Source organism: Bradyrhizobium sp. MI1.4 (genome assembly GCF_055811315.1).
The window spans coordinates 1-55363 of sequence record NZ_JBVVPP010000010.1 but is presented as its reverse complement, the minus strand read 5'-3'; the positions used below and the strand labels follow the sequence as shown (position 1 = coordinate 55363).

The following is a 55363-nucleotide window of genomic DNA, read 5'->3' as shown; positions in this document are numbered from 1 at the left end:
TATCACCTTCATCGTCGCGTTCATCGTCGTTCTGGCGTTGATCGGCGTCGCTGCATGGCTGGTTCGCCGATTCGCCACCAGCCGGCTTGGCGCAAACACCCAGCGCGGCCGGATGCCCCGGCTCGCCGTGATCGATGCCGCCGCGGTCGACGGCCGCCGCCGTCTGGTGCTGGTCCGGCGTGACAATGTCGAGCATCTTCTGATGATCGGTGGCCCCACCGACATCGTCGTCGAACCCAACATCGTGCGCGCAGCACCCGGCCGCGACCAGCTCCCGCAGCGTTCCAATGCCGCCGAGCCGCCGCGTCTTGCGCCGATGCATGATACCAGCAGCTGGGCCGACGAAGCACCGCGGCCCGAGCTGCTCGATCATCCCGAGCCGCAAATGCCCGAGCCGCCACCGCGGCCCGCGCGTCCCTCCTTCGCCGACGAAGTGCGCCGGCCCGCTCCCGGGCTGGCCGAACGCCGCAACGAGCCGCCACTGGCCGGCTTCACCTCCGAGCCGCTCGCGCCGCGCCCCGAGCGCGAGCCGCGTGCCGAACCTATTCCGCCGCGCGTTGCGCGCAACGAACCCCCTCTGATGCCGCGCCCGCCCCGCCAGAGCGAGCCGGTAAAGGCGCCTCCGGTGCGCTCCGAGCGCGTAGCCGCGCCTCCTCCGCCTGTGCCGCAGGCTCCGCCCGTTCCGCCGCCGGCGTCCGCTCCTGGGGGGCCATCGAGCGCCGAGCAGAATCTCGCCGAGATGGCGCAGCGGCTCGAAGCTGCGCTGCGCCGCCCCGCCGGCGAGACGCTTGCCCCACCGGTCGCCCCGGAGCCCCCGGCCGCTCCTCCGCGTGTGGCCCGCAGCGAGCCGCCGGCGCCACCGGCACCTGCCGCAAAGCCGGCTCCGGAAAAGACCAGCTTTGAAAATCTCGAAGACGAGATGGCCTCGTTGCTCGGCCGTCCGAAGCCGTCTTCGTGAGGCTGCCGGCCCTCCCGCGTAGAGTTTTTCTTCTTTCTGTCCTGATCGGCGCGGCTTCGCTCGCGATGCCGGCACATGCGCAGGACATCAGCATCAATCTCGGCGGCGGAGGCGCTGGCGGTGGCGGCGTCACCGAGCGCGCGATCCAGCTGATCGCGCTGCTCACGGTGCTGTCGATCGCCCCGTCGATCCTGATCATGATGACGTCGTTCACGCGCATCGTGGTCGTGCTGTCGCTGCTGCGCACCGCAATGGGCACCGCGACCGCCCCGCCGAACTCGGTGATCATCGCGCTAGCGATGTTCCTCACCTTCTTCGTGATGGGACCCGTCCTGCAAAAATCCTACGACGAAGGCATCCGTCCGCTGGTCGCCAATCAGCTCGGCGTCGAGGACGCGCTCCAGCGCGCCTCCGTCCCCCTGCGCGGCTTCATGCAGAAGAACGTCCGCGAGAAGGACCTCAAGCTGTTCCTGGATCTCTCCGGCGAGCCGCCGCCGGCAACCCCCGACGATCTAGGCTTACGCATCCTCGTCCCCGCCTTCATGATCTCGGAGCTGAAGCGCGCCTTCGAGATCGGCTTTCTGCTGTTCCTTCCCTTCCTGATCATCGACCTCGTCGTCGCGTCCGTGCTGATGTCGATGGGCATGATGATGCTGCCGCCGGCAACGATCTCGCTGCCGTTCAAGCTGATCTTCTTCGTGCTGGTCGACGGCTGGTCGCTGGTGGCAGGCAGTCTGGTGCAGAGTTACGGGGGGTAGCGGTCCTGGGCAGCGGTCAGCGACCCCATCCTCTCTAGCCCGATGCTTGTAGGCGTGCACTTGAGCTTACCAGCGCAAGACGGAAGCCTGCCATCGTCAGCGCGTTCGGCGGCTCGTGACATATCGGAATATGCTCAGGTTGCGCATTCAATGGGTCATTGATATGATGGTCATCATCCCTAGATCCGAAGCGGCTTATGACCAGCAACATCGAAAACCATCTACTCGCTCGGGTCGTGCCGCTTGGTCTTCAGGTCGCCGTTCTTGCTGCGTTGTCTGCGAGTGGCACGTTGGCCACCAACATTCTGTTGCCTTCGCTACCGAGTATCGCCGTCGCGGTGGGCGTCACCAGCGCTCAGGTAACGTCAGCTATCACCATATTCCTCGCCATGTTCGCGGTCGGACAACTCGTTGTCGGTCCGTTATCGGATCGTTTCGGCCGGCGCATACCCGTGATGATCGGGTTTGCTGTATTTTTCGCAGGTAGCATATGGTGCGCGTTAGCCAATGATTTGGCGGCACTATTGATTGGTCGCGTTGTGCAGGCCGGTGGCGCATGTGCCACGTCTGTCCTTTCGCGAGCTATCGCAAGAGATCTTTTCCAGGGCGAAAAGCTAGCGCACGTGCTCACCTTTGTTATGGTTGCGATGGCAGCGGCGCCTGGATTCTCGCCCCTGGTCGGTGGCGCGCTGGATCATTTTTTTGGCTGGCGTTCAGCCTTTGTGTTCGTCGGAATCTTTGCCGTCGTCGCCGCTTCGGCATTTCTTGCGGCTTTCGGAGAAACGCACCACGCGCCACGCGCCGAGTTCAATTCCTCGACGATCGCCAAGAATTACTGGTCGCTATCGACTGACCGCCGTTTCGTGGTTCCTGCCGCAACTGTTAGCCTCATCTTAGGTGCGCTGTTTGCAATGTTTTCGGCGTTGCCGCGTGTCTTGATAGAAGGCCTCGACTTCACACCCATGCAACTCGGCCTGTTCTTCGCAGGCACTGTCATGATCGTCTTTAGTGCCGGCATTATCGCTACCAAAATTGTTCCGCACCTTGGTCTCGACCGATCGATTTGCATCGGTCTCGCGCTGGCCTGTGTCGGCGGCGGCATGGTGTTGCTATTCGCGCTTTTCGACGGGCGCTTTTTGCCATTTCTTGTCGGCGCATGTGTATTCCTGCTGGGCATGGGCATGGTCAATCCGCTCTGCAGCGCGCAAGCTCTTTCGCCATTCGGCGATCGCGCCGGTGCTGCCTCGGCCCTGTTAGGTTTCTGGCAGATGTTGGCCGCGGCGCTAGGCGTATCGCTTGCGGCGGTGATCGCAAGCAACCCCATGATCGGGCTTGGTCTTGTGCTAGTGCTTGCCTCGAGCTTGGGCTCGGCAATTTATCAGGTCCGGGCAAAGCTCAATTAGGCCCGTTAACGTCGCTTGCTGGCCTTAGCGGCTTCCCCTGTTTCTACGCCCTAAGATCGGTTCGCGGAGCATATGTTTCTCACAATGGACCTGGAGCCCTCGGCCGACTAGCAAAGGCAAACGGGCCATGTCCGGTCTCAAAGACTGAATGGACAAGGCCTACGTCCTCGTGGACTGATCGGGTTGATGAGTACGCGGGCGATAGTCTTCGGCCCTGCCCGTCACTTGAGAGCTGGCTCACGGGTACCTGTCGCGAGGCCAAGAAGGAGCGGCGTCCTATCGCGTCATCTTGATCTGGCGCACGACGGGGATCGTGGGCAGCGAGCCGGTGTGGTCGGACTCGTCCTTGGCCTGTGGAGAGGCCGGCGCGCGGGCGGTGGCGTCGGGAAAGCGCTGCTTCATCTCGCGCAGGAAGCCGTCGAGCGTGTCGACGCTGGCAGCCAGCTTGGCGATATCGGCAAATTCGGCGCTGGAAGCGCCGGTCGGTTTGCTCGCGATGTCGAAGGCGAGCCGATCGGCGCTCTCGCTCATCAGCGGCGCATATTTCTCGCGGAAGCGCGACATGCCGATCGAGTCGTCGGCGAGCGCATAACCGACGGCGGCGCGGATGATGTCGCTTTTCTCCACCGCGTTGAGCGGCTTGAAGTCACGGAAGCGCTCGCCGTAATAGAGCTCGATCTGCTCGGCGGATTCACGCCAGCGCCGCGCCGCCCAGAAGATATCCGAGCGTAGGCGCAGCACCTCGCGGCCTGTAACGTTGGAGACGATATCGAGCGCAAGATCGTGGCGGCCGACGTCGCTCTGTGCACGCGCCTCCAGCAGCAGGCGTTGCTGCCTGAGCTCGCCTGAGAGGTCGCTGATCCGGCTCGCGCGCAACGCCGTGATCGCCATGTCGGGTCTGCGATTGGCGAGATAGATCATGGAGAGGCGCGCAGCGACTTGCGCACGCGCCGCGCCTTCGAGGCGATGGTCGACCTGGTATTGCAGGAGCTCGGCGGCCTGGTCGAGCAGATCGATCGAGGCGAGACGGTCGGCGAGGCGTCGGATCAGTTCGTCGCCGCGGCGGCCGATCGGCGTCAGCTCACGGAACTCGTAGAACATCCCGAGCGATTCGATCGGCGGCAGCTCGTCGCCCTTGGGTCCCAGGAAGAGCTGCGTAAACAGGTCGGAGGCGAGGTCTTGCGCCTGGCGCGAGGCTTCCGCGTTCGGCTGCAGCTTTGTCGCGGTGCGCGCCGCGGTGAGCGCGTCCCGGTAGCGTCCGTTCTCTGCAAACATCTGCGACAGCATCTGCAGCGTCTTGACCTCAATCGAGTCGCCGCGCCAGGTCATCGAGAGCGTTTCGAGCTCGCGCAACGCGTCTTCCTTGCCGATCTCGTCGCGCTTCTGCCGCAGCGCGACCTCGAGCTGCTTGGCCTCGGCCGCAGCCGGCCGATCGGACGAGCCGCCGGCGAACTTGTAGTCGTCGAGCGCGTCCTTGTCGTGGCCGAGCGCCTCGGCAAGCCGGCCGCGCAGCACGGCAAAGCCGGGCGCGGCCTCGGGCGAGACGCCGACCACCTCGAGCTCGCTGCGGCGGTTGGAGGCGCCCGCATAGTCCTTGACCTCGAGCGAAGCGCGCATCGCCTCCATCGTCACGATGCGCTGGATGTCGAGCGGTAGCGAGGCGATGGCGAATTCGACGTTCTTGAACTTCTCGCGCGCGTCCGCCCATTTGCCTTGGCGCGCATAGGCGAGCGCTTTCCAGAGCTGGGAATCGTGGCTGTTGCCGATCACGGGGTTGGCGAGGTCCTTCAGGCCCTGCGCCGGCCGACCGATCAGGATGCTCGCGATCGCATGCATGATCAGCGCACCGCTCTCCTCCTTGTTGAGAGGATCGGCGAGCATCAATTCGGTGACGGCCTTCGCCTCGTGATACATCGCGCGCGACATGTAGAATTGCGCGAGGTCGAGCCGCGGCAGGGAACGCATCGCCGGTTCGAGGTTGGCGATCGCCGTGATCAGCTCGTTCTGGCGCGCTATGAAATTTTCCGACTGGCCCTTGCGCCAACCTTCGGGGCTGAAGACCGGCCGCACTGCGGTCGGCGCGCGCTCGGCCGAGATGTCGACCGGGGACAGCGTCAGCCCGCCCTTTTTGCCGAGGATGACCTTGTCAGCCCCGACCTCGACGCCGACCTCGTCGGAATTCGGCCGGATCGCGATGCCATGCGCGGATTCCAGCAGCGCGAGATCGACGAGATCCTGCCGCTTGATGAAGCCGCGCACCGGCCGCTGCGCGGTGATGACATAGAGCGTGTCGCCGGCATCGGGATCGGTGAGCTTGTGCAGGAGCCCCGGATTGGCGAAGGGGATCGCGATGTTGGCGAGCGCCGGGTCGGTGATGTTGCGCGAGATCATCAGCGGCAGCGGCGTCGCCTGGATCTTGTCGGCGAGGGTCAAGAGCCAGTTGGTCTGCTTGCCGACCTCCTCGCTCGACAGCGAATAGACCAGCGGCCGGGTGAGACGGATGCGCACCGCCTGTCCCTTCTCGAGCGGGACGCGGCCGACCTCGCCGATCATCGCGCCGCCCTTGGTGCGGATCGCCTCGACGTCGATCGGCTCTGCCGTATCGAACACCAGCCAAACGGTGTCGCCGCGGCGGAACGCCGCCGCAGGGGTTGCGACCTGAAGCGGGAAAGTTACCCGCAGGCCGTCGCTGTCGCGGCGGACATCGACGCTGGCACCAGTCGGCTGCGGCGCAGCGGGCGCCTCTGCTGGCGCGGCCTTGACGGGCTCCTTGACCGGCTCTTTGGCAGCATCCTTCACGACCTCTTGAGGCGCTTCGGCCATGACCGGCTTGGCGGGCGCGACCGCAGCGTCTGCAACTGGCGCGACAGACTTCGAAACTTCCTTGGGCGCTTCCTTGGGCGCTTGCGCAGCGGGCGCGGCTTCGGATGCAGGAGCCGGCACCGATTTCGGCGCTTCAGCGGGCGGCATGGCGGCGGGCGCTTCCGGCTTCACCTCGGGCTTGGCATCGATCCTGGCTTCGCGCGCGATCGTCTCGGACGTCGGCGGCGCGATCTCACGATGCGCGTCCTTCGGCTTCTCGGCCGCCGGCTTTTCAGGCGCAGGCGCCGGTCCATGAGCGGCGGGCTTGGCCTGCGCGATCGCAGCTTCCGCCGACGTGGCCATCTTGCCCTTGTCCGGCTGGAAGGAGATGTCGACGACGTAGTTCTTCTCGTCGCGGAACGAATGCACGTCGGAATCGCCGATCAGCGCGATCTCGACACTGGTCTGGTCGATGTCGGCCTTCTGCTTGATCGAGGCGACGTTCGGCGGCGCTGCGACGACCGCGTCCGCCAGATCGAAATTCAGGTTGGCGTTGAAGGCGAGCGTGAGCTTCTGTTCATTGAGCACGGAGGATACGCCGACGCCATCCGGCATCTCGAACACGAAGCGGACGAAGGTCGGCTGCACCGACGCGCGCACGCGGATCTGCGGCCGTTTCTTACTCTCCGCCGCGGCGCGCTGGGCGCGCAGCGCGCGTTCGGCGACGCGCGCGCGCTCGGCGAGTTCCTTGACCACGTCCATCGGCAAGCTCGGCGGCGGCCCCTTCCAACCCTCCGGCAAGAGGTCGATGAAGGTACGTTCGCCGGCATTCATGGTGTTGACGGTGACGCGCCGCGCCAGCGACAGGCGGATGGCGCCGCCATCGGGATCGCGGCGGGCGGAGTTGACGTAGTCGGGCGCGCCTTCCGGGACGCGATCGACGGGAACGTCGACCGCCCGGTCGAAACGGATGACGAGAATGGAGCCGGCCGTCGTAACCTCGGAGGGGACGTCCTCCCCGAGCTTGATCACGAGACGGGCAAAGCCGCCGCTGGCCGAGAAAGTCGCCTCGCCCCTGATCGCGTCGGCCGCCCGGACAGGCGCCGTGAAGCCGATCAGCAGGCTGGCTGCCAGCAGCGGCGCCGCGCGGACATGACGCGACAGCCTCCGCGCCAGGGCGCGGGCTCGCGACACAAATCCAGCGGCAGCGTCTCGCGCCATTGGCGGCATTACTTCCGGTTCGACGGTCCACGCCGGCATTGCTGCCGGCCCCTGCCCCAGACTGTAGATTTTGGCAATTAAGGACTTCTTAAGTATGAGCCCTCAATTCGGCTTTTGCGTCGGCTTGCCGTCGATCTTGGGCAGCTCGCCGGCCGAGGCGGACTGATCGCCGCCGCCATTGGCCCTGCGGGCCATCTCGACCGTCAGCCGCTCGGCGGCCTCCGGGGACATCAATCCCATGATGTCCGACATTTTTCGCGGCGCGATCTGCGAGGCGATCTCGATCAGCACGCCCATCTCGAGCCGGTCAAAGACCCGCGCGGCGTCCTTGGGCTTCATGCCCTCATACATGGTGACGAGGCCCTTCATGCGCTGGGCTTCGGCGGCCTTCTGCTCGGCCTGCGTCGCGGAGATACGCGTTTCTACCGCCTTCATCTCCTCGACCTTGTTTTCGATGCGCTTCTCGGCGGATTTCAACAGGCTCTCGCGGATGTCGATCTCGCGCTGGCGGGCCTCGATCTCCTGGCGACGCGACTGCAGGCGTTCCAGGATCGCGCGCTCCGAGGCGGAGATCTGCGGCTGGGCTTCCTCCTTGACCGCGGCGCCTTCGGACTTGGTGTCGGGTGCGGCCGGCTTCGGCGCCTCCTTCGGCGCGCCATGGGTCGAGCCCGTGATATCGGAATCCTCGCGGCTGGCCGGGAAGTTCAGATTCTCCTGCGCCCACGACTTCTTGGTCTGGCTCGGCTTGTAGTCGAATACATAGCCGCCATTGATCACAAGACCCGTGACCTTCAGCGTGGCCAGGCCAGCGACGGCAACCAGCACGATCGGAATGACGCGGATGTTGCGAAAAGACTTCATACCCTGACTTTATGCCGCAAGACCGTTGGATCGTCGGCGCTCGGAGAAGGCTTCGGCCGCAGCCGCCACCGCCTTCGCCGATGAAGGCTTGGCTGCGGGCGCGGCGACCGTTTCCGGGTTCGTCACGGGGCGCGCGGCGATCGCGATCTTGGACAGCCGCCGCACCACGTTGTCGGCTTCGCCGAGCTGCTTGTAGAGCTGCTCGGACATCTGGGTCGCCGACGCAAGCTGGCTGCCGAGGTTCTCGTTGACGTCGCGCACGGCGAGCTTCAGCCCGCCGATCGCGCGCTCGGCAATCTCGGTTGCGGTGATCAGCTCGCCGATGACCGCCTTCAGCGAATGCTCGTCCGCCTTCAGCCGCGTCAGCCGCTTGTTGAGCGTGACGCAGTAGACGATGGTCAGCATCAGCAGGATAGCCACCAGCGTCTCGATCGCCATTCCCAGGGAGTGGTTCATGGGGCCTCCATCATCTTGTTCTGCTCGTCGACCTTTTCGAACATCGCAAGTGTCGTACTTGGCTTGCGCAAGGGTTTCGTCACCCGTATCGCGACGCGGTCGCCGACCCGGCCCATGCGTCCTTCGGTGATGGTGACGTCGCCGCAGCGAACGGTGACGCTGGCATCCGCGCGCATGTCCAGCGGCAGCGTGTCGCCGACCTTTAACCGCATCAGCTGCTTGAGCGGAATGTCGGCTTCGTAGAGCACGGCGTCGACGGAGATCTCGGCCTGGACGATCTCGGTGGCGAAATGGCCTTCCCAGATCTGGTCGCGGCCGAACTTTTCGCCCATGAACATCTGGAGCAGGACGCCCCGGATCGGCTCGATGGTCGCGTAAGGCAGCAAGAGCTCGATGTTGCCGCCGCGATCTTCCATGTCGATGCGCAGGCGCACCAGGATCGCGGCGTTGGCAGGACGGCTGATCGCGGCGAAACGTGGGTTGGTCTCGAGCCGGTCGATGGTGAAGGTCACCGGCGACAGCGGCCGGAACGCCTGTTCGGCATCGGCCATGACGACTTCGACCAATCGCTTGACCAATTCTGTCTCGATCGTGGTGTAGGGCCGGCCCTCGATGCGCAGCTGGCTTGAGCCGCGGCGGCCGCCGAGCAGCACGTCGATCATCGAGTAGATCAGGCTGGAGTCGACCACGGCCATGCCGAAATTGTCCCACTCTTCGGCCTTGAAGACGGTGAGGACGGCGGGCAGCGGGATCGAGTTCATGTAGTCGCCGAAGCGCACCGAGGTGATGCGGTCGAGCGAGACTTCGACGTTGTCGGAGGTGAAATTGCGTAAGGACGTCGTCAGCAACCGCACCAGGCGGTCGAAGACGATTTCGAGCATCGGCAGACGCTCGTAGGAGACCATCGCCGAATCGATGATGGCGCGAATGCCGGAATGGTCGTCGAGCGTGACGTCGCCGACCGCGAAGCCGAGGAGGTTGTCGATCTCCTCCTGCGACAGCACGCGTTCGCCGGAATTCTTGCCGGCGCCGAGATCGCGGCTGCCATCCTCGACCATGGCCGCCCATTGCAGGGCCATGGTCTCGGATAGTTCGTTTTCGGCAGCAGCCTTCGCGGCCTCAGCGGGATCCTCGGAATCGAGCGAGGCCTCCCATTGGGCGGCAATTGCATCCTGGTCTGGTTGGTCGGTGCCTGCCATGAGCCCTAGCCCGTCATGCTCACTGGATCACGACTTCCTTGAACAGCACCGCGCTGACCTGGACCGGAGCGACCGCGGCGTTGACGCGCTTGGTCAGCTCTTCCTTGAGGCGGAAGATGCCGGCGGAACCGTTGAGGTCGGAGGAGCGCAGCTCACGCGCATAGGTCTGGAAGATGTCGGTGATGCGCGGCATCGTAGGCTTGATCGCCTCGACCTGCTTCTCTTCCTTCAGCTCCAGAACGATCTTGAGCTTCAGATATTGCACGCGCTCGCCCGGCGCGCCGGCGAGGTTGACCATGATGTCGGGAACCTCGACGAAAGACGGCGGCTTCGGCGGAGGCGCCGCCTCGGCGTGATGCTCGTCGTCGCCGTGACGGAAAAAGAAGAACCAGGTCGCGGCGCCGCCGCCGAGAACGGCGAGCAGGCCCACCACCATGATCATCAGCTTGAACTTGTTCTTGGGCGGAGCGGCTTCCGCGCCGTCGGCGGCCGCGCCGCCTTCCGCTTCATTCTCTGCCATGATCGCCGCGCTCGCTCATCTCTCAAAGGGGTCGAAAGAGCGAAGCTCCTGGCAGACAGTGACGCGATACAAATGCCCCAGCGCAGTGCTCCTCTTACGCGCAAACGCTACGGTAATAATGGTTAACGGAACCTTTCGATTGGGCCTTCACTAGGAAAAATCTGCCGGGCAAACATGGCTAACAGACCCTTTCTGCCGCCTCCCCGCATCCTCGAAAAACAGACAAGGTATTGAAAGTACATAATTTTCCCGCCTGGCACGAGTTTCGCTGAGAAAGGACCGAGACCCAGGGTTTGGGAGAACCCGAGGTCTCGTTCACGGGATCGGCCAATGCGCTTGGGAGAGCGAGCTGGCGGATCTCACTCAGGGGAGATTTCCGATGCAGAACGCGCTTCTGATCGGCTTGTCACGACAGATGACGTTGGAACGGCAGATGGATGTCATCGCCAACAACGTCGCCAACGCAAACACCAACGGCTTCAAGGCCGATCATTCGCTGTTCGAGGAGTACCTCAACTCGAACGCGCGTGAGGACAATTTCGTCGGCTCCGACCGCCGGGTCTCCTATGTGCAGGACCGCGGCACCTTCCGCGACGTCGGCCAGGGGCCGATGGAGCCGACCAAGAATCCGCTCGACATGGCGATCAGCGGCAACGCCTATTTCGCGGTTCAGGCCAATGGCGCCGAGCGCTACACCCGCGACGGAAAATTCTCGCTCAACAGCACCGGCCAGCTCGTCACCTCCGACGGCAACCTCGTGCTGGGCACCAGCGGCCCGATCACCTTCCAGCCGACCGACCACGACATCAACGTCGCGCCGGACGGCACCGTCACGGTGCTCGAGGGCACGGCCAAAAACGATTCGATCCGCGGCAAGATCCGCATGGCCTCGTTCGACGATCCGGCCAAGCTGACCAAGCTTGGCGCCAACCTTTATGACATCGGCTCCGCGGTCCCGCAGGCCGACACCAAGTCGACCGTGCAGCAGGGCTATGTCGAGAAGTCGAATGTGAACTCGGTCGGTGAGATGAGCCGCATGGTCGAAGTCATGCGCAGCTACACCGCCATCGCCAACCTGCTCCAGCAGCAGAGTGACATGCACAAGTCGGCGATCGAGAAGCTCGCCGACGTTCCGGCCTGATTGAGGGAGAACTGACATGCAGGCGCTTCACACCGCAGCAACCGGAATGGCGGCACAGGAACTCAACGTTCAGGTGATCTCCAACAACATCGCCAACCTGCGCACCACCGGCTTCAAGAAGCAGACCGCGGCGTTCCAGGACCTGATCTACGAACACGTCCGCCGGGTCGGCGCCCAGTCGTCCGACCAGGGCACCATCCTGCCGGTCGGCGTCGACATCGGCGGCGGCGTCAAGACCGTCGGCACGCCGCGCAGCATGACCCAGGGCACGCTGTCGCAGACCGGCAACGACCTCGACATGGCCATCACGGGCGAAGGTTTCTTCAAGATCCTGATGCCCGACGGCAGCTACCAGTACACCCGCGACGGCACCTTCCAGATGGACAATCAGGGGCGCATCGTCACGGCGCAGGGCAACCCGGTGCAACCGACGATTACGATCCCGAACAACGCCTCGGGCCTCACCATCAACGTGCAGGGCCAGGTCTCGGTGACGCTGCCGGGTTCGTCGACCTCGGCCGTCCAGGGCCAGATCGGCCTGACCCGATTCATCAACAAGGCGGGCCTCCAGCCGGTCGGCAACAATCAGTTCACCGAGACGCCCTCCTCCGGCCCGCCGCAGGACGGTACCGCGAGCTCCGAGGGTTTCGGCAACATCACCCAGAGCAGCCTCGAGCAGGCCAATGTCGACGTCGTCTCGGAGATGAGCGACCTGATCGCCGCCCAGCGCGCCTACGAGATGAACGCCAAGGTGATCAGCGCCGCCGACCAGATGATGCAGTCGACCACGGCGTTGTTCCGCTGAGGTGATGACGATGATCCGCACCACCCTCGCCACGATCTCCGCTCTCCTCGTGCTGGCGCTGCCCGCACGGGCCGCCGACGACTTCATCGCGACGCCGACGCTGCGCGCGAGCATCACCGTGACCTCGGACGTGGTGCGGGTCGGCGATCTCATCGACAATGCCGGCTCGGCCGCGCTGATCCCGGTCTACCGCTCGCCCGATCTCGGCACCACCGGTGCGCTGCCGGTCGCCCACGTGCTGGCGGTGTTGCGCGCAAAGCAGGTGATCGGCGTGATGACCGGCGACATCAAGGAGGTCCAGGTCACCCGTCTCGCCCGCACGCTCGTGAACAAGGACCTCGAGACCGCGGTCGCCTCGGCGCTCGAGCGCCGCTTTGGACTTGGCGATGCCGCCAACATTACCGTCACGTTCGACCGCGGCATTGCCGACATGCGGCTGGATGCCTCCAACACCGGCGTGCTGCAGCCGGTGGCAACCCGCTACGACGCCCGCAGCGGCCGTTTCGACATCGCCTTCGAGATCAACAACGATAACAATCCGGCACCGACCAAGCTGCGTTTCACCGGCACCGCGATCGAAACGGTGGAAGTGGCCGTGTTGACGCGCGACATCGACCGCGTCGATCTCCTGAAGGCGTCCGATGTCGCCATGGAGCGGCGGCCGAAGGCCGAGGTCACCGGTGAGGCCGCCTCGCGCGATCGCACGCTCGGCATGCAGCTCCGCCGGCCGATGCGGGCGGGGACGCCGATCCGCGTCGCCGACATCGTCAAGCCCGACTTCGTGCAGCGCGACCAGAACGTCACCGTCATCTACCAGGTTCCCGGAATCTATCTCACCACGCGCGGCAAGGCGATCGAGAGCGGCGCCGAGGGCGATACCATCAGCGTGCTCAACCTGCAGACCAAGCGCACGCTGAGCGGCGTCGTCACCGGCCGCGGCCAGGTGACGGTCCAGGGCGCCAGCCAGGCCGCGCCGATGCCGGCCGCGGTCGAACAGACCTCCTCGCTCAAGCGCGACGAGGCGCCCGCCCCCGTCGATACCGCAGCCCTCGTCCGGAACCTGGTCCAAGCCCCGGCATCCTCGGCCCAGATCGCACAAGCCCAGATCCCGCAAGTTCGCGTCTCGCAAGCTCCAGCCAAGTCAGAGTAAGTCATGTCCACGTTCAGTTCGGCTTTTCGTCCCGGTCGCATCGCGATCTCTGCCCTGCTGCTGGCGACGTGCGCGCTGGCCAGCGGCTGCTCCTCGATCGACCGTCTGTCGCAGATCGGCGAGCAGCCGAAATTGTCGGCGATCGACAATCCGACGACGCAGCCCGGTTACAAGCCGGTGCAGATGCCGATGCCGAAGCCCGAGGTCGCCTCCTACAATCCGAACTCGCTGTGGCGCAGCGGCAGCCGGGCCTTCTTCAAGGACCAGCGTGCCCATCAGGTCGGCGACATCCTGACGGTGGCCGTGAACATCACCGACAAGGCCAATATCGAAAACGACACCCAGCGCAGCCGCACCAACAAGGAAGATTCCGGGATCACCGACTTCATCGGCGCCAAGACATTGGGGGCCCAAGCGCAGAAGGTGTTGCCCGGCCGTATCCTCACCGCCGACTCGACCGCGTCCAGCGAGGGCAAAGGAAGCGTGGACCGCAAGGAAGCGTTGCAGACCAACGTCGCGGCGGTCGTCACCCAGGTCCTGCCCAACGGCAACCTCGTGGTCGAGGGCAAGCAGGAGATCCGCGTCAACTACGAAATCCGCGAGCTCATCGTCGCCGGCATCGTCCGTCCCGAAGACATCCAGAGCGACAACACCATCGATTCCACCAAGATCGCGCAGGCCCGCATCGCCTATGGCGGCCGCGGCCAGATCATGGACGTGCAGCAACCGCGCTACGGCCAGCAAGTCATGGACGTGCTGCTGCCCTTCTAGCCTACTCCCGAGCTCCCACATCGTGCTCGCGAACCTAGGCGCGGACGACGATGTACGACGCGGCCCTCGCTAGCTCCCCTGGCGAGGGCCGCATGTATTTTGGCGATGGCTGCATACAGCGCTCGGCGACGCGCGATTGTAGCGACGCCGCTATCCCCCTCTCCGCCCCCTCGACTGTCATCGCCCGCGAAGGCGGGCGATCCAGTATTTCGAGACGTCAGCGATGAACGGAGAAGCCGCGGCGTACTGGATTCTCCGCCTTCGCGGGGAATGACGACGCAGTGCCCGCGGCGCCTACGTAAACTCCGCCTCCACCGTCCCCAGGCCGTCCAGCTCCATCCGCACCTTGTCGCCGGCCTTCAGCCACAGCGTCTTCACCAGGCTCCCCGTCAGCACGAGCTGTCCCTCGTGCAGGCCCTTGCCCTCGGCGGCGAGATGGTTGGCGAGCCAGGCGAGTGCATTGTGGGGATGGCCGAGCACGTCGGCGCCGGTGCCGTGGCTGACCTCTTCACCGTTGACGATGGCGCGGCCTTTGACGGCCTTCAGGTCCGGCACCGACGAGCGCGGCACGATCTCGCCCAACACGCAGCCGGCGGCGAAGAAATCGTCGGCGATCAACGTCGGCGCGCCCATCGTTTCCCACTTCACATAGCGGTCGTCGACGATCTCGATCGCGGGATGATAGGCCTCGACGGCTTCGCCGACCCATTCGGCCGTGAATGGCGCCTCGCCGGCGGCGAGATTGCGCTTCAGCCGCACCGCGATCTCGCATTCGACGCCGACGCGGACATAGTCGGCAGCCGCGAGCTGCACGCCGCTGTCGTGCACGCCTTTCTGGAACACGCCGCCGCCGCATGGGTGTGGAATCCCGATGTAATCCTGCATCACCTGGCTGGTGCAGCCGATCTTGTAACCGACCAGCGGGCCGGCATGCGGCAGCAGCAGATCGTGCAGCGCCCGCTGGACCTGATAGCCCTCGGCTTCATCGGCCGGAGGAACCTCGAGCGCCGCGAGCGGCGCATGGTTGCGGCGCGCCAGCGCGATCGCCTTTGCGGCTGCGAGAATTCTGTCCATCGGCGCCGGCTCCTACACACCACAATCGAGGGCGGCACTTCAGCATCCCCGCCGGGGCGTGACAAGCGCAGGGCGCCGCGCGGCAGCACGTCATGCCAGCACAGGCTGGATGAGCTGCGGACGCTGATCGTCCACATCATGGCAAGCCTCACGGGCGGCGCCGGCGTTTAAGGAAATATTGAGCTGGTCCGGGCTTTATGGGGATGCACGCCTTGTAGCGTCGCAACAGGCCTGATTGCAGCAATGTGTGAAGCTGCTGGATCAGCGCCTCAGCATTCGAGTCGATGTCCTTGATGCGACTCGCAAAACCTGCCGCACCTGAAGTGAAGGCTGTTTCTCATCCGAACTCACGTGAGCTCGGAGGAGTTAAGTCTAGCTCATTGATTGCGATTCATTTTTCGCGATTGCGCTCGCGCGCCGAAACGCGCGGTTGCAAGCGACAGGCAAAATGCTGCACGGCGCGAAAAGGGGCACCTTGCGTTCAAATATGCCCGCACCACAAGACCGCGTCGACTAAGTACTTGATTTCGCACGACCGTGTTCCGGAAGAATGGATCGGTTGGCACAATAAGAACGGGGCGATTGATACGAAAGGTCGCTAAGACCGGGTCGAGGCTAGTAAGCGTCTCGTTTACCCGCACTTTTCGTAGGGCGGCTTTTGGCCCGAACCGAGCCGGCAGATCCGCCTCCTTGCCCCGGCGGCTCCAGGGGTCCTCTGTCAGTAGCGTCGGGCATTCCGGCTTGCTGGACGGCCTTCTAGGGGGACTCCCAAAGAGGAGATTGCCATGGACGCCACGACGTTGCTGCGCATCCAGGAATTCAACTGGCTGAATTTCGACTGATCACGGGGAAGCACGATGATCCGGAATGGGTCGAGATCACGACGCCGGAGCAGGCGGAGTTCGCCGACCGTGCCTCGAAGACATCGGTGCCCCCTCACTTCGGGGCGGAGCGGCGCGACAGCGAGGTCGGCCGGCACCCACCGCTGGTTCAAGCTCGCACTCGTCCATCCGATCACGGGCGCGGTCCAAGGCGACGTCGTCATGGCGGGTGCCCGGGCCCGGCACCCGCCTGCGGCATGCGATCCGCCACCTCGGGCCGTCGCACAGCGTCGCCTTCGGGGGGAGAATCTATATCCCGGCTGCCGAACGCGATCGACGAGCTGGTTAGGCGAAATCTCATCTCGGAGACGAAGAAATCGGCATCCTCGTCCAGCAGCACGCCATACGCCAGAGGCGGGCGACCTGCCGAAGCCGACGAACGCTTCGGATGCCTGCCGTCTTTGAACTTGGCGGCGCCGTAGGCATGCAGGAGTTCGTACAGCCGGGGGGGGGCGGCTTTCGATCACGACACCGGCGAAATTGGGCTGAACCGGATCCCGGTTACGGCGAGGAGACGTTCGGAAAAGCCTGGGATCCCCGCCAAGCAGACGAAGCGCCGGGCAAGGTGAAGGCCGACGAGCTGCGCGCCCTGTTCGGCTGGATCGACGCCACCGACGAGATCAGGCTCAACTCGGTCGCCTGAGCCCGCGCGTGGTTGCCCCGGCCGCGGACTCTCTAGTTTTCAGTTCCGCCCCGCTCAGCGGAGCTTCCGGGCGGTGCCTTTGCGGTCAGGCGACCCGCAGCGTCCCGTTCGTATCCGAGATCCGCGATGAACTTGGACATGATGCCATAGCCGACCTTCGCCCGCTCCTTGTTGAACGTCTGCCAGAATGCATGCACGCTGATCGATGGATTGGCTTCGATCGCTGAGCGGATGTAGTCCTCATGGCCCTCGAGCTTGCTCGCGGCGGGCAGGTCCCCGTGCTCGATGAAGTAGGCGACCCATTCGGTGACTGCCTTTGCGCTGACGCCGAGCCGTCGCGCGACGAATTAGGCGCTCAACCCCGTCCTGACCTGTTGACTGCTTCCCGCCTCAGGTGCGTCGGGATCGATCGCGTAGCTCAGTTGGAGTCGCGAATTGGTCAAACCGGTCGCAAAGGACGTCGGAGAAGCCGTCCGTCATCACGCACATCGAATTGATGTACCCCAGCGCAATTGCCAGCACGCCGTCGACATTCAAGCTGTCCGTTAGAACTGCGTGATCAACGAAATCATGGCGGCGGCCGACGTGAACAACGCTGGCGTGAACAACGCTGGCCGTATCGAGGCAAATTGAAGGCCGCGTACCACAGGCTGCGCGAGGAAGACGAGGAGCGGCCTGACTAAGGACTCCGGTCTTCTTTCGTGCGCTCTCGAGCAGGACGGCGAACGCGGGCGCGCCAGTCGTTGGTAAGTCGAGGTCCAAGATCTCGAGCAGCGAGGCAGCGAGCATAAGATTACTGGTAGACAACAAAAAGCCCCCGCTTTCGCGAGGGCTCTTGAGGTTAAGACTACTCGCCGTTCAATACTTCGCGGGCTTTGTCTTTCACTCCGCCGACGGCGTTCTGGGCCTTGCCCTTCACCTGGTCCGCTTGACCTTCGGTTTCTGTCTTAGCATCGCCGGTCATCTTGCCGACGCCTTCCTTGATCTTGCCCTTGATGTTTGTCGCGGCGCCTTCTACGCGATCTTTATCCATGTTCCACTCTCCTCGTGCTGAGCGAGAATAACCTGCGTTAAGCGGAGAGGTTCGGGTGGAACTGCGTTCCCTCTCTCACGTTTCCGGGAATGGCAAAGAAGCAGGTAGGAATAGAAGTCATTGAGGAGGGGACCGAGCGCTTTCTCGTGAAGACGTTCGACGATGGTTCCGAGGAGCGTCAGCCGATCGTCAAGGAGCCGCGCAAGAAGCAACCGCGACGCATTGACTGGAGTCGGAAGCTGAAGTCGGGCCTGAAGAGAGGGGTCTAGGGAGACATAGCGCCGCGCTCGTTATTGAAGGGAGCGCGCTCATTCAGAACAAACCCTGGTCTGGCATTTGTACACGCTACGGCTGTGGGGGAATTAATTTTCAGGCATTCCGGTTTGCACTTTCCTCACCTCAGCGAAGCGATCACCGCAGTGGGCTCGACTGCGGGAGTGCCTCCATGCCGGGATGCTGTTAGGCGGCAATCGCGAACATCCCACTAGGGTCCGTCATTCATGGCGTTTGCGGCTCATGGCCGACTCCCGCAAGCGGTGGTGGAGGGGCCGGACGCGGTCCGCCGCTCCGGGAACAATTTGTGCGCCGAACTGTTCGCCGACTACCTTCAAGCTGGTGCCGCGTCAGCGGTTAAGGTGCTTCGTGGCAGAGTCCGAGAGTTCCGACGATCTATTGCAGGAAAGCGTTCCGGCCGCGGACGCGCCAGCCATCACCTCACTTCTGTCGTTTCAAATCGGGATCGTCGTAATAGCGACGCTCTATTTGGCGCGCGAAGTGCTTGTGCCGATCACGGCCGCAATACTTCTTTCGTTCGTGCTGGCCCCACTCGTCGATCTACTCCGAAGGTGGCGACTGGGACGAGTACCTTCTGTACTGATTGCTGTTTTTGTTGCGATTGCCATCATCGGTGCGATTGGGACGGTGATCGGATCGCAGGTCGCACAATTGGCGCCCCGCGCACCTGAATATGCAGGCACGATCGAAAGGAAGATCGAGGCCGCCCGCACCTACATGGCTGAGAAGGCTTCTGGCCTACTTGAGCGCATCGGTTACGATGCAACGCCGCTGCAGACGGTCCCGCAAGGCTCGGCTGGAGCCGAGACCTCGGTCAAGGGTGACCAGCCCGGCTCAAAACCAGCGACGTCGAGCCCGCTCGAGCTACTTCAAAAGTATCTGTCCCCTATCCTGTCGCCGTTCGCAACGCTGGGAATTGTCCTCGTGATCTCGATCTTCGTGCTGCTGCAGAAGGAAGATCTGCGCGATCGGATGATCCGGCTGTTCGGTGCCACGGACCTCCATCGGACGACGGTGGCGCTGGACGACGCCGCTCAGCGGCTGAGCCGATACTTTCTGGCTCAACTCGGATTGAATTCGGCGTTCGGTGTAATCATCGGCGCGGGATTGTTCTTCATCGGCGTGCCCAATCCTGTGCTGTGGGGCATTCTTTCCGGGCTGCTGCGCTTCGTGCCTTACATCGGCTCGTTCATATCAGCAGGCTTGCCCATCACGCTCGCGACAGCCGTCGATCCGGGATGGTCGATGGCGATCTGACAGAGATCCTCTATATCGTGGTCGAACTTGGAGTAAGCCAGGGCATCGAACCGATACTTATGGCCACAGCACCGGCCTTTCGCCATTAGCGGTTGTGGTATCTGCGATCTTCTGGAGCTGGCTTTGGGGCTCGATTGGCTTGGTGCTTTCGATGCCCCTTACGCTGTGCCTGGTTGTGCTCGGCCGATATGTTGATCGGCTAGAGTTCCTGGACATCCTGCTTGGAGACCGACCGCCGCTCACGCCCGTCGAGAGTTTCTATCAGCGATTCCTGGCGGGAGACGCGGACGAGGCCCAGGATCACGCCGAGCTGCCGCTGAAGGAACGATCGCTGTCTTCCTATTACGATGAAGTCGCTCTAAAAGGCCTGCAGCTGGCTGCCAACGATGCCGAACGTGGCGTGATCGGGCAAAGGCATCTGGAACGTGTGCGGAATACGATAGAGGGGCTCATCCGCGAACTGGCCGAGCACGAGGACCAGGATCCTTCTTCGCTGGACACGCAGCCTGCCGGCACGCCTAGAGATCAACGGGGCATCCCCAGCAATGCGGCGCCCGAAGATTGCCCGCACAGATCCGCGCTTTCGGCCCCATGGCAAGGAGCAGCCCCCGTTCTATGCCTTGCCGGCAAGGGACCGCTCGATGAAGCAGCGTCTGCGATGTTGGCGCAACTTCTCGGGAAGCATGGTCTGGGCGCGCGGGTCACGAGGTATGACGCCGCCTCGCGCGAAGCCATCAACGCGCTGGAGGTGACAGGTACCGTCATGATCTGCATCTCCTACCTCGATATTCGGGGCAGCCCTTCGCACCTGCGCTACCTTCTGCAGCGATTGAAGCGAAGAGCTCCAGGCGTACCCGTCCTTGTCGGATTGTGGCCAGCCGAAGATGACGTTCTGAGAGACCGACAGGTTCAGACTGTGATCGGCGCCGATTACTACGTCACCTCGCTCCGGCAGGCGGTAAACGTCTGTGTATCGCAAGCTCGTAAAGATACGCGGTCATCCAGCACCGCCGGGGCGTAAGCGCGCTAGGCAGCACCACTCCTTTGCCCTGACGTCCTGCGCACCTCAGCTGCTTAACCCTCCTTGGCGCCGGAACCCTTCCAGCGGAGGTCCGTTCAGCCGGTGCACCGGAGAGGTAACCAGATGTCACACGATCTCACCACCTATCTGGGCGGACTTGCTGCCTTCCTTGCTTCGCTCTCCTACGTCCCACAGGTCCGAAAGGCGTGGCCCCGCGGATCTACCGCCGATCTCTCCATGGGAATGTTGGTAGCGCTGACCACGGGGTTGGCTTTGTGGGTCGTCTATGGGGCGATGCGCGGCGATTGGGTCATCATCGCCGCAAACGCGGTCGGCGCTTCTTTGGCCGGGATCGTCCTCGGTTGCAAAATCCGCGACTGCCGTGCGTCGACGCGCGAAGCGGTACAGGAACGATCGTGACTGGAATACAGTTGTCCCGGCTCGAAAGGCAAGGACGACAGAAGCATGACTGAACACCCAGACGTTTCAGAGCGGCAGTCGATCGGTTGGTCACTGGCGTCCACATTGGCGGTTCTCGGCCTTGCGCTCATCTCGGATCGCTTGCTGCCGACGCAACAGGATCGGGAGGAGAGCCCATCCATCGTTCCTTCCTCGCAGACGCGACCAGATGGCGCTGACGAAGACCGAGGCCGCCAGGCCACAACCCCCTCGGAGATCCCGCCACGCGGCTGGAAAGACATCCTTCGGCGAGTCTACGCGAACATCTCCAAGCACCGCATTCTGGCGCTGGCGGCCGGCATGACCTACTACAGCATCCTGGCCATTTTTCCCGCCATCGCCGCGCTTGTCGCCGTGTACGGCCTTTTCTCGGACCCCACTACCATAACGCGACACCTCGTTCAGCTGGGCGGATTTCTCCCCGGCGGAGCGATCGATATCGCACGCGACCAACTCACCAGAGTTGCGTCCAAGGGCTCGCAGACGCTCGGCATTACCTTCGCCATCGGCCTTGGTACTTCGCTTTGGAGCGCCAACGCGGCCATGAAGTCTTTGTTCGACACTATGAACATCGTCCACGGCGAGAACGAGAAACGTGGGTTCTTCAAGCTCAATGCCGTCTCACTAGGTTTTACGCTCGGCGGCATCGCCTTCGTCGTCGTCGCTCTCGGATCCATTGTCGCAGTACCCGTTTTCCTGGACTATGTCGGCCTGTCCGGCGCAGGCGACCTTCTGCTCCGGATCGGGCGGTGGCCGGCGATGTTTCTCATCCTGACCCTCGCGCTCGCAGTGATCTATCGATATGGGCCGAGCCGGCAGACGGCCCGCTGGCGTTGGGTCACTTGGGGCAGTGCCATCGCGGCTCTGCTGTGGATCGCGGTTTCCGGGGCCTTCTCCTGGTACGCCGCAAACTTCGGCAAGTTCAACGAAACTTACGGCTCACTTGGGGCGATCATCGGCTTCATGACTTGGCTGTGGATCTCCGCCATCGTCATCCTGCTCGGTGCGGAGGTCGACGCGGAGATGGAACATCAGACCGAGCGCGACACCACCACCGGCACATCCAAGCCAATGGGGTCGAGGGGAGCGAAGGTCGCCGACACCGTAGGCGGCAGCCGCTGACGGCATTGCTCCAGTTTCGCAGCCTCCATTCGCCAGCCTGGGTAACTTACGCAACGCATCTGTTAGAGATCTCCTGCTAACCAAAGCCACGGGCACCCGCAAATTCGTCCATCAAGAATGGTCTGAAGCGCCGCTCGGGCGAGTTCGGTACCGGACATGCCCGGCATGAGGTGATCCGTCACGACGAAATCGGGAGTGAGCCCCCGGTTCAGCAGTCGAAGCGCCTCTTCGGCCGATCCCGCTTCAACCACATCGTGCCCGAGCGCCGAGCACATCGACCAGATGGTGCTGTTCTCGGGCGACGGCGACTTCCGGTCTCTGGTCGAGGCCGTTCAGCGCCGCGGCGTGCGGGTCACCGTGATTTCCACGATCGCCAGCCAGCCGCCGATGATCGCCGACGAGTTGCGCCGCCAGGCCGACGTCTTCACCGACCTCGTCGAGCTGCAGTCCAAGCTCGGCCGCGACCCGTCCGAACGTCCCGCTCCGCGTGATCGTGAACCGCGTAACCACATGCCGAAGTTCTTGCAAGAGCCGAAAGGAAATGACCCTCTCGAGTGAGACAGCCTTCCTCAATGGCCTACTTGCGGCTAAACCAGGACCCATAGCTGGATTGTTATTGGGGCGTCACAATCGACGTCCCGTCTCGATGCAATCGCGTCGTTTCGGCGAAGATCGTAGAACTCTTCGCGTGACCTGGCGCGCATCATGGCTTCGTTAGTCGAAAAGACCGGCTGCCGGCGCCAGGTCGATCTGGTCAGGCTCGCGAAATCGCTGACGTTTCCGGTGTGAGGCCCGGGAGAGACGGCGCGGTCGGCCGGACCTCTGCGCGGACGGCGCCGGAACCTCTCGAAATGATCATTCCGCGATGATCTAGGGCCTGTCCTCGTTCGTTCCCAGACCTACAGGTCGCTTGTCGAGGCGCTATGATCGCTGCTATCCGAGCTTTAGATGCGCCCATCCGGGCGAAGGCTGGTTTTCCCCGGAGGACTGAAGCGCGGCTGTCGACTGGCACGAGCAAAGGGCCGAACACAAAGGTGGACTGGGCTGATCTGATCGGACGCGTCGCCTCGACCCGAGACCGGGAGGCCTTCAAGCGCCTATTCGAGCATTTCGCGCCACGCATCAAGGGACTGATGCTGAAGGCCGGGTGCAGTTCAGACGAGGCGGAGGAGATTGCTCAGAATGCCATGATCGCGGTCTGGCGGAAGGCAGGCCAGTTCGATCCGGCGACGGCCGGAGCGGTGGCATGGATATTCACCATCGCGCGCAACCTGCGCATCGATTTGTTCCGCAGCAGAGCGCGGGCGGACCGCCTGCGGGGCACCGCTGAGCTTCCCGAGACGCCGGATCCCGCCGAACCGGCGGATGCCGTCATGTCCCGCGTGCAGGACGCCGCGCGGATCAATTCGGCGGTCGAGCGGCTCTCGATGGAGCAATCCATGGTGGTGAGGTTGTCGTTCATCGAGGAGAAGCCGCACCCGGAAATCGCGAGCCTGCTTGGCATTCCGCTCGGAACGGTGAAGTCGCGGATCAGGCTGGCGATGAACCGCTTGAGAGACATATTGGACGAAGAAGCATGACGATCAGCCATCATCCGCCGGAAGATCTTCTGGCCGACTTTGCGGCCGGCAGGTTGGAAGAAGCCCATCAATTGGTGGTGGGGGTGCACGTTGCGGGTTGCGCGCGGTGCGGCCGGTTCGTGCAGGCCATCGAGCAACTTGGCGGCTTGGCTCTTGAAGATGTCGAGCCGGTGCCGGTCGCATCGGATGCGTTCGAGCAGGTGATGTCGCGCATTCACGACGCTCCTGAAGAACGAGCGGCGCGGATTTCCGAGGCCGCTCGCGGCAGCGAGCAGGATGTTCCGGCGGCGCTGCGAAACTACCGCATCGGCAAGCGCAGGCGCATCGCTCCGGGTCTGAGCCTGCGACCGATCGAGTTGTCCGGATCGGGCACGGCGCGGGCATTTCTGCTTCGCTCCGCGCCGGGGAGCCGCATGCTCGAACACACGCACACCGGAACCGAACTGACCCTCGTGCTCCAGGGCAGCTTCAGCCACGAGGGCGGCCGATTTGGTCCGGGTGATTTCGACTATGGCGACGATGAGATCGATCATCGGCCTGTGGTGGGCGACGAGGGCCCATGTCTTTGCCTCGTCGCAATGACGGGCGACCTACGCATGAACGGCCTGCTCGGCAGGCTGATCGGGCCATTCGTGCGGCTTTGATCCGCTCGCCTCCTTCTTCCGCCGGGTGATCCGAACGCGAGTCCGGAGCGTTTCGAAGGAAACGCAAGGGAGACAGATCATGGCCGGCTTAAGCCTGACACGACAGGCGCAGAGCGAAACATTGCCCGAACTGCTGGCATGCGTTTCGGCGGGCGACACACGGGCCTTCGCAGCGCTGCATATGCTGACACGGAGCAGGCTGCGCAGGACAGCGCTCGCCGTCGGAACTCCGCCCCACGACATCGAGGACATTCTTCAGGAAACCTATCTGAAGATCTGGCGCAACGCGGGTCGGTTCGACAGCGGCCGTGCTTCAGCGATGACCTGGATGTCCGCGATCGCCCGGAACACCGCCATCGACCATCTGCGGGTCAGAACCCTGCCGACTCACGAGCTCGACGAGGCACTTCTGGTCCCGACAATTGCTGATCAGCCGTCGATCGACGATTTCGACTACGCCCGCGCCGACCCGATCGCACGCAGCGTGCTGGCTCGTTTGCCGGAAGACCGCCGCAGACTGGTGGCGCTGGCCTATCTCGAGGGTGAGAGCCGCGCGAGCTTGTCGCGGCGCTTCGGTGTGCCGGTCGGCACCATCAAGACTTGGTTGCACCGAACCCTTCTGGCGGTGCGCAAGGATTGCCTTGCCGCATCGGCTGCAGCCTGAAGCAGACGAGGAACCCGCGCGTGGCCGCAGAGATCATCGAATTCCCAAACCGTGGACACCAGGACCCGCTTGTGTCCTCCGTTGCGAGGCTCGAGCAGATGGTGAAGGAGGTCGACCGTCTGGCCGCCGAGCAGCCCGCTGATGGGCTCGATCAACTGCTCGTTGTCATGGCGCGCTTCGGTGATCGACTGGTCGATCTTGCGCACCTGGTGCTTGACGACGATGCCAAGCGGAGTGTCCAGATCGCATTCACCTCGCTCTCCGACAAGATCGCGGCGACCCGCGACGCGTTTGACGAGTGCGATGGAGCGACGGATCTCTGAATTCGGCGCCACGCTCACCCGTTCGACGCTATGAAGTCAGCTCTGAGTCTGATCCTAATTGAGACGGAGCAACGAGATGTTCAGCAAGGTCGCAAAACCCACCCAGCCGGCATAGGGAATGAAAAGCGCCGCTGCCAGCCGATCGTTCGCCCATTGTCGCCAGACGAAGGCGAGGATCACGGCGAACAGCGCAACAATGACGCCGAGCGCCACGTCCATGCGATGAAGCGAAAAGAAGATGGGAGACCATGCAAAATTCAGGATCATCTGCAGAGCCCATAATCTCATCGTCGTTCCGCGCGGCTCCGCCTCGAAGGTGCGGAATCCCGCCACGGCGATCATCAGGAACAGAGCCGTCCAGACCGGTGCGAACACCGCATCCGGCGGATTGAACGATGGCTTGTCGAGCGCCGCGTACCAGACTCCTGGACGGTTCAAGACCCCGATCAGAATCCCCGCAGCAGGAACCAGGAACAGGAAAGCGGCGCATCGGTACCAGCTGCCGCGCTTCCGGTCGCCATCGTGTCGCAGTGCTCCGTTGTGCGTCCCGTCCATGATCAATGCGCTATTTTTTGAGCGACGAGAAATCCGGTCCAGGCGCTGACACCGGCGAGGACGGATCCCCAGCACACGTCCGCAACAGTGAGCCCCGTCGACCAATTGCGCAGCGTGGCCTGGTTGGTCAGATCGTAGGTCGCATAGGTGAAGCAGCCCAGCATCACGCCGGACGTGAAGGCACGCAGCGCGCCACCATCCTGCTGAGCCGGCAGCACCGCGAACCAGATCAGGCCGACGGGATAGGCCAGATAGAACACTGCGGCGGCGGCGAGGTCGGGCTGCGAGCGCAACATGTCGCCCAGCACCGGCCGGTAAAGTCTCTCAACCATGGTCTTGAGCCAGATCATGTCGAGCGCAACGAAGGTCGCAGCCACCGACAGATACGCGAAAAGCAGGCTCATGTCCGGTCTCTCCTCCGGTGGTGTCGCAACCGGTTTGACAAAGGCAACGCCTGTAAACGACGTGAGCCCTTCGCTGGATCACGCTACGCGCTCGTTCCCCCTTGCCGCCCAACCCTGTCACGCCCTTGAACCAGATCGTGCGGCCGGAGCTCCGATCATTCCGGCGCCTTCTTGGGCGGCCGTGGAAAGAAAGCGCTGGTGCGTGCCTGATAGTCCCGATACCGACCGCCGCGGGATCGCAGCATCTGGACTTCTAGCGGGGGTATTCCGGTCACGTGCACGAGTATCCAGTACATGATCGCCGGCGCGATCAGGCTCGCCCAGCCCCATGCGTAGCCCGGCGACAGCGCGATCATCGGATAGGCGAGCCATCCGAGCCATTCGAAGAAATAATTCGGATGACGCGACCAGCGCCAAAGCCCAATATTGCAGACCAGGCCCGCGTTTGCCTTGTTGCGCTTGAAGCGTCGCAATTGCTCGTCGGCGATCGCCTCGCCTGCGACGGCCGCAAGCATGATGGCAGCGCCGACATAGTCCTGGACTCCCAGGGCGGCCTGCGGAGCGTGTGCAGCCAGGAAGACCGCGAATGGCAGCGGCACCGAGGCGAAGGCCTGCGACTGCAGGAAAGCAAACATGTGAAGCGGCGCCTGTGAGCCCCATTCCTGCGCATAGCTTGCATAGCGCGGATCGTCGATACCCGCCGCGGCGCGCCGGGCGATATGCGTCCCGAGCCTCACCGACCAAAGCAGCACGAGCCCGCCTACGAGCATCTGGCGCACTTGCAGCGCCTCGCCGAATGGCAAAAGGGCCGCCACCGCCCCAACGAGGCCCACGGAATAGGTCCAGATCGTGTCGACCCACCCGGAATTGCCGGTTCGCTGCTGAACGATCCAGGCCAGCCCCATCAACAGCGAAAGCGCAAGCGCGATGCCGGCGACGATCAGTATCTGCAGCAAATCCATGTCTCACCATACTCAAACTCGGATCCTTACGTCCGCCCCGTGCCCCGGTTTCGCGAGTGATCCACGCTGTCCGCCGGAACGTTTCCTTAAGCGCGGGTGGACAGATCAGCTATTGGAGCTGTCCTAAGCCAGGCGACGGACGACATTGGCCCGAAACCGGATGTTCCGGCCGTCGCCGGTGGCATTTCGGGGCGACAAAGCATGCGTTTGGCGGTGATCGGGACGGGAATTGCCGGCAATGCCGCCGCATGGCTCCTGTCAGAACGTCATGCCGTGACCGTCTACGAGCGCGAATTGCGACCGGGCGGACACAGTCATACAGTGCGGGTTGACTACGATGGCGAAGAAATCGACGTCGACATTGGCTTCATCGTGTTCAACGAGCCGAACTACCCGGAATTGACGTCTCTGTTCGCGCACCTGGGCGTGAAGACCGAGGAGACATGCATGAGCTTCGCGATGTCGGCCGACCAAGGCCGATTCGAATGGCGGGGCGGCGGCGAGACCTTCCTGCAGGTCGCCTCCGGCCTGTTCGCCCAGCCGGGCAACCTCTTCTCCCCGTCGTATTTTCGCATGCTGGCCGAGATCCGTCGCTTCAACAAGGCAAGCGTCTCCGACTTGCGGGCCGGCCGGCTCCAGAACCTCACACTCGGCGAATATCTGCGCCAGGGAGCGTTCAGCCCGCGCCTGTTCAGCGATTATCTGGGACCGATGGGGGCCGCCATCTGGTCGTCCCCCTCAGCCGAGATCCTCGCCTTTCCCGCGGAAAACTTCATCGCCTTTTTCGACAATCACCGGCTGTTGCATCTGGATCGGCCGCTCTGGCGGACCGTCCAGGGCGGCAGCCGGCGCTATGTCGAGAAGCTCACGGCCAGGTTCAAGGCCAGCATCCGGCTCGGTTGCGCGGTGACGTCGATCCATCGCACCACGCACGTTGTGACGATCGCCGACAGTCACGGCAATCAGGACTGCTACGACGCTGTCGTCATGGCCTGTCACAGCGATCAGACTCTGGCGATGCTGTCGGATGCCGACCCACGCGAGAGATCGATTCTCGGCGCGATCCGTTACGCTCCAAACACGGCCTATCTGCACCGCGACATCAACCTCATGCCGAAACGCCGCAATGCATGGGCGTCCTGGAACTTCTTGCGCTGGCGACGCGAAGCGCCTGCCCAGAACGACGTCGCGGTGACTTACTGGATGAACCGGCTGCAAGGCATCGACGACAGCAAGCCGCTATTCGTCAGCCTCAATCCCCCTTGCGAGCCGGCGCCTCATCTCACTTTCGGCAAGTTCACTTTCGCGCATCCACAGTATGACGCGGGCGCGTTCGCCGCGCAGAGGAATCTCCCCGAAATCCAGGGACGCCGCCGTACCTGGTTTTGCGGCGCGTGGACCGGCTACGGATTCCACGAGGATGGCTTGCGCTCCGGCATCGCCGTCGCCGAGGCACTTGGCGGTGCGGTGCCGTGGCGACAGTCGGACGCGTTGCTGGCGCAGGCTGCCGAGTAGAAGATGTTGCAATCGAGCGCTCCAGAACGAACAGCGACGTCATCTGCAGCCGCGCTCTATCTGGGCCGGGTGATGCACGCACGTATGCGGCCCGTGCACCACAGGTTCGCTTACCGGGTCATGAACCTGCTCATCGACCTCGACCGGCTTGATGAAGCGGATCGACAGTCTCGCCTGTTCGGCGTCAATCGCGCTTCAGTCTTCAGCTTTCACGAATCCGATCACGGCAACCGTGACGGTGCGTCCTTGAGCAATCATGTGCGACGCCTGGCCGAACAACGCGATGTCGATCTGTCGGGCGGGCGCATCCTCCTTTTGTGCTATCCGCGGCTCTTCGGCTACGTGTTCAATCCACTTTCGATGTACTTCTGCTATGGCAACTGCGGCAATCTTGCGCTGCTGATCTACGAAGTCCGCAACACTTTTGGCGAAATCCATTCCTACATCCTTCCGGTGGAAGACCCAGTCACCGGCGGCGCCATACGACAATGCCAGGCGAAAGGATTCTACGTCTCGCCCTTCATGGAGATGCAAACGCAATATCGCTTCAGCATTGCCCCGCCCGATCAGCAAGTGAAGGTCAGAATCGTGCAGAGCGATGAGCATGGTGTGATATTTACGGCCGCATTCTCTGGGCAACGCCGCCCGCTGACCAGCCGCTCGCTGTCGGCGACGCTCGTCACTCTGCCACTTCTCACCTTCAAGGTCGTCGCGGCCATTCATTGGGAAGCGATCCGGCTTTGGCTGAAAAATGTTCCTTACGTCCCCCGTCCGAACCAACGCTGAATGTGAAGCCATGGATTTCGCAGCCACTCACCAGACTGCTCGTTTCGATGACGTTCCCTTGCTCGCGCGGCTCGCGCTGCGGCTTGCCTCGCGGCTCAAGCTCGGCACCGTGGATGTTCGCCTTCCCGACGGTAGAACGGTGGTGTTGCGGGGAACGCATCCGGGTCCGTCCGCGACCATCGAGCTCAACAGTTACGCCTTCGCGCGAAGCCTGGTCCTGGGCGGCGATATCGGCATGGCCGAGGCTTACGTTAGAGGCGATTGGAGCACACCGCATCTCTCCCAGCTGCTGTACGTGTTCTGTCTCAACGACGACCTGGTCGACAGCGCCTTCGCCGGCAATGCATTGGTCCGGCTTTGCCGGTGCGCGCTGCATCGGTTGCGACGAAACACGCGACTGGGATCGCGGCTGAATATCCACGCCCATTATGATCTCGGCAACGAATTCTTTGCGGCCTGGCTCGATCCGAGCATGACCTACTCGTCGGCATTGTTCTCGCCCGATGCGACCGACCTGCTCGCCGCTCAACGGCACAAATACGAACAGCTGGCGAAAGCGATCGAGCTGCGGCCCGGCCACACCCTGCTCGAGATCGGCTGCGGCTGGGGCGGCTTTGCCGAATATGCCGCCAAAACTTGCGGCGCCAAGGTCTTGGCGCTCACCATCAGTAAGGAGCAGCACGCATACGCCAGCCGGCGAATCCACGAAGCCGGGCTCGGCGAAAAAGTCGAGGTCCGGTTGCAGGATTATCGCGATCAGGACGGGCAGTTCGACCGTATCGCCTCGATCGAGATGATCGAGGCCGTCGGCGAGCCGTTCTGGCCGACATACTTCAATCAACTTCATCAACGGCTCAAGCCGGGCGGTCTTGCCGGTATCCAGGCGATCACCGTCCGCGACGAGCTCTTTGACAGCTACCGGCGGCGCGTGGACTTCATCCAGAGATACATTTTTCCGGGCGGGATGCTGCCTTCGCCGAATGTCCTGCGCTCGCTCGGCGAACGCGTGCAGATGCCTCTGATCCGCGAGCGGGTCTTTGGACAGGATTACGCCAAGACGATCGCGGTCTGGCGAACGAGCTTCGGCCACGCCTGGACGGGCCTGACCTCGCTCGGGTTCGACGAGCCGTTCCGGCGGCTGTGGGAATATTACCTCTGCTACTGCGAGGCAGGTTTCAGGGCCGAAAAGATCGACGTCCGACAGCTGGTATTCGCGCGCCGAAGCTGACGAGACCATCCTGCCGCGGCCACCTCGAGGAGCCCTATTGCATGCTTGAGTGAGTGAATGGTGGCCAGGGCGGACTGGACATCAAATCTAAAAGATCCAACAATGTCAATTGCTTACCGCGACGACCACAATGCAGCTTGTACCACTCCAATGTGCTCCTGTCGACCGGGCTATCAGGCCTCGCACGATAGAGCGCCAGTCCCGATGTCTTCATGATCCGAACTGATCGGACTGCCAGGTCGCGCGGTGCGATCACAAGCTGATGGGACATCCGTTCCTCGATGGGCATTCGCTGCTGGGCTTTTCACGCCCAAAAGCAGGTTCGGGCGTACTGATCCTATGCTTCTACCAAGTGGATCTTCAGGGGTGCCAATGTCAAAGGCGCCCAGACGGTATTCTTCGCCGACCGACATCTCGTTCGGCAGTTGCGTGATCAAGGTGAACGTTGCTTCAGGGAAGCGCGTCCACACGTCGATGTCCTCTGGCGTGACAGTGACGAAACCGAAGAAGCACCTATATCGGCCCGGTTCCGTAACGCGACCGACCTTGTCCCAATTGATCTTGTTTACGCGCATTTCTCGCTCGATCAGAAACCAGAGGTTCGATTCTCTGTGGGGAAACGGGTCTTGATGTCTATGGATCGGCAGTCCCCCGTCACATCATAACTGGCCGCGATCGGTTTCCGCCCGGTTACTGCCAAGGACGCAGCTTGAACGGCGAGCTCTAATTCCACTCGTTCTCGGGCAAAGAGCCGGGCGGAGGCCTCAACTCCTCCAATCCCGCTTCGATAATGGCGATCTCGTCCTGGACGGCCGCAACCGAGCTCGCCGGATTGATGCCGGTCACAGCTTGCAGCTCTGTAAGCAGCTTGCGACGGTGCGCCAGTAAGTCGGCCAGAGCGCGTCGGTCCCGCACCCTTATGTAGCCGGCGACAATCATCTGAATCGCATTCGACAGGCCGCTCTGGGGCGATTGTCCGAGGAGTTTACCCGTTATTTCCTAAGCCAACGTTGCGTGCTGCACGTTCATCGCGCCAGACGTGCTCCGCCAGAGCGCAGGAACGTTCTCGCCTCGTAGGGAGTTCCACGCCGAGCGAAAAGCGCCAGGATGAAACGTGCAATGCGGTGCCTTATCTTCGCGACTAACGATTGGGGCAGCACATTGGACGCGCAAGCGATTGACTGCATTAGCGCGGAAGAAGCTCTACAGCTTGGCTCCGCCGCGGTGGAGGACGACCCTGTTGAGGTTTGGTGTGGATCACGGCGTCTTGCTCGTTTTGAGCCGGACCGGAGGGTGCGGCCATTTCCGCGCCTGCGCGAGCGCTTGATCAAAGTCGAACGACGTATTCGCGAAGGCGAGCAACACATCGCCCAGCAAGAGAGGGTGATCGCCGAATTAAAGCGAGGGGAACGCGATCTCGCAATCGCGTTTGCGGTTCTGGACACCGTGATCGAGACCCAAAAGGCTCATTTGCAGGCGCGAGATTTGCTGCTCGCGGAGCTGGCGAGGCGGTCCGCGTAAGGTTCTTTCCCCGCCTGCGGTACGCTAGGCCGGAGAGCAGGTTGTCAAGCTGTGCTGGCAAAGCCGTGCTGCGGACTGAGATGGCTGACCGAAGCGGCACCCAGAACGTGGGGCATATTGCCGAGTTTTCCTGTAACTTGGGGGCGCTCTGTCCCCAACTGAGCGCGGCATTTTTCCATGCGGTGCGTGGCCGCCGGACGAGATGCAAGTCCATGCCCTTGTCCGGTCGTTTTTGGACAAAGGGACGGCCCGCTTGTGCGCCCGCATGGAGATGGCTGACAAACCTCGTTTCCAATTTCGCGGCGATCATCTCCCTTGGCTGCTTCCCACCCATGCCGGGCGGGGCCGTGCGGGAGACATACCGCGGCCTTGTGCTTGAGGCAGCTCAGCGAACCGGAGAGTTAGAGGCCATCGGTGCGCGGATCTTCGAGCGCATCACTAATCTTGAGCTGGAGCTTGCCGCGCGACTTCAACAAGCCTGAAAAGCCAAGACGGTGATAGATGACGAAGGAGGACACTGGTTCCGTCTACGATCCACTCCGAAGGACGTTGGTGGGCGTCCGGCAGAACGCTGTGCGGTTCACGTGGCGTGGCGGCAAGCTGGCTTAGTTCTGCTTACGACGCACTATCCGACAGCTCCGACAGGCGCAGACTAGATAGAAAGGTGATCCGGCCTCTCGGCTTCAGGTCCGGCTCGTACGGCTTCGATGCGGGTTGTCAGGAGCAGCTGAAACATCGCGCGCGGCCATGTACTGAGCCGCTGGCCTTGTTCGTTCCGTCTCGAGTAAAAGTACGGTTCCCAGGTTGTCGGAAACGGACCAGCGCCAGACGCGGCCTCGCTTGGCAATCGCGCAACCAAAGAGAGCGAATTCGCAGGCGGTCATGACGTGCCGCGCGCCCTTGAGATAAGTGATTTTCAGCAAACAGAAGGCGTGATTCAATAAGCAGAAAGTATGCCACACTGGCCAGACACAACTTGCCGCGCCAGACCGAGTTCCAGAGCGCCGCATCGCCAATACAGCTTGAAGCAGATTGTGCTACTGACTATCTCAGGTAGCTATTCTTCATAGTGCTCCGGAGTATGCGACCGAGGTTCTGCGCTGCTCCCAGACCTCGACTCGCGCTGGCAAAGGCTCGACCAGAATGTCACCTCCCTCTCCCGATAGGGTTGCGCTCTTCATCGATGGAGCCAATCTCTACGCGACGGCGAAAACTCTGGGCTTCGACATCGATTACAAGCGCCTGCTGAAGGAGTTTCAGAGCCGCGGGACGCTGCTTAGGGCGTTCTACTACACCGCCATCATCGAGGATCAGGAGTACTCCTCGATCCGGCCGCTGATCGACTGGCTCGACTACAACGGCTACACCGTCGTCACCAAGGCGACCAAGGAGTTCATCGACGCCTCCGGCCGCCGCAAGGTCAAGGGCAACATGGACATCGAGCTCGCCGTGAACGCCATGGAGCTCGCCGAGCACATCGACCAGATGGTGCTGTTCTCGGGCGACGGCGACTTCCGCTCTCTGGTCGAGGCCGTTCAGCGCCGCGGCGTGCGGGTCACCGTGATTTCCACGATCGCCAGCCAGCCGCCGATGATCGCCGACGAGTTGCGCCGCCAGGCCGACGTCTTCACCGACCTCGTCGAGCTGCAGTCCAAGCTCGGCCGCGACCCGTCCGAACGTCCCGCTCCGCGTGATCGTGAACCGCGTAACCACATGCCGAAGTTCTTGCAAGAGCCGAAAGGAAATGACCCTCTCGAGTGAGACAGCCTTCCTCAATGGCCTACTTGCGGCTAAACCAGGACCCATAGCTGGATTGTTATTGGGGCATCACAATCGACGTCCCGTCTCGATGCAATCGCGCCGTTTCGGCGAAGATCGTAGAACTCTTCGCGTGACCTGGCGCGCATCATGGCTTCGTTAGTCTTGCAAGCGCGATGTGCATGCGGTGCCCCAACTTCTTTATTCTCGGGCTCGCGACGCCCGCGCTCGGTGTCCTTTTGCCGTACCGTCCCTCGAACCTTTGCCCGAGCGACCGTTCTGCAGGAGCTTGCCGACGAACCAGGTTTTTTCCGTGCAGGTTGCGGGCCTCGCAGTAGCTAGACCCCAGGGTGTCGAAGGCAACCAGTCAGCACAAGTTTTCGCTGTCTGTCAGCGATACGATCCCTATGCGAGGCAGCTTCTCCTGCGATTTGATCCCCATCGATTGCTCCGTTAGCTGCCCGCCAATAAGACCGGTCGCCACCGCTGCGATCAGAACAACGAGGGATGGACAGCCGGGTGGCAAATTCCGGGGAAACCCGCACGAGTGCCGGCGAGGTGCTGCGCGTCGAAGGTTTAACCGTCCAGTACGGCGCGCTGGTCGCGCTGCGCGACATGAGCTGGTCGGTTCATAGCAACGAGATCCTCGGCATCATTGGCCCTAACGGCGCCGGCAAGAGCACCTGCTTTGCAGCCGTTACCAACGCCGTGACCTATCGAGGCCGTGCCTTCCTCGATAGCAGCGAAGTCTCCGCGCTCCAAACATTTGATCTCGCCAGCCGCGGCCTGCGCCGAACCTTCCAGCAGAACTCGTTCTTCGGCGAGTTAACGGTCCTGCAGAATGCCGTTTCGTCGATCTTCCGCGACTTCTCGACCAATTTGATGACTTCGCTTTTCGCACCGTGGCGCGAGGCCACGACCCGCCGTTCCGCCGAGACCGCCGCCGCACAACTACTCGACTTCTTCGGCATCCCACGGCATTACCATGGCCAGCTTCCGGGCGACATTCCCTACGGCGTGCAGCGGCTGCTGTCGGTGGCGCTTGCCTATGGCACCGGAGCAAAAGTGCTGCTGCTGGACGAGCCTGCCGCCGGCCTTAGCGGTGGCGACATGAAGAAGCTTGCCGACGTCCTGATCGGGTTGCGCAAGCGCGGGCTGGCCCTTGTGGTGATCGAGCATCACATGGACCTGATCATGTCAATCGCCGACCGCATCGTCATGATCGACCAGGGCGCGATGCTGGCGACGGGAACGCCGACCGAGATCCAACGCGATGCCCGGGTTCGCGAAGCTTATCTGGGGCGGGACGAATGACCGGCGTGCTGAGCAGCGACAATCTCTGCGTCCGCTACGCCGGCAATGTTGCGGTGTCAGGCGTTAGTATCGACGTTCCCGCCGGCCGGATGGTCGGCCTCGTGGGCGCCAACGGTGCCGGCAAAACCACGCTGGTCAACGCGCTGGCCGGCTGGTCACGCGGCCACGCCGTTGTAACAGGTCAGGTCCAGCTTGAGGGCCGCAACATCGAGAGGCTCGCGGCCCACGAGCGGGTGGGACGCGGCCTCACGTTGGTACCGGAAGGCAAGAACATTTTCGCCGAACTGACGGTGGACGAGAACCTCGAGCTGGTGCGTCCCCCGGCCGACGCGACCGGCAGGCACCTCTTCACCACCCCGGAGGTCTTCGACTTTTTTCCACGCCTAGCCGAGCGCCGCTCGCACAAGGGCGCGGCACTGTCCGGCGGCGAGCGGCAGATGCTTGCTGTGGGACGCGCACTGCTCGCTGGACCGCGCGTTCTGATGCTGGACGAGCCCTCCGCGGGGCTCGCGCCTCGACTGATCACCGACCTGCTCTCCCGCATCCGCCTGCTGGTCGATCGCGGGCTGCCGGTGCTGCTGGTCGAGCAGAATGTGAAAGCGGCGCTTAAGGTAGTCGATCATCTCTATCTGCTGGAACGCGGCCGGGTCGTCGGCGAAGGTGCGGCCGCGGTAATGGCGGCCGATCACCGCATCATCGAGGCCTACCTCGGCACGGTCGCGGATGCACCGCCATGAACGTCGCGCAGCAGATCATCAACGGCATCGTGCTCGGTTCCGGCTATGCATGCATCGCCCTCGGCTGGACCATTTTGCTAGGCGTGGCGCGCCTCGTGAATTTCGCACACGGTCAGCTCTATATGCTCGGGGCGTTCGTCACCTGGTACGCCATCACCAAGCTTGGTCTGCCCTATCCGCTCGCCATCCTCGTGGCAATTGTGGTGCTCGGAGCAACCGGCTTTTTAATGCAAAGCGCGATGATGCGCCTGGTGATGACCCAGAACCTAACCAGCCTGATGATCGTGACACTAGGGCTGGGCTATGTACTCCAGGGCGTAAGCGCCCTGATCTTCGGCGGCAATCCGCAAATCCTTCCCGGAACATTGGCGCGCGCCAAGGTGGATCTTGGTACGCTGTGGTTCACTTGGCAGGACGTGCTTGTGCTTGTCGTGACGATTCTGCTCTATGGCGCCGTTTGGGTATTCACGCAGCGTACCCGCTTCGGCGCAGTCATTCGCGCCGTCGCCGAGGACCCCAAGCTCGCGGAGCTGTTCGGGATCAACGCCAAGACGGTCTATCTGCTCGTCTTCATGTTCGAATGTTCTGCGGTGGCTCTGGGCGCGGCGCTGGTTGCGCCCCGTTCACCGATCTTGACCAGCATGGGCTTTAACGAGGTTATCATGACCTTCGTCGTTGTCGTGCTGGGCGGTATCGGTTCGATCGGCGGCGCGCTCGCGGCCGGCATCGGGCTCGGCCTGTTTACGGCTTTCTTCGGCGCATTCGTTGCGCCCGCCTACACGACGGCGGCTGCCTTTGCGCTACTGCTGGCTTTGCTGGTGATCCGTCCCGCGGGGCTTGCGACCAGATGACCACTATCGAAGCCCCCCGGCCGCTATCGATCCCGTTCCTGCGCCTGGTCGCAATCGCGGCTTCCGTCGTCATCGGCTTCTTCCTGCCGCGCCTGCTCGGCGGCACCTCGGTTGCCTATTCGACGCTGACCACGATCGCGATCTTCGCGGTAATGTGCTACGGTGCCGATATCATTCTGTCTTATCTCGGCGAGGTCAGCCTCGGGCACACCGTGTTCTGGGCCATCGGCGGCTATGCAGCCGCGAACCTGTCCGTCAGCTACGGCGTTAACGGATGGATCACAGCTGCGACGACAATCGCGCTGTGCCTCGCGGCAGCTGCTTTCCTCGGCGCAGTCACCTTGCGGACCCGCGAATTCGTTTTCTCGCTCGTGACCTACGCGGCCGCCGTCGTCGCCTACGAGATCGCCTTCAACTGGGACGCGGTGGGCGGTTCCGATGGCATCGTCGGCATTCCGCCCTTAAAGTTGCCTTTGATTTTCACGAATTTCTCCGGCGCGATGCAAGAGGATCTCTGGCCGATCGCCTTCGCTCTGCTTGTGTTGACTTTGGCCTTCATCGCACGCTTTCGTCGCTCCCGCCTCGGCACCACTGCGCTGATGGTGCAGATGAACCCGGCACTCGCCGCGAGCCTTGGCGTCGATCCACGCCGGATCAGGCTCGCAGTATTCGTGATATCCGCGCCGATCACGGGGCTCGCCGGCTGGCTGTACGCGTATCAGCGCGCCTATGTCGGCCCGGACATGTTCGAATCCTACTTTCTGGTCCTTATGCTCACCGCCATCGTGCTGGTCGGACGCCGCATCCTGCTGGGGCCCCTGATCGGCACCGCACTCCTGATCGCCCAGCAGAACCTGTTCTCGCTCGGCGGTGACTGGAACAAGATCGTGCTGGGATCCGTGCTCGCACTGGTCCTGATCTTCTGGCCCACCGGTCTCGTAGGCCTCTATCGCCGTATTACCAAGAAGTCCTAAAGACACATATTGGGAGGAATAGCATGCATAAGACGAAACTGGCTCTCGCGCTGCTGGCGGGTCTCGCATCAATGCCGGCGATGGCGCAGGACATCAAGGTCGGCACCATCTTCCCGCTGAGCGGCGGCGCCGGCCCAGATGGACAGACCGTGACTAATGCGGTCAAGTTGATGGTGCAGCAGATCAACGACAAGGGCGGCCTGCTCGGCCGCAAGCTCACGATGATCTCCAAGGACGACGAGAGCACACCCGCAGTTGGTGTCAGCCGCGCCAACGAAATGATTGCCGAGAAGGCCGACGTGGTCATTGAAGGCTGGAACTCACCAGTAACGCTCGCGATGCAGCCGATCCTCGCTCGCGGCAACGTTCTCGACATCACGGCGGTCTCGAAATCGGAGCTGATCCTCAGCGGCGAAACCAATCCGTACGCGATCCGCATCAACAGCTCGAACGGCTTTGACGCTGCCGTGATCGCCAAATATGTGGTCGAGACCATGAAAGCGAAGAAGGTGGCTTTCCTGACTCAGAACGACGTCTACGGCAACGGCTTCCAATCCGCGGTCGAAGCCGAGTTCAAGAAGCTGAATTTCTCCGGCCAGGTCGTCATGACTGAGAAATTCGCATTCAAGGATACTGATTTCCGCGTCCAGCTCACCAATTTAAAAGGCGCTAATCCGGACGCGGTTATCGTCACCAACTCCTCGAACTCTTCGGGCCTGCCGGCGATGGTCGAGCAGTACCGCCAGGCCGACATCAAGTCGACCTTCGTCGGCGCGGTCGGCATCATGTTGACCACGGTATTCAAGGTCGCCGGCGATGCGAATAACGGCGTGATATCGGCGGACATCTTCTTCCCCGACCTGCCGCCGTTCACGACCATTCCAGAGAGTAAAGCGTTCGTGGCCGCTTACACGAAGGCCTATGGGGCCGCTCCCGACAAGAGCGCCGCGTTGGGCGCCGCTGCCGTGCAGGTGTGGGCGCAGGCGGTGGAGTCGACAAAGTCGCTTGATCGCAAGACCGTTGCGGAGGCGATCCGCGGCAAGCCAGTCAAGGGGACGGTGTTCGGCGACGTCCAGTTCCTGCCGAACGGGCAGATGCAGCCGCACTATGTTATGTTCAAGGTAGTCGACGGCAAGAGCGCCAAGCTCGAGGCGCTGCAGCCATAGCTTCGCACGCCCACTGGACACTTCTAAGCCCGCCATCCCGTGACGGGCGCCTCGACCAACCGCAGCGTGATACGGTGCGCTCACCGTCTCATTGGCAGTAGTAATTTGCTCTCTGCGTGCTCGATTGCCTCCGCAGGTCGAGAATTCTGTGTCCGCATCTGGCTTCGTCCGGTGCTTCCGTGGAGGTCGCCGTCCAATCGCGGTTTACTTGAAGCCTACTGGCGGCGAAAACCGCCTCCGTTTGCATAACACTGAGCCATCACAGCTGCGGCTTCATTGGCCCTGCTCATTCACTGTAGGATCGCTGTTGCCCCGATTCGGCCGTCTCGTTCGAGGCCAAGCAACGCCGCGCCCGCTCTATCTGGACGTTGGTGGCACCCTGACTACGGGCATACATTTCAGCCACCGCTGCTGAATACCTTGCAACGTAGTATCTGACTTCCGAGCAGGAGATCCGGTCGCCGGGCCTGTGTTGGCGTGCGGCATACGCGGCAGAGCTCATCGTGATGAGGAACAAAACGGCAGCTCCGATTCCCGACGCGATCTTCATTGCTACCTCCGTACTTGGTGGTTCATTGCACAGAGGTGGCCTGACTCGCGGTCGTTGCGCAAATTAACATTTGTAGTCTCGCGCAACGCCGTGCGGGGTGTTGCTCTCTTGCGCCACAGTCAGGGTCGTAGAAATGTGAGCGTCACGATGGCGCAGCATCTGGGATGGCTCGTTGCTCCGACGACGGCCGGCTCACAAGCGCCCGACTTGCGTCGGCGCGGAAATCCAATCTCCCCACAGACTCACCAGCCGGTAATCAGTAGCAACCGTATTGCCACGTTGGCATCATTCGGCCCCTATCATTTGCGCGCGAACGCCTGACAAATTCCGAGACAAAGGCTTCGTTGCTGAGTCGCCGCATTAAGCCGATGGGTTCCTCGATTAGGTCGCGTGTGGATTCACGACCGTATATCCGCGCAATAAACGAGCATGAACCCGTGTTGCATGCCCGCCAGAGTTGGAGTCGTACGCCATCCACATGTCGCCACCAACGTGCTGTTCCAATACAAACACGTGGCCGCGGCGTGCGGCGACCATCCCCGGTGCTGGCGATGTACGGGGAAAACGGAGCCAATTCGCCGCAAGGTTCAGCTCCGGAATCACCCGACCGAACACGCGGAGCGCGGCGCCACAACCGCAATATGAGGAAGGGCAGCCGGCCGGACGACCGCGGATCACGCGCCCCCTCCGGCTCGCTCGCGATGGCGTGTCGCAGCCCGATCCTACCGGAGAACTGCCGGTGACCACCGCAAAGCCGCCCGCCCGCTACAGCGCTATTTGAGGGCACGCGTCCGGCCGGCTTTGCTCTACCGAGCTACACCACCACCTGGGACACGGCCGCATCGACACGTTGCATTCGGCGATTTGCTGATTGCGGAAGGGACGCGCTTCAGATGGGATTGAGCCGGTGATGAAAACAAGCGAAGTGAAAAAGACTAGTTTCAACATGCAGGACTCCTACGCGTGTCCTGCCCCGCCTGCACAGGCAAAAAAACAATTTGGTCAATTGAAGGCTATTCGGCTTCTGCGGCCGTCCTGCTTAAGTTAAACCTGCTGCTGACCGATAAGGATTGCCAACAATGCTTGTCGGTCTAGAACAGTATCTCCGCTTCGGATCGATACAAGCAAGCCGAGTGATGCTCCGTCCTTCAAATTGTCATCAGATTGGGTGCCACTTTCCGTCGCTGCGCTCGGCTTCAGGAACGGATGGCGTCAATCGCGTGAGCTATCAGGACCGCAACGCTGGCCGCGATTATGATGACTAGCAGCCAACTGATCACGCTCGTCTCCATCAACGTCATGGAGTGAATGCGCTCAATCCCGCACAGTCAAAAAGAACCCGCCGGAAAGCTTAATTTCTGCGAGGGGCTGAGGACTTAAGGCAACTCTTGCGTCCGCAGTCGGTCCTATCAGGGAAATGCCAGTAACCGGGTCTCAACCGAGCCCACCATGACCGGGACTCTGTGCCGCGCCCTCTCGCTTCGCAGCCGTGAAAAACGGAATTGTTCCGCCTTCGGAACAGAATGCCCACCTTGGTGTTTTTAACCCGGCTTCATTTGACGACGCGTGGGCCGCAGCGATTTAACCTCCCGCTGCGGCCTTCGCCGCACGGGACGCCCGGCGAGCGCCCCTCAGGTACGCCTGTCGTTGGGGCCTCAGAGTCGGAGGACCGTGAGAACGGCTCAAGCGTCTCCAGCCGCAGTTTTCCGTCTGCTCCGCTGATCGAGTTTCGTGGGAGCGGCTCGCCCTGGGCATTTAGCCGTTGGGACAGTTGGCGCCCAATCGATGCCGGTTGCACGAAAGGGGCGGAATCCGCATTATGGTTTTGCTGGGCGAAGCGGATCTACCGTGGCTCTGAAGAACCCCGACGCTATTGCGGCAGTCGTGACTGCGCTGCGGCTTACTTACGGCGACGAAACGGCACGAGCCATGCTGGTCGGCGGCATGAGCCTGGCCGCGCTGATAGAGGCGATGTTCTCCGCCTCGGTTGAGCGACGCGATGCCGTTCGATACGTTGCGTCTGCCTTGGACGACTTCGCCATCTCGCCGGAACCCGGCCCCGTCTGGCACCTTCGCTACGTTTACGAAAGCCATGGCTCGTTTCGCGTCGTGGATATGGAGATTGCGACGCCGACCGGCACACTGTCCAGTAAAGACGTCTGGCTTCGTCTGCCCGTCTAGCTATCTCGCCACCTCTGCGATGTGGCAGGTGCTGTCGCCAATCCGCGAGCGCGCGGTGCCTTGCTTGACGGCCTTGTAGGTCTTTATCTTTCCGGCTGGTAGTTCCTGGATGTGCGAATAGCCGGCGGCGCGAAGCTTAGCGATAATCTCCTCCGACGTCAGGCTAAGCGCGGACGAGGATCCCAAACCAGTGCGAGGGCAGCCATGATGAACGATCGCAGCACTTGGCTCCTTGCGCGCACGCCGCCGTCGGGTTGACTCCTTAGCTTAGCCGCCGACCGGACCCGACAACGTCTTCAGTCCCGCCTCGATTGCTGCGATGTCCTGCTCGATCTGCGCAATCGACAACCTGCAGTCAAAGCCCACCCAGGCTTTCAGGTCTCCGGCAAGTCGCCGGCGATGGATCCTCAGCTCTTCAAGCGACTGGCGGTCCTTCACTCCCGCGTAGCCGTCCACAATCAACTCAATCGCGCTCGACATGACGCTACTCCACAAAAATAATTCGGATCTAATGAATGAAGCTTATTGCAAGCCGCCCGGTCGGCGCAACTTCGGCGCTGGCTTTGTACAGGATGCCTCTCCGCCGGCTTGCGCTTCAGCAATGGAGCGGCTGGGGAACAACAAGAGCCAGTGAGCGCCTCGAATGCCCAACCAGGCCGTCGTCAAAATCGGTCAAGATCATTGACGGGTTGGCATTGCACTCAGCGTCCAACGGCAAATTCTTCGAAAACGGTTGAGCACAGGGTTTTGTTTTTTTCTAGCTTTTCCCGAACTGGGGGCGTCAAACTTGCGTCCATTGAGAACGTATTTTTTTAGGGACATTGCGATGGGAAAACCTGCCGTTTCCCGTGATGCCTTCCGGGGACTATTCGCTTTGTATGCCGCGAAGGCTCATCACGACCATAAGGCCGAGGCCGAACATTCCCTTTTGCGGATGTTCGGATCTGCGGACGATATACCCGATACGTTGCTGCAGCAGTGGTCGGACAGAGCTGAGATGCTCGGCTCCGAAACCGTTGGCCGCTTATTGGATCCGCGCGTCCGTCAAATCACGAACGGCAACGCGCAGTATGAGCATGCCAGCGACTTTCTTCACACGCTGCTGAGAGACCTCGGGCAGAAAATGCAGTGATCAAACCGCCACGCCTTGGCGCCGCAGTCGTCAGATGCATAGACTTGACGGCTTTTTTCCTGCGCTTTTGATCGACTTGGACTTCATAAGAAACCATTCTGGCCTTCAGCCAAGCTCGATGACCCGGCGCGCCCCACTGTGCTAGGCATCCATACCGCTGTTATCGGGCTGATGCAGCCGACCCACGCCCGCTAAACCAACTGGACTATGTCTGCTGCCACCTAGGCGACAATCGCAAGGCCGTGTGAAATAGTTCACAGATTGGGAAACCAAAGCTCGCTACCATGGAGAGTGCGGCGGAGATGCTCCGGGCTGTTGCTAGTTCGCCTGCCCATCCAGCTTGATCATGAATCGTTTTTTGTCTCAGTAGGGGAAAAGGCGACGACGATGATTGACGACGATTTGGTCCGGGCACATCGCAACAATATCCAGCGCTATCACCTCTTATTGCAAACCACTCTGACGGACTTCGAACGGCAGTATGTCGAAAGACGTCTGAGCGAGGAGCAATCGAAGCTGGATAGGCTAAAGACTCGTACTCAAGCAAAGCGAGACGGCCAATCGGCTACAGACCACGCAGGGTAGGACACCCGATGGGGCACACGGGTTGCTGTTAAGGGCTGCGGCAGAAAAGCTTATGCGAGCAGCTGCGCGGCTTCAGCATTCGGAGCCGAGAGACAACTAGCCGAAGCACGGCAGCACGACGTAAACACTTGCGCTCGCCCTTCGGTTGCGGTTGGATCGTCTTTTTAGGATTGATCCAATGGCAATTCAATTGCTTGTGGCGAAGGTTCTCAGGGACGAGCTATCTTCAAGGGGCATTCAATCATTATGCGTTGAAGACTCCGAGGCGATTGCTGCTCGCATCTTCGAGCGGATCACTGAGCTTGAGCTGGAACTTGCCGCCCGGGGGGTCAACATCCCCGCAAGCGGCGATGATAGACCGACGTGACCAGCCGAGCGTCATGTCCGTTTACGATCCGCTATCGAGGGAGCTGGGGCGCACAAGGGCGCAAACTATCCGGCTCACGTTCTCGGAAATCGAGGGAATTCTCGGGAGGTCGTGACCGCCGTCAGCTTACAAGTTCAGTGCCTGGTGGGGAAATGAGAGTTCGCGCAAGGCTGGGGCACACGCGGGCCATGGCGTGGCTGCAGGCAGGCTTCGCGGCTAGAGTTTCTCTGAAACAGCGGGCGGTGGAATTCCATCGACCCTGAAGGCTTTCACGTCGCGCCGCCTGCGAGCTTTCCCGCGCGTCCGGGCACTGTCACTGCACGGAGAATCCAATTCGAAGGCGGCGGACTGTTCTAGCCCGTCGCCGCAGCCCTTCAGCTCTTCAGCCCTTTTTATCCAGGGCTGCGTTCAAGAAAACGAGGTGCAGAACGGCATTGTTTGAAACAAAATAGCTCCCGTTCGAACGCCCAGTCCCTGGCTCGTCGGCTCAGGCCGAATAGCGGCTTACGCAGCAGATGACGAAGACTTTTCCCGTATTGCCGATTTCAAGAGCCAATCGGCCAGGGCTGCAATCCGAATCAATAAGGCAATGGGCGCCATCGGTGGTACCGGACAGATGATCCAACAGTCGTCAGCCATCGAGGTTGTGGTGCAATCGAGAGGCCGCGCTAGCGTCGCCGCATGAGCAACACCGTGGCTCGAATTCTAGCTCGGGGAAAGGCGTACGCCCGAGCTCCTAGCATCTGCCGGGCGACGCCTGGGCAGGCGCCAGCCTAGCGGTCCCGGAAAGCTGTTGGCGATGCTCAACGCGCGGTTCTCGTCGGTTTCAAGAGCTATTTTCTGGGCAAGCATGACGTCGCCCTGAGCCAAGCCACCTAACGGGACGAAGCAGCGCCCCGTTCCGAGCCGCCCGTATTCGTCTATCTCGTTGACGTTGGCGGACGTCCCGCGCCGGATTCGGTACCGCTTCCCAGTATCGCATCCCACGACATCAAAATATCCCTTCCTATCAAAGTCCGCCCTCTGCTGAGGCGAAAGCCAAGAACGAAGGAGGCGTAGCGCACGAGCGTGAATCGATTTCTCGTCCTTGGATGCTTCATAGAGCTTCCCAATAGAGAGGCTACGGAGGGGCCACCGGCTGAGTCGAGCTAAGTTCCTCTTCACCTGGCCATCACCCACCGACTAGGCGCGGAAAAAACAATGTCTCTTCGGCGGTCGGATCAAACGTGGTGATCCTGGTTACCTCCTCCGGGCTACTCCGCACCGCTGCAGTGTATCCTTTCCCGGTGAACTCCAGAAAACGTCTCTCCGCCTGTACCAGAGCATCAGCGCTGGAATTGTCGAAAAAGTAGCGGCTGTCGCCGCTGTGATCCATCACGATCTGCGTTGCCATGCTGAGGCTCCCGATTGCACTTCGGAAGGAATGTGAAAGCGGAGACCTCGTTCCTATTTTCGTAAGCGCCGAGTGATTTTTGGTCGTGCGCCTCACTACCGGAACGCGTCTCCCGCCTGGCACGACGTGCCGGGCTAGAGCTCGCGTCGTCAATGTCGTCAGACTGAGGACGATTTTGGAGCTGACAGTGCCCGAGCCTGAGCGGGACGAGATCCCACCAGCCCGGTGCAGCCGTTGCGAGCCGGTGCGATTTCCGCGAGACGCCCGGGCGGTCCAAAACGGTCGAGGGTTGGCGGATGTGCCCAGTGTCATGTGAATACTTGCGCAGGGCGCGCGCCTGCGATGGAGAGACCATCGCCAGGTCCGGGACGGCACGACTCAACCAGCGTCGGAGGGGCCGCGCCGTCCCGTTGGGCGCAACACTAGAGCCGGCGGCACCTGGGAGGAGCACCTCGGAGAAACTGCCAGCGTCAAGGTCGCGGTATGTGGACGTTGCCGCATTCTCACCCGCATCTGCATTTCACTATGTGAATCAGGTCGACGATGGCGGCTCGCAAAAGCGAGCTCAGGAGCCGAGACCTGTGGCCGAGGGTTACCTTCCCTCAGCTCAGCCTATAATCAACTGTTCCTGCGGTCAGAGGCCTCCTTGGGCAGGGCTGCCCGCGTAAACGGTCTCACCATCGTCAGCCGGGCGGAGAACCGGCTCGCGCATTCTGCTGAATCCGCAACAGCTTGCCGACGACCGGCCACGGCCCCAACCCAGGCGCCCGACCGGGGCCGTCTTTCCACGATTCGTAGTGTCGGAGTAGGCGTAATGCTTCCCTCGCCGTCGATCGTGCCCGCCGATTGGCCATCGCGACGTCTATCTCTGCCGCTCTACGACAAGGCGCCCTTCCAAAGAAGCGGCTTACGCGGGCGGGGTTTTGCTGCTTCCGCGAGCCCGATGCCGCCGACGTGGCGCTATTCGACTTCGGACTAAAGCCGTTTTGTGCGGGCTTGCGCCAGCCGCCCCGGTGACGCAGCGGGCCGATTTGCTGCCGGATGCCATCTTCAGAGGCAATTTATCGAGACGGTCAATCGAGCCGGGGCGCGTCCGCGGTGAATGGCGCTCGCCGAGGTCCTATAGTCGGCACCGTCATCAGTTCAGCTTGAAAAACGTCTGCTCTAGCCGCTCCTTGAGTGTTTCCAGTAACGACAGTCTTGTATCAGGCGCCGCAACTTGCGCTCCCGCTGCCGGTTCGGGAATAATATTCAACGGTTTCGCTGCTCGACGGTTAGAGACTTTTTTCGCAGATTCTCCTTTTGCAGCATGCTTCGGCTTCAAGAGCTCGCCGCCTGATTTCGGAGTGACCGGTTTCGGGGCAACGTCGAGTTCAGAAAATGCGCTCTGCAGAGGCCGAGCAGATTGCACCCACGTCATCGATGTAGAAGGACTGATGTTCGACGGAACCACAATGGTCGGCAAGCTGGTATCGATTATGACCCTTTCAGGTGCCCGCTCGGCTGAGCTGATCCTTATGGACGGTCGCTCTACGTCACTGTTACCCGGGCCGATCGCCTGCTGCGGGAAGCACCAGCTGATTGCGATCAGCAACACGACGAGAGCGCTGCCGACGAATCCGAAATATTTCATCAAAGGCACAGGCCGCCTCCGTTTGTCGACGACCTTGCGACCTCGATTGTTAGCAAAAAGCTAAAGGTAGATTAAAACAGAAGACATGGTTATCACGCATGCCGCGACGCAGCGGCTATTTCGCGGGCGTCCGTGACTTCGATGCTGCATCGTAGATCTCGACCTTCAGCATCGGATACTTGGCCAACAGTTCAAGGGCCGCTTTAGTCGCGGCGTCCTGATCAAGAAATTCGGTCTTGAAACGACCATCGACGAGAATCGCATAACCGATGGCCGGCGCGACGTCAGCACGCCGAACTTCGCTTGGTTGCGGACGTTCAAGGTGAAGGGTTGTATTGTTCATTCCTTACTTATCCGGTTGGAGAACGCCCTTGTTGCTGAGGCTCTCGCAATTCGCCGAATTGAATGCCTGGGGTTTCCCAACCGGCGTAAGCAGAGAACAAGAGAACAACGATCCGAAATGCAATCGACATGCCGCCCGCCTTTTCTTATTGGGGGCGACGGTACAAGCAAGGCCTTACGGGCCGCTTAGGAGAAAGGGTTTGCGCAAGGTATACGCCAGAGCGAAGAGGGACGTTGGCTTGGCCGAAGCCACATTCACATTTGTGTCGGTGATCGCTCCGATCCAGCATTCATAATTGAATTCGCTATCGTGACCAGGTGTACTGCGGCGGTGCCCAGCTGCTCCATTTCCTTGTCAGCAGAGTAGGCTGAAGCCGCTCGTCGAAAGGCGATTGCAACCGTTGCGTATGCATCGGTGATTAGTACAGCTGAATGATCGTGCGCATCTTTTGCTTTCCGATTACGTACTTGGACGACTTTTGTCGCCGCCTGAGCGGTTAATTCAGCAAGCTTCTCGTTACTTAAGCGCGGATCATCAATACCAGGCTGACATGCTGAAGCCGCGCCGGCGATTGCCTGATAGTATTGGTGTTTTTGCCACTCATTGGCCGTCAGGTAACTCTGCAGCAGGCGGCGAGCCCTCGCTTCAAGCTGCTTTCGATCGCTTCGGATCTTTTGACGATCTGAGCTAAGCCAGCGGAGCATCGTTTGCCTATTCACTTCGGCGCCTAACGCAAAGATCATGGGGCTATAAAGTTCCATCAGAACACTTGAGTTCGTTCGCCCAGCGCCCTCGGGAAATGTTGAAGTCGATTACAGCCTGCAGGTCTCGCGAATGAGACCGAATTCTACGATGAATCAACTGAGGGAAAGAGGGAATTGAGCGTAGGTCGAAAGTAATTTGCCTCCATGTTGCTTTGTCCGCCCTGAGATGGATGCGTGCCGTCAGGGTATAAAGCTTGGTTTGCGGCAACGGAGTCAGGGCCCCAGGTCCGATCGATAGCCCAATCGACGACAAAATCGCACTTTCCTTCACTTGGAAAAAGCCGCAGAGCCCCACGGCGGTGACCCGATTAACATTGAAGCCACTATCGTCACGGGAATTGTGCGTGCTGATTCCCAATACGACAATTTACCTCTAAGTGCTTCTTTCTCGCGTTCGCGATCCATATTCTTCATACGTTAGCGGCTGCCTTGCAGATCACCACCACCGCCAGCAGGAACTCGATCGTAAATCTCCCAATGTCCACGGCGCTTCCTCACCCACGACAGCCGGTGGCAGGAGCACGGCCGGACCTACCAGGAATCGATAATTTGCGATGTACTTACGATGCCGCTTGATGGCGGCGTGCGCACTCGCCGATACAACATATGGTCCGGTCATTATCCGCCCGGCAGCCCCGCGGAATCGTTGGCTGACGGGCCGCGACCTGCAGCATCCAGTGCTTGAACGGCCCCTGCCATCGCAGGGTCGGCGTGCGACTCGACGCACTCTCCCAGATCAGCCGTGGGTCCCGCGTCGGCTTGCGCCTGGTCTGCTCAAGATGCGGCGCGGCAGGATCTGTGCATATCGTCCCGAACTGGCATGACAGTCGCGGGCAAGTCAGGCCAAGCAGGGACGTGAGGTTTTGATTCCAGCGATGAAGCACGTCACCGAACGCCCTTTTGCCGATCCACAAGCCGCAGCCCGCAAGCTGATCGAGCTCGCCGCCAGCATCGAGCCGGTCCAGGATGGGCGCATCCACATTGAGAAGATCAACTATCCCTTCGTCTCCACGCTCAAGGGAAGCGGCCCGGAGTTCGGCGCCGGCATCAGGTGCGCCATCGAGAAGGGATGGCTAGAGCTGCATGAGAGTGGAACATACGTGCGGCTGTTGGCACCTGGGAATGACCTCATGGCGCTCCGTTAGGAACGGGCCGGGCACATTCGGCATGAATCCGCGCTGGCTCGGCGCCCTGAGCTGGCGGAGCGGCCCCGGCCCCTTAACCCCAGGTCTCCCCAAAGCCGGGGCCGTCTCTCGGCGAAACCACGCAGCTGGGAGCATCCGCGCTTTGGCTGGTTTTTGGGAGGTTCGCTCTTGCTCACGGGCGACATGGGACGCTAAGGCGCTCGCTTAGGTGGCGGCATTCTTCCTGACGGTCGACACAGCTTCGATGAGGACCGAGCACTTTTCATATTCCTTAGCATCGCCCGCGACGGTACCGCGAAGCTCCCTACATTCGCCGCCGTCGAAGAACCACTTAGCTTTGCCAATGGCGACGATCACCTTGCATTTTGGGCATTGCACCTGCATCTGCCTACCATGCGCTCAGAGTCGGCGCATTTCCAGTCACAACCTCAGCGAGTTCGGATGGAAAGCTGCCAAAAAAAGCCTCGAAATGAAGGTCGGCCCATGGGAAAAGCCGCAGCGTGGTTCCAGCCCCACTGCGGCATTCCCGGGCAACTTGAAATTGGTTGGTATTTAAATCGCGCCGGTGTTCTCACAGTAGAACACCCCGTTCCGAAAATGGAGTCGGTATAACTACCGGAGTCTGCCTCGCTACGAATTTTCGCCACGGGGCGAACATGGCAGGCTTAAGTTTCCAGCCCCATGCTCCCGGCTGCCAATCCAATTGCGGATCAGAGCGCCGGAGCCTCAAAGTGGAGGTCGCAGGAACGGCTAAGAAGCTGCTCCTGCGACCAACGCCGTGGCCTAGTCGGTATTGACCCAGCCCAAGGTGGACCCGCGGACGCAGGTCGGGCCAATCCCGGAATTTGGTGCAGGCGCCAGCGATGCAAGAGCCTCTGTCAATAAAGGCCAATTTATGATTGGCTATCGCATCGAGGTAAATCCCTCAGCGGGGCCACGGTTCTGCGGCAAGAACGGAACGGTGATTGGTCCTGGGTATCATCCCAAGAGTCTCCGTGTCATTCTGGACGGTTCAAAAACACCAATAACCCTGCACGTTACATACGTCGCAATTGTAAATGCGTGATTCGAATTGATGATGCGGCAGCTCGCGTGACCAGCCGCGCAGGGACAAATTAGCTCATTAATCGTTGATCGCCGACGAATTGCGCCGCCAGGCTGACGTCTTCATCGACCTCGTCGAGCTGCAATCCAAGCTTGGCCGCGATCCGTCCGAGCGCCCATCCCTACGCGATCGTGAAGCGCATGGACACATGCCGAAATTCTGCAAAAGCCGCACGGAAACGACCCTCACACCTAGATCATTAAGGGGCGCCCAGTCGACGCGCTTGGGCGGACTGAGTTCAATAAAACAACATCACCGACATCCACGCCGCTAGCGACGCGCAGAGACCAATTCCTAGATAAGGCAATACAAGGCGCATCGGGTTTCTCCTCCGAGACGCGAAATATGTCTTAGCTTCGCATATCGGCCAGCCAATGACTACGAATCTCCGGTTGTGTCGCGGCCGACGCCGGGCGGTGACTTGCCGATGCACTCGGAAGCCGGCGTGTGTCGCAAGCTCGGCGCCGTCATCGACACACTGCAGGACGCGCACAGTGGTCCCTTTGCTGGGTTTCACGCGCGTTACATGTTGCGCAGTAGCGTAACTGTGCTGGAAATCATCGGCGGGCCGTCCTGATGCCCATTGCTGACCCACAGAACGGCACTGGTGCGGTTTCAGCCCCGCCGGGCCCTTCAGGTACGCCTGAACTCGCGAACAATCACGGACCGCATTCTGAGGCAGGAGGCGCGTGATGCGATGCCGCAGGCGTAACAAGCGACTTGATGCACCCCACGTGCGTTTGTATCGCTGGCTGCTCGACTCTCCGGCTTATTTGTCGCTGACATGCCCGGCGCGGGCGGTGCTGATCGAAATCGCGCGAGCATACGACGGATTTAACAACGGACGAATTGGGCTTTCAGTCCGACGTGCTTCTGAGCGCTGCAATATTGCCCGCGGAACGGCATCCCGGGCATTTGTTGAGCTTCAGGACCGCGGATTCATTGAGTGCGCGACCAAAGGCGGGTTCAATCGCAAGCTCCCTCATGCCAGCGAGTGGAAACTTACGTTCTGGGGCTGCGACGTCACGGGCGAGCTGGCGGGCAAACAATTTATGAGCTGGGGCAGAGAAAACTAAAACGCGGTATCAATATATCCCGGCGCGGTATCAAATCAGAGCCAGCGTGCACCTTATAATAGCGCGAAAGGAGCCTCACGGTGCCTCCTTTTGATACCGCAAAGCTTGATCCACCGACGATCGCGGTATCAATCTAGGGCACACATATAGTTTACCATAGGGTGTAGCCCACGATTAGCCGGTCAGCGCGCACCTCAAGGTGAGCTGTATCGCGAACTAGGACTGCCGGCGCTGGGCTTTCGGAACTGGCAAGCCGGTCCGAACGATGAAGCGAGCCAAGGAGCGGAAGACCCTGTTTACCCGCATTTCCGCAAACGGCCGGGGCTTGAGGTCCGAGCTGATAAACGCACCAGCGCGTAAGTCTGAAAACTGCTAATGCCCACGGCGTCGGGCGTAGTCAGCTAGCCGCTGATATCGATGGTCTTTACGCAAAGGCGGCTTCGCTTGCGCTATGGCTTCCAAGCAGTCCGTTAGCTCTCTCGGTGCCCAGAACTGATCCGCCAAGATCGCGACGAGCAAGCGGAGTGAAGACTCTGGGAATCGGGCGCATATGATTTGGTTCCGGTCTGCGAACTCCCATACGGGCCCGCAGCTTCATCGCTGCACCATCAGAGGCCGGACAGATGGCAGCATCCGACTACGCCGATCTTCTTCAAAAATCGCTTGCATCTCGGGGGCGTCCACAGCTGGGTACACTGCCTAGATGATCGGGATCGGCATTCCGGCCCGTAATTGAGTGACGCATTAATTAATAGAACGCGACAGCAACTCGTTTCTCTTTACGCCAGACAACTGCGCAGCGGCGCCGGTCACCGTCGGGAATGACAGTCAGCGCAAATTCGTCGGGAATTTTTTCATCTGCAGCAAGATCGAGGGCTGCGCCGAACGCAGATATGCTGCGAATGGTGCAATCTGCCTTCGAATGGCCGAAGCTGATCAAACCCAGTCTTGCAACTTGTTTCAAACGAGGGTTCTTCTCATCCATAGTGTCCTCCAAGGCCCGAGGAGCGCAAATCACGCATCGGTAATGATTCGGCGGCGATGGTGCGTGCCTTCCAGTGTCACCGAAGAGTTGGTTCACATAAGCCAACACTTTCAACGCCCTTGCGGCAGCGGCAGGGGCTTGCTTGCCTTAAAGAAAATCCCGCAGCCGAGCGATCTCGGCTATCTGTTCTGGGCCCAGTACGGCGGTAATAACTTGCGTTTGCGGGGCAGTATGTATTTCGTAGAGATGACGCTGGCTGGCGGGCTTCGCGAAGAAACCCCGGATGCATGCGTCTAAAGTGCCCTCGATTACAAGATAAGGACCAAGCGATGCCGCTGCGCGTTGGTTTCCAATTGAAGGCCATTTTTTTAGTGCTGCTGCCGCTGTGAAATCGATCCGTGCGCGCTGCTTCGAGCCGACCGGCGCCCCAGACGCGCCTCTCCGGCGATCCGCCGATTCCGTTCTTTTCGCAGCTCTAATCATTGGGCCAATCAAAACCTGAGGGGCCAGGGTCCGGACCAGAATGGTTGCGCTTTAACTTTTCCGGCTTCGTCAATAACAGTTTTAGAAACTCAACCGGCGGTGCTGCGGGCCTTCGACCGAATTGAGCAGCAATCTCTGCGCTGGGCACTTTCACGACCATCGTTTCAAGTTTGCCTATGTCGCTTTCGGTCGGGAGCCTGATGTCACGTTGAGGCATTGTCCTCTCCTCAAATGCACGCGGTTCCTTGCAGGAATTTCCTAGTGTCAGAGCTAAAATGAGGCCCAAATTAAATGTCTTAATTAAACGTGATTTGATATATAGCATTATAATTGGATAATAAAGATAATAATCGAGAAATTGACAAAAGATCGCGTTCCCGCCGACGAGCCTACCTTGTCTTGTTGGCCCCAACGGATCGCTGACTGACCCTGCGCCCCCGGGAGAGACACGCTAGCTGCCTTGGCAGTGGAGAACGGCATTCAATTTGTCGCAGACAATTAAATTGACTCCGACCATGGCGTCTCGGCCTGCAGCGGGAAAGTTCTAGCCAGCGGCCTATACGATGGTTACACGAGGAGGTCTCGCCAGACCTCTCTTGGCAGTTGAGAGTTGTGCGGATTCGCGCGACAGGATGACGGCCTATCTTCTCCGTGCCCGCTTGTCTCCTTGATAGGCTCGCGCGCTTTTTCGTAACACTATGCGCGCCTCTTACGGCGTCGCAATCAATCCGCTCGCAGTCGCAACTATCCAGCGATTGCCCCAGCGCACGATAGAGTCGATCCGCCCGACGCCGGGGACCACATCGCCCCGTGCTGCCATTCGAACCCCATCGGGCCCTTCAAGCACCGCCGTTCCGCCGCGAACGTCAAGCACAGCCCAACCTGCAATGGTCGTTGGTCTTGTCTCGGGGATCGACAGCAGCGACCCCTCAGGCGCAAGCGAGCCAGTCACAGACACCTCTGTGTCGACAGCGGAAGAAGCTGGATTCAAAGTTTCGGCCGTTTGCGCCCCACTCGACGCTTTGGCCAGAGGCTTCGGAGCAACGCTCGCGATGACTGTGGAGGGTTGCCCCAAACCAGGCGCTGTTCGCGAGGCTGACACTGACCCAATCTTCCGGGCGCTTTCGGACTTACCTCCTGCCCTTGGATCCGGCATGCGACGCGAAGCCGTTTGAGCAACTGGGTTGAGAGCCGAGATAGCTGCAGGACCGTACCACGCACCAGCCCAGCCCAATCCGAAGCCTCCCGCCAAGGCGGCCACGACGAAGCAAGTAGTGGGTATTGAGTGACCGCTTGGCGCCAGTAGCGCCAGGACCTCGGCTCGAATAGAGGTCGATAAATCAAGGTGATCGAGAGTGACGGGCTGTGTCGCGACCTCGCCACTGCCCTGATCCGCGACGGTCACGGTCCTCTCCAAGGTATTCGCATGGTGCAATTGCATGCTCAGGCCCCTTTGCGGTCGCCAATGATCATGCCGGGAACTAAATCAACCCTTAACAGCCGATGCGCTCCGCACGAATAAGGCAGCGGTGGATAACGAACAGCTGCCGAGGGATAAGAGCGGCCGGCCTGCCAGGCTGCAGCCCACCGCTCACTTCGCGATGTAGATGGAAGGGAATGAAATCATGCCAGATGGTTGCGAGACTTGATGGGTGCCTTCGAAGACAGGCGAGTTTTAATCTTCGAAGCTTGAAACTAAGCGGTTTCTGCCGGGGTTTGTTTTGAGACAGCGAAGAAGAAACGCTGTCACTGAGGAGGGAAACATGAACGAGCTGAACCGGTCATTGGGCAGGAACGCTCTTCTAGCCGCGAGCGTTGCTGCCGGTCTTCTTGCGCTCTCCAGCACGGACGCCTCCGCCGCTATTGCGTGTAGGGGAGAGGTTTGCTGGCGTGTTCATACGCCCTATGTCTACCCGCCGTCTCCGACAATAGTCATCCATCCCGACTATTGGAGGCCCCCGACGCCGACAATCGTCATTCGCGAGCACTGGAGCCCGGTCGAGCGCTTCACGCGGGAGTACATCGTGCGGGAGTATGGCAGCCTCGACGATCCCGAATGGTAGCAAGTGGCCAGTCAGACCGACTGGAAGTCCTGGCTGTAGGCTTCGGGATGCGCTTGAAATGAGGGCTGACCTCGGCCTGGAGGGCGACCTGGGTTGCCTCGCCATGGCGTGGTTTTTTTCAAACCTAACGCATGTTTCCTCATGGCGCTAAGAACATTGGGTCCAACAGCCGCCCACCATTGGCATGACGCTTCGCGGGGAGCACCCGCGTGCCCAGGCGCTTACCTAAGGCAAGAGATCTGAACCAACGGCCCGATTTTATCGACAAATATCTGAACCGGTTTATCCTCCGCGCTGTGCAAGCTCACGACGATATTTGGAGAGCACTCGGCCCGAAGCTCTCGAGCGAAAGCTAAGACGCCGCTGCGGAGCTTAGTTGGGGGCTGCTCAGCTGCCAGGCCGTCTGTGGAGTTGCTCATGAGTACTGAGCGGAAACCCGGCCCTGTGATCCTGTTGTTCGCGATTGCCGTGATAGTGGCGTCCATCGCGGCATTCCTCACGACGTTTGAGCGGGTCCAGACCACCACAGCTCATGGCGAGCCTACTCCGGCACCACTGGTTTAGCCAAGCCCCGCCCGCCTCTACAGCGGGCCCCGGGCCAGCCAGCAGTAGGGAAGTAAGCGCCACACCGATACCGGGCATGGTGCCCACCCTTGTGCTGCGGGCGTCGGCCGGCGATGGCGTGCCGGTGGTGGTCGACCGCCTGACCGGTGAGCGCAGAACGGCGCAGATCTTCGTCGCCGTGCT

The 55363-nt window shown here is 61.4% G+C and carries 56 protein-coding genes and 3 pseudogenes (1 of these 59 cut by a window edge); 36 read left to right on the top strand and 23 right to left on the bottom strand.

Annotated features, from left to right (window positions below):
- The 3 genes from AC0L23_RS14150 to AC0L23_RS14140 form a co-directional block, all read left to right on the top strand.
- Positions 1–958: the 3' portion of a flagellar biosynthetic protein FliO gene (locus tag AC0L23_RS14150; protein ID WP_473357036.1), read on the top strand. It extends 14 nt beyond the left edge of the window; the window shows 958 of its 972 coding nt (coding positions 15–972); its start codon lies off the left edge, out of view; the stop codon is at positions 956–958.
- A complete protein-coding gene (gene fliP, locus AC0L23_RS14145) occupies positions 955–1716 on the top strand; it encodes a flagellar type III secretion system pore protein FliP (protein ID WP_026233171.1) in 762 nt (253 codons plus the stop codon). Before AC0L23_RS14150 ends, fliP begins: the two co-directional genes overlap by 4 nt.
- A 197-nt stretch (positions 1717–1913) precedes the next feature.
- Positions 1914–3119, top strand: coding sequence for a multidrug effflux MFS transporter (locus tag AC0L23_RS14140; protein WP_473357035.1), 1206 nt, complete (start codon positions 1914–1916; stop codon positions 3117–3119).
- Positions 3120–3395: 276 nt separating this feature from the next.
- Here AC0L23_RS14140 and AC0L23_RS14135 read toward each other — a convergent pair whose 3' ends face one another.
- From AC0L23_RS14135 to fliL, 5 genes are all read right to left on the bottom strand, one after another.
- Entirely contained in the window at positions 3396–7142 is a 3747-nt protein-coding gene (locus tag AC0L23_RS14135; RefSeq protein WP_473357034.1) for a tetratricopeptide repeat protein, read from the bottom strand.
- Positions 7143–7244: 102 nt separating this feature from the next.
- Positions 7245–8003, bottom strand: a complete 759-nt coding sequence (locus AC0L23_RS14130) for a MotE family protein (RefSeq protein ID WP_473357033.1) — start codon at positions 8001–8003, stop codon at positions 7245–7247.
- A gap of 9 nt (positions 8004–8012) precedes the next feature.
- Complete coding sequence (locus AC0L23_RS14125) at positions 8013–8459, bottom strand: DUF6468 domain-containing protein (RefSeq protein WP_007612299.1); 447 nt, start codon at positions 8457–8459, stop codon at positions 8013–8015.
- Entirely contained in the window at positions 8456–9658 is a 1203-nt protein-coding gene (gene fliM / locus AC0L23_RS14120; RefSeq protein WP_018456420.1) for a flagellar motor switch protein FliM, read from the bottom strand. Before fliM ends, AC0L23_RS14125 begins: the two co-directional genes overlap by 4 nt.
- 19 nt (positions 9659–9677) lie before the next feature.
- On the bottom strand, positions 9678–10178 hold the full coding sequence (gene fliL, locus AC0L23_RS14115) for a flagellar basal body-associated protein FliL (RefSeq protein WP_018456421.1): 501 nt from the start codon (positions 10176–10178) through the stop codon (positions 9678–9680).
- A gap of 379 nt (positions 10179–10557) precedes the next feature.
- Between fliL and flgF the strand changes: the two genes are divergently transcribed.
- From flgF to flgH, 4 genes are read left to right on the top strand one after another with little or no spacing between them, the layout of a single operon-like run.
- Positions 10558–11319: a flagellar basal-body rod protein FlgF gene (flgF, locus tag AC0L23_RS14110; RefSeq protein ID WP_085349414.1), complete on the top strand. Its 762-nt coding sequence runs from the start codon at positions 10558–10560 to the stop codon at positions 11317–11319.
- 16 nt (positions 11320–11335) lie between these two features.
- On the top strand, positions 11336–12124 hold the full coding sequence (gene flgG / locus AC0L23_RS14105) for a flagellar basal-body rod protein FlgG (RefSeq protein ID WP_007602131.1): 789 nt from the start codon (positions 11336–11338) through the stop codon (positions 12122–12124).
- Positions 12125–12134: 10 nt separating this feature from the next.
- Entirely contained in the window at positions 12135–13274 is a 1140-nt protein-coding gene (flgA, locus tag AC0L23_RS14100) for a flagellar basal body P-ring formation chaperone FlgA (RefSeq protein ID WP_473357032.1), read from the top strand.
- Positions 13275–13277: 3 nt separating this feature from the next.
- Positions 13278–14045, top strand: coding sequence for a flagellar basal body L-ring protein FlgH (flgH, locus tag AC0L23_RS14095; RefSeq protein WP_473357031.1), 768 nt, complete (start codon positions 13278–13280; stop codon positions 14043–14045).
- 294 nt (positions 14046–14339) lie between these two features.
- On the opposite strand, the gene AC0L23_RS14090 is transcribed toward flgH, so the two are convergent.
- Positions 14340–15119: a 2-keto-4-pentenoate hydratase gene (locus AC0L23_RS14090; RefSeq protein ID WP_473357030.1), complete on the bottom strand. Its 780-nt coding sequence runs from the start codon at positions 15117–15119 to the stop codon at positions 14340–14342.
- Between the two features lie 1269 nt (positions 15120–16388).
- Here AC0L23_RS14090 and AC0L23_RS14085 point away from each other — a divergent pair.
- Positions 16389–16643 (top strand): hypothetical protein, encoded by a 255-nt coding sequence (locus AC0L23_RS14085; protein WP_473357029.1) that lies wholly within the window; start codon positions 16389–16391, stop codon positions 16641–16643.
- A gap of 390 nt (positions 16644–17033) precedes the next feature.
- Here AC0L23_RS14085 and AC0L23_RS14080 read toward each other — a convergent pair whose 3' ends face one another.
- Both AC0L23_RS14080 and AC0L23_RS14075 read right to left on the bottom strand, forming a co-directional pair.
- Positions 17034–17432 carry a hypothetical protein gene (locus AC0L23_RS14080; protein ID WP_473357028.1) on the bottom strand — a complete coding sequence of 133 codons (399 nt, stop codon included), beginning with the start codon at positions 17430–17432 and terminating at the stop codon, positions 17034–17036.
- Positions 17433–17490: 58 nt separating this feature from the next.
- Complete coding sequence (locus AC0L23_RS14075) at positions 17491–17676, bottom strand: CsbD family protein (protein ID WP_063994501.1); 186 nt, start codon at positions 17674–17676, stop codon at positions 17491–17493.
- 89 nt (positions 17677–17765) lie between these two features.
- Here AC0L23_RS14075 and AC0L23_RS14070 point away from each other — a divergent pair, with 89 nt between their 5' ends.
- The 5 genes from AC0L23_RS14070 to AC0L23_RS14050 all read left to right on the top strand — a co-directional run bounded on the left by AC0L23_RS14070 (position 17766) and on the right by AC0L23_RS14050 (position 21829).
- Positions 17766–17945 (top strand): hypothetical protein, encoded by a 180-nt coding sequence (locus AC0L23_RS14070; RefSeq protein ID WP_204511691.1) that lies wholly within the window; start codon positions 17766–17768, stop codon positions 17943–17945.
- A 373-nt stretch (positions 17946–18318) separates the two neighbouring features.
- Positions 18319–19227 carry an AI-2E family transporter gene (locus AC0L23_RS14065; RefSeq protein ID WP_377789411.1) on the top strand — a complete coding sequence of 303 codons (909 nt, stop codon included), beginning with the start codon at positions 18319–18321 and terminating at the stop codon, positions 19225–19227.
- A gap of 151 nt (positions 19228–19378) precedes the next feature.
- The gene (locus AC0L23_RS14060; RefSeq protein ID WP_204511693.1) at positions 19379–20248 is read left to right on the top strand and encodes a hypothetical protein; all 870 of its coding nucleotides are present in this window, start codon (positions 19379–19381) and stop codon (positions 20246–20248) included.
- A 123-nt stretch (positions 20249–20371) separates the two neighbouring features.
- The gene (locus AC0L23_RS14055) at positions 20372–20668 is read left to right on the top strand and encodes a SemiSWEET family sugar transporter (RefSeq protein WP_204511694.1); all 297 of its coding nucleotides are present in this window, start codon (positions 20372–20374) and stop codon (positions 20666–20668) included.
- A gap of 45 nt (positions 20669–20713) precedes the next feature.
- Positions 20714–21829: a YihY/virulence factor BrkB family protein gene (locus AC0L23_RS14050; protein ID WP_473357027.1), complete on the top strand. Its 1116-nt coding sequence runs from the start codon at positions 20714–20716 to the stop codon at positions 21827–21829.
- Positions 21830–21960: 131 nt separating this feature from the next.
- On the opposite strand, the pseudogene AC0L23_RS14045 reads toward AC0L23_RS14050, so the two are convergent.
- A pseudogene (locus AC0L23_RS14045) lies at positions 21961–22104 on the bottom strand (response regulator); the annotation flags it as partial.
- On the opposite strand from AC0L23_RS14045, the pseudogene AC0L23_RS14040 reads away from it, so the two are divergent.
- From AC0L23_RS14040 to AC0L23_RS14020, 5 genes and pseudogenes are all read left to right on the top strand, one after another.
- A pseudogene (locus tag AC0L23_RS14040) lies at positions 22094–22387 on the top strand (NYN domain-containing protein); the annotation flags it as partial. The pseudogenes AC0L23_RS14045 and AC0L23_RS14040 overlap by 11 nt on opposite strands.
- 476 nt (positions 22388–22863) lie before the next feature.
- The gene (locus AC0L23_RS14035; protein WP_204513966.1) at positions 22864–23409 is read left to right on the top strand and encodes a sigma-70 family RNA polymerase sigma factor; all 546 of its coding nucleotides are present in this window, start codon (positions 22864–22866) and stop codon (positions 23407–23409) included.
- Positions 23406–24053: a ChrR family anti-sigma-E factor gene (locus AC0L23_RS14030; protein WP_473357026.1), complete on the top strand. Its 648-nt coding sequence runs from the start codon at positions 23406–23408 to the stop codon at positions 24051–24053. The genes AC0L23_RS14035 and AC0L23_RS14030 overlap by 4 nt, the downstream gene beginning before the upstream one ends.
- A gap of 79 nt (positions 24054–24132) precedes the next feature.
- Positions 24133–24717, top strand: coding sequence for an RNA polymerase sigma factor (locus AC0L23_RS14025; RefSeq protein ID WP_377789419.1), 585 nt, complete (start codon positions 24133–24135; stop codon positions 24715–24717).
- A gap of 20 nt (positions 24718–24737) precedes the next feature.
- Positions 24738–25040, top strand: coding sequence for a hypothetical protein (locus AC0L23_RS14020; protein ID WP_204511698.1), 303 nt, complete (start codon positions 24738–24740; stop codon positions 25038–25040).
- A gap of 54 nt (positions 25041–25094) precedes the next feature.
- Here AC0L23_RS14020 and AC0L23_RS14015 read toward each other — a convergent pair whose 3' ends face one another.
- The 3 genes from AC0L23_RS14015 to AC0L23_RS14005 all read right to left on the bottom strand — a co-directional run bounded on the left by AC0L23_RS14015 (position 25095) and on the right by AC0L23_RS14005 (position 26961).
- Positions 25095–25511, bottom strand: coding sequence for a TspO/MBR family protein (locus tag AC0L23_RS14015; RefSeq protein ID WP_456777258.1), 417 nt, complete (start codon positions 25509–25511; stop codon positions 25095–25097).
- An 86-nt stretch (positions 25512–25597) separates the two neighbouring features.
- Entirely contained in the window at positions 25598–25999 is a 402-nt protein-coding gene (locus tag AC0L23_RS14010; protein ID WP_204511699.1) for a DUF2177 family protein, read from the bottom strand.
- 155 nt (positions 26000–26154) lie between these two features.
- Positions 26155–26961, bottom strand: coding sequence for a DUF1295 domain-containing protein (locus AC0L23_RS14005; protein WP_473357025.1), 807 nt, complete (start codon positions 26959–26961; stop codon positions 26155–26157).
- A 201-nt stretch (positions 26962–27162) separates the two neighbouring features.
- Between AC0L23_RS14005 and AC0L23_RS14000 the strand changes: the two genes are divergently transcribed.
- From AC0L23_RS14000 to AC0L23_RS13990, 3 genes are read left to right on the top strand one after another with little or no spacing between them, the layout of a single operon-like run.
- Positions 27163–28476, top strand: a complete 1314-nt coding sequence (locus AC0L23_RS14000; protein WP_473357024.1) for an NAD(P)/FAD-dependent oxidoreductase — start codon at positions 27163–27165, stop codon at positions 28474–28476.
- Between the two features lie 3 nt (positions 28477–28479).
- On the top strand, positions 28480–29262 hold the full coding sequence (locus tag AC0L23_RS13995) for a DUF1365 domain-containing protein (RefSeq protein ID WP_204511702.1): 783 nt from the start codon (positions 28480–28482) through the stop codon (positions 29260–29262).
- A 10-nt stretch (positions 29263–29272) separates the two neighbouring features.
- On the top strand, positions 29273–30490 hold the full coding sequence (locus AC0L23_RS13990; protein WP_473357023.1) for a class I SAM-dependent methyltransferase: 1218 nt from the start codon (positions 29273–29275) through the stop codon (positions 30488–30490).
- A gap of 173 nt (positions 30491–30663) precedes the next feature.
- Here the strand turns inward: AC0L23_RS13990 and AC0L23_RS13985 are convergent, their stop codons facing one another.
- Positions 30664–31065, bottom strand: a complete 402-nt coding sequence (locus AC0L23_RS13985; RefSeq protein WP_473357022.1) for a hypothetical protein — start codon at positions 31063–31065, stop codon at positions 30664–30666.
- 148 nt (positions 31066–31213) lie between these two features.
- The gene (locus tag AC0L23_RS13980) at positions 31214–31429 is read right to left on the bottom strand and encodes a hypothetical protein (protein ID WP_204511704.1); all 216 of its coding nucleotides are present in this window, start codon (positions 31427–31429) and stop codon (positions 31214–31216) included.
- A gap of 168 nt (positions 31430–31597) precedes the next feature.
- On the opposite strand from AC0L23_RS13980, the gene AC0L23_RS13975 reads away from it, so the two are divergent.
- The 8 genes from AC0L23_RS13975 to AC0L23_RS13940 all read left to right on the top strand — a co-directional run bounded on the left by AC0L23_RS13975 (position 31598) and on the right by AC0L23_RS13940 (position 41542).
- Entirely contained in the window at positions 31598–32011 is a 414-nt protein-coding gene (locus AC0L23_RS13975; protein ID WP_473357021.1) for a hypothetical protein, read from the top strand.
- A gap of 1143 nt (positions 32012–33154) precedes the next feature.
- Positions 33155–33772 (top strand): LabA-like NYN domain-containing protein, encoded by a 618-nt coding sequence (locus tag AC0L23_RS13970; protein ID WP_473357020.1) that lies wholly within the window; start codon positions 33155–33157, stop codon positions 33770–33772.
- A 516-nt stretch (positions 33773–34288) separates the two neighbouring features.
- Positions 34289–35083, top strand: coding sequence for an ABC transporter ATP-binding protein (locus AC0L23_RS13965; RefSeq protein ID WP_231190562.1), 795 nt, complete (start codon positions 34289–34291; stop codon positions 35081–35083).
- Positions 35080–35820, top strand: a complete 741-nt coding sequence (locus AC0L23_RS13960; RefSeq protein WP_473357019.1) for an ABC transporter ATP-binding protein — start codon at positions 35080–35082, stop codon at positions 35818–35820. Before AC0L23_RS13965 ends, AC0L23_RS13960 begins: the two co-directional genes overlap by 4 nt.
- Positions 35817–36671, top strand: a complete 855-nt coding sequence (locus tag AC0L23_RS13955) for a branched-chain amino acid ABC transporter permease (RefSeq protein ID WP_204511709.1) — start codon at positions 35817–35819, stop codon at positions 36669–36671. The genes AC0L23_RS13960 and AC0L23_RS13955 overlap by 4 nt, the downstream gene beginning before the upstream one ends.
- Positions 36668–37645 carry a branched-chain amino acid ABC transporter permease gene (locus AC0L23_RS13950; RefSeq protein WP_204511710.1) on the top strand — a complete coding sequence of 326 codons (978 nt, stop codon included), beginning with the start codon at positions 36668–36670 and terminating at the stop codon, positions 37643–37645. The genes AC0L23_RS13955 and AC0L23_RS13950 overlap by 4 nt, the downstream gene beginning before the upstream one ends.
- A gap of 23 nt (positions 37646–37668) precedes the next feature.
- Positions 37669–38811, top strand: coding sequence for an ABC transporter substrate-binding protein (locus AC0L23_RS13945; protein ID WP_204511711.1), 1143 nt, complete (start codon positions 37669–37671; stop codon positions 38809–38811).
- Positions 38812–41209: 2398 nt separating this feature from the next.
- Positions 41210–41542, top strand: coding sequence for a hypothetical protein (locus tag AC0L23_RS13940; RefSeq protein ID WP_007604755.1), 333 nt, complete (start codon positions 41210–41212; stop codon positions 41540–41542).
- Positions 41543–41809: 267 nt separating this feature from the next.
- On the opposite strand, the gene AC0L23_RS13935 is transcribed toward AC0L23_RS13940, so the two are convergent.
- Positions 41810–42022 carry a hypothetical protein gene (locus AC0L23_RS13935; protein WP_446481234.1) on the bottom strand — a complete coding sequence of 71 codons (213 nt, stop codon included), beginning with the start codon at positions 42020–42022 and terminating at the stop codon, positions 41810–41812.
- A gap of 346 nt (positions 42023–42368) precedes the next feature.
- On the opposite strand from AC0L23_RS13935, the gene AC0L23_RS13930 reads away from it, so the two are divergent.
- On the top strand, positions 42369–42674 hold the full coding sequence (locus tag AC0L23_RS13930) for a hypothetical protein (protein ID WP_473357018.1): 306 nt from the start codon (positions 42369–42371) through the stop codon (positions 42672–42674).
- Positions 42675–43437: 763 nt separating this feature from the next.
- Positions 43438–43626, top strand: a complete 189-nt coding sequence (locus AC0L23_RS13925) for a hypothetical protein (protein WP_473357017.1) — start codon at positions 43438–43440, stop codon at positions 43624–43626.
- Between the two features lie 705 nt (positions 43627–44331).
- On the opposite strand, the gene AC0L23_RS13920 is transcribed toward AC0L23_RS13925, so the two are convergent.
- The 5 genes from AC0L23_RS13920 to AC0L23_RS13900 all read right to left on the bottom strand — a co-directional run bounded on the left by AC0L23_RS13920 (position 44332) and on the right by AC0L23_RS13900 (position 47756).
- On the bottom strand, positions 44332–44790 hold the full coding sequence (locus AC0L23_RS13920; protein ID WP_377789447.1) for a hypothetical protein: 459 nt from the start codon (positions 44788–44790) through the stop codon (positions 44332–44334).
- Positions 44791–44797: 7 nt separating this feature from the next.
- Positions 44798–45019 (bottom strand): hypothetical protein, encoded by a 222-nt coding sequence (locus AC0L23_RS13915; protein WP_377789449.1) that lies wholly within the window; start codon positions 45017–45019, stop codon positions 44798–44800.
- Positions 45020–46157: 1138 nt separating this feature from the next.
- Positions 46158–46661 carry a hypothetical protein gene (locus tag AC0L23_RS13910; protein ID WP_473357016.1) on the bottom strand — a complete coding sequence of 168 codons (504 nt, stop codon included), beginning with the start codon at positions 46659–46661 and terminating at the stop codon, positions 46158–46160.
- 106 nt (positions 46662–46767) lie between these two features.
- On the bottom strand, positions 46768–46995 hold the full coding sequence (locus tag AC0L23_RS13905) for a hypothetical protein (RefSeq protein ID WP_473357015.1): 228 nt from the start codon (positions 46993–46995) through the stop codon (positions 46768–46770).
- A gap of 254 nt (positions 46996–47249) precedes the next feature.
- Positions 47250–47756 carry a hypothetical protein gene (locus AC0L23_RS13900; RefSeq protein ID WP_473357014.1) on the bottom strand — a complete coding sequence of 169 codons (507 nt, stop codon included), beginning with the start codon at positions 47754–47756 and terminating at the stop codon, positions 47250–47252.
- An 878-nt stretch (positions 47757–48634) separates the two neighbouring features.
- On the opposite strand from AC0L23_RS13900, the gene AC0L23_RS13895 reads away from it, so the two are divergent.
- Entirely contained in the window at positions 48635–48904 is a 270-nt protein-coding gene (locus tag AC0L23_RS13895; protein ID WP_377789456.1) for a hypothetical protein, read from the top strand.
- 204 nt (positions 48905–49108) lie between these two features.
- Here the strand turns inward: AC0L23_RS13895 and AC0L23_RS13890 are convergent, their stop codons facing one another.
- Positions 49109–49261, bottom strand: a complete 153-nt coding sequence (locus AC0L23_RS13890; protein ID WP_377789458.1) for a hypothetical protein — start codon at positions 49259–49261, stop codon at positions 49109–49111.
- A gap of 773 nt (positions 49262–50034) precedes the next feature.
- On the opposite strand from AC0L23_RS13890, the pseudogene AC0L23_RS13885 reads away from it, so the two are divergent.
- The 3 genes and pseudogenes from AC0L23_RS13885 to AC0L23_RS13875 all read left to right on the top strand — a co-directional run.
- Positions 50035–50204, top strand: a pseudogene (locus tag AC0L23_RS13885) (LabA-like NYN domain-containing protein); the annotation flags it as partial.
- A 232-nt stretch (positions 50205–50436) separates the two neighbouring features.
- Positions 50437–50586 (top strand): winged helix domain-containing protein, encoded by a 150-nt coding sequence (locus AC0L23_RS13880; RefSeq protein ID WP_473357013.1) that lies wholly within the window; start codon positions 50437–50439, stop codon positions 50584–50586.
- Positions 50587–50743: 157 nt separating this feature from the next.
- On the top strand, positions 50744–51085 hold the full coding sequence (locus AC0L23_RS13875; protein ID WP_446481228.1) for a hypothetical protein: 342 nt from the start codon (positions 50744–50746) through the stop codon (positions 51083–51085).
- 748 nt (positions 51086–51833) lie between these two features.
- Here the strand turns inward: AC0L23_RS13875 and AC0L23_RS13870 are convergent.
- Together AC0L23_RS13870 and AC0L23_RS13865 are read right to left on the bottom strand one after the other, a co-directional pair.
- Positions 51834–52070 (bottom strand): PilZ domain-containing protein, encoded by a 237-nt coding sequence (locus tag AC0L23_RS13870; protein ID WP_204511721.1) that lies wholly within the window; start codon positions 52068–52070, stop codon positions 51834–51836.
- Positions 52071–52545: 475 nt separating this feature from the next.
- Positions 52546–52770, bottom strand: coding sequence for a hypothetical protein (locus AC0L23_RS13865; RefSeq protein ID WP_204511722.1), 225 nt, complete (start codon positions 52768–52770; stop codon positions 52546–52548).
- A 1546-nt stretch (positions 52771–54316) separates the two neighbouring features.
- On the opposite strand from AC0L23_RS13865, the gene AC0L23_RS13860 reads away from it, so the two are divergent.
- Entirely contained in the window at positions 54317–54616 is a 300-nt protein-coding gene (locus tag AC0L23_RS13860) for a hypothetical protein (protein WP_204511723.1), read from the top strand.
- Positions 54617–55363 lie beyond the last annotated feature (747 nt).

Excerpts from the sequence above, each read along its gene's own strand:
- AC0L23_RS14140 (WP_473357035.1), top strand. The coding sequence starts at position 1,914 with ATGACCAGCAACATCGAAAACCATCTACTCGCTCGGGTCGTGCCGCTT.
- AC0L23_RS14135 (WP_473357034.1), bottom strand. The coding sequence starts at position 7,142 with ATGGCGCGAGACGCTGCCGCTGGATTTGTGTCGCGAGCCCGCGCCCTG.
- AC0L23_RS14130 (WP_473357033.1), bottom strand. The coding sequence starts at position 8,003 with ATGAAGTCTTTTCGCAACATCCGCGTCATTCCGATCGTGCTGGTTGCC.
- AC0L23_RS14125 (WP_007612299.1), bottom strand. The coding sequence starts at position 8,459 with ATGAACCACTCCCTGGGAATGGCGATCGAGACGCTGGTGGCTATCCTG.
- fliM (WP_018456420.1), bottom strand. The coding sequence starts at position 9,658 with ATGGCAGGCACCGACCAACCAGACCAGGATGCAATTGCCGCCCAATGG.
- fliL (WP_018456421.1), bottom strand. The coding sequence starts at position 10,178 with ATGGCAGAGAATGAAGCGGAAGGCGGCGCGGCCGCCGACGGCGCGGAA.
- flgF (WP_085349414.1), top strand. The coding sequence starts at position 10,558 with ATGCAGAACGCGCTTCTGATCGGCTTGTCACGACAGATGACGTTGGAA.
- flgG (WP_007602131.1), top strand. The coding sequence starts at position 11,336 with ATGCAGGCGCTTCACACCGCAGCAACCGGAATGGCGGCACAGGAACTC.
- flgA (WP_473357032.1), top strand. The coding sequence starts at position 12,135 with ATGATCCGCACCACCCTCGCCACGATCTCCGCTCTCCTCGTGCTGGCG.
- flgH (WP_473357031.1), top strand. The coding sequence starts at position 13,278 with ATGTCCACGTTCAGTTCGGCTTTTCGTCCCGGTCGCATCGCGATCTCT.
- AC0L23_RS14090 (WP_473357030.1), bottom strand. The coding sequence starts at position 15,119 with ATGGACAGAATTCTCGCAGCCGCAAAGGCGATCGCGCTGGCGCGCCGC.
- AC0L23_RS14085 (WP_473357029.1), top strand. The coding sequence starts at position 16,389 with ATGCCTGCCGTCTTTGAACTTGGCGGCGCCGTAGGCATGCAGGAGTTC.
- AC0L23_RS14080 (WP_473357028.1), bottom strand. The coding sequence starts at position 17,432 with ATGCTCGCTGCCTCGCTGCTCGAGATCTTGGACCTCGACTTACCAACG.
- AC0L23_RS14075 (WP_063994501.1), bottom strand. The coding sequence starts at position 17,676 with ATGGATAAAGATCGCGTAGAAGGCGCCGCGACAAACATCAAGGGCAAG.
- AC0L23_RS14070 (WP_204511691.1), top strand. The coding sequence starts at position 17,766 with ATGGCAAAGAAGCAGGTAGGAATAGAAGTCATTGAGGAGGGGACCGAG.
- AC0L23_RS14060 (WP_204511693.1), top strand. The coding sequence starts at position 19,379 with ATGCCCCTTACGCTGTGCCTGGTTGTGCTCGGCCGATATGTTGATCGG.
- AC0L23_RS14055 (WP_204511694.1), top strand. The coding sequence starts at position 20,372 with ATGTCACACGATCTCACCACCTATCTGGGCGGACTTGCTGCCTTCCTT.
- AC0L23_RS14050 (WP_473357027.1), top strand. The coding sequence starts at position 20,714 with ATGACTGAACACCCAGACGTTTCAGAGCGGCAGTCGATCGGTTGGTCA.
- AC0L23_RS14030 (WP_473357026.1), top strand. The coding sequence starts at position 23,406 with ATGACGATCAGCCATCATCCGCCGGAAGATCTTCTGGCCGACTTTGCG.
- AC0L23_RS14025 (WP_377789419.1), top strand. The coding sequence starts at position 24,133 with ATGGCCGGCTTAAGCCTGACACGACAGGCGCAGAGCGAAACATTGCCC.
- AC0L23_RS14010 (WP_204511699.1), bottom strand. The coding sequence starts at position 25,999 with ATGAGCCTGCTTTTCGCGTATCTGTCGGTGGCTGCGACCTTCGTTGCG.
- AC0L23_RS14005 (WP_473357025.1), bottom strand. The coding sequence starts at position 26,961 with ATGGATTTGCTGCAGATACTGATCGTCGCCGGCATCGCGCTTGCGCTT.
- AC0L23_RS14000 (WP_473357024.1), top strand. The coding sequence starts at position 27,163 with ATGCGTTTGGCGGTGATCGGGACGGGAATTGCCGGCAATGCCGCCGCA.
- AC0L23_RS13995 (WP_204511702.1), top strand. The coding sequence starts at position 28,480 with ATGTTGCAATCGAGCGCTCCAGAACGAACAGCGACGTCATCTGCAGCC.
- AC0L23_RS13990 (WP_473357023.1), top strand. The coding sequence starts at position 29,273 with ATGGATTTCGCAGCCACTCACCAGACTGCTCGTTTCGATGACGTTCCC.
- AC0L23_RS13985 (WP_473357022.1), bottom strand. The coding sequence starts at position 31,065 with ATGCGCGTAAACAAGATCAATTGGGACAAGGTCGGTCGCGTTACGGAA.
- AC0L23_RS13980 (WP_204511704.1), bottom strand. The coding sequence starts at position 31,429 with ATGATTGTCGCCGGCTACATAAGGGTGCGGGACCGACGCGCTCTGGCC.
- AC0L23_RS13975 (WP_473357021.1), top strand. The coding sequence starts at position 31,598 with ATGAAACGTGCAATGCGGTGCCTTATCTTCGCGACTAACGATTGGGGC.
- AC0L23_RS13970 (WP_473357020.1), top strand. The coding sequence starts at position 33,155 with ATGTCACCTCCCTCTCCCGATAGGGTTGCGCTCTTCATCGATGGAGCC.
- AC0L23_RS13960 (WP_473357019.1), top strand. The coding sequence starts at position 35,080 with ATGACCGGCGTGCTGAGCAGCGACAATCTCTGCGTCCGCTACGCCGGC.
- AC0L23_RS13955 (WP_204511709.1), top strand. The coding sequence starts at position 35,817 with ATGAACGTCGCGCAGCAGATCATCAACGGCATCGTGCTCGGTTCCGGC.
- AC0L23_RS13950 (WP_204511710.1), top strand. The coding sequence starts at position 36,668 with ATGACCACTATCGAAGCCCCCCGGCCGCTATCGATCCCGTTCCTGCGC.
- AC0L23_RS13945 (WP_204511711.1), top strand. The coding sequence starts at position 37,669 with ATGCATAAGACGAAACTGGCTCTCGCGCTGCTGGCGGGTCTCGCATCA.
- AC0L23_RS13935 (WP_446481234.1), bottom strand. The coding sequence starts at position 42,022 with ATGTCGAGCGCGATTGAGTTGATTGTGGACGGCTACGCGGGAGTGAAG.
- AC0L23_RS13930 (WP_473357018.1), top strand. The coding sequence starts at position 42,369 with ATGGGAAAACCTGCCGTTTCCCGTGATGCCTTCCGGGGACTATTCGCT.
- AC0L23_RS13925 (WP_473357017.1), top strand. The coding sequence starts at position 43,438 with ATGGCAATTCAATTGCTTGTGGCGAAGGTTCTCAGGGACGAGCTATCT.
- AC0L23_RS13915 (WP_377789449.1), bottom strand. The coding sequence starts at position 45,019 with ATGGCAACGCAGATCGTGATGGATCACAGCGGCGACAGCCGCTACTTT.
- AC0L23_RS13905 (WP_473357015.1), bottom strand. The coding sequence starts at position 46,995 with ATGAACAATACAACCCTTCACCTTGAACGTCCGCAACCAAGCGAAGTT.
- AC0L23_RS13900 (WP_473357014.1), bottom strand. The coding sequence starts at position 47,756 with ATGGAACTTTATAGCCCCATGATCTTTGCGTTAGGCGCCGAAGTGAAT.
- AC0L23_RS13895 (WP_377789456.1), top strand. The coding sequence starts at position 48,635 with ATGAAGCACGTCACCGAACGCCCTTTTGCCGATCCACAAGCCGCAGCC.
- AC0L23_RS13880 (WP_473357013.1), top strand. The coding sequence starts at position 50,437 with ATGCACTCGGAAGCCGGCGTGTGTCGCAAGCTCGGCGCCGTCATCGAC.
- AC0L23_RS13870 (WP_204511721.1), bottom strand. The coding sequence starts at position 52,070 with ATGGATGAGAAGAACCCTCGTTTGAAACAAGTTGCAAGACTGGGTTTG.
- AC0L23_RS13865 (WP_204511722.1), bottom strand. The coding sequence starts at position 52,770 with ATGCCTCAACGTGACATCAGGCTCCCGACCGAAAGCGACATAGGCAAA.
- AC0L23_RS13860 (WP_204511723.1), top strand. The coding sequence starts at position 54,317 with ATGAACGAGCTGAACCGGTCATTGGGCAGGAACGCTCTTCTAGCCGCG.